General features: G+C 52.7%; 50 protein-coding genes and 1 tRNA gene (2 of these 51 cut by a window edge). 21 read left to right on the forward strand and 30 right to left on the reverse strand.

The genetic code is table 11. The features are described from left to right. On the forward strand, positions 1 to 189 hold the 3' portion of the coding sequence (locus tag HYQ67_RS06370; protein WP_237391129.1) for an electron transfer flavoprotein-ubiquinone oxidoreductase. It extends 1,497 nt beyond the left edge of the window; 189 of the gene's 1,686 nt are visible here — the last part of the coding sequence; its start codon lies beyond the left edge, outside the window; its stop codon occupies positions 187 to 189. 7 nt (positions 190 to 196) lie between these two features. Here the strand turns inward: HYQ67_RS06370 and HYQ67_RS06375 are convergent, their stop codons facing one another. From HYQ67_RS06375 to HYQ67_RS06390, 4 genes are all read right to left on the reverse strand, one after another. Continuing rightward, complete coding sequence (locus HYQ67_RS06375; RefSeq protein WP_202302494.1) at positions 197 to 1,087, reverse strand: LysR family transcriptional regulator; 891 nt, start codon at positions 1,085 to 1,087, stop codon at positions 197 to 199. Positions 1,088 to 1,516: 429 nt separating this feature from the next. Beyond that, positions 1,517 to 4,627 (reverse strand): efflux RND transporter permease subunit, encoded by a 3,111-nt coding sequence (locus tag HYQ67_RS06380; RefSeq protein ID WP_202302496.1) that lies wholly within the window; start codon positions 4,625 to 4,627, stop codon positions 1,517 to 1,519. Between the two features lie 13 nt (positions 4,628 to 4,640). Next, positions 4,641 to 5,795, reverse strand: coding sequence for an efflux RND transporter periplasmic adaptor subunit (locus HYQ67_RS06385; protein ID WP_202302498.1), 1,155 nt, complete (start codon positions 5,793 to 5,795; stop codon positions 4,641 to 4,643). A 112-nt stretch (positions 5,796 to 5,907) separates the two neighbouring features. Then, positions 5,908 to 9,018 (reverse strand): efflux RND transporter permease subunit, encoded by a 3,111-nt coding sequence (locus tag HYQ67_RS06390; RefSeq protein ID WP_202302500.1) that lies wholly within the window; start codon positions 9,016 to 9,018, stop codon positions 5,908 to 5,910. A gap of 237 nt (positions 9,019 to 9,255) precedes the next feature. Here HYQ67_RS06390 and envR point away from each other — a divergent pair, with 237 nt between their 5' ends. After that, complete coding sequence (gene envR / locus HYQ67_RS06395; RefSeq protein ID WP_202302503.1) at positions 9,256 to 9,873, forward strand: acrEF/envCD operon transcriptional regulator; 618 nt, start codon at positions 9,256 to 9,258, stop codon at positions 9,871 to 9,873. Between the two features lie 318 nt (positions 9,874 to 10,191). Here the strand turns inward: envR and chbG are convergent, their stop codons facing one another. The 11 genes from chbG to putP form a co-directional block, all read right to left on the reverse strand. Next, entirely contained in the window at positions 10,192 to 10,953 is a 762-nt protein-coding gene (gene chbG / locus HYQ67_RS06400) for a chitin disaccharide deacetylase (protein ID WP_202302505.1), read from the reverse strand. Positions 10,954 to 11,041: 88 nt separating this feature from the next. Beyond that, positions 11,042 to 12,385: a 6-phospho-beta-glucosidase gene (locus tag HYQ67_RS06405; RefSeq protein ID WP_202302507.1), complete on the reverse strand. Its 1,344-nt coding sequence runs from the start codon at positions 12,383 to 12,385 to the stop codon at positions 11,042 to 11,044. 98 nt (positions 12,386 to 12,483) lie between these two features. Next, positions 12,484 to 13,323: a transcriptional regulator ChbR gene (gene chbR / locus HYQ67_RS06410; protein WP_202302509.1), complete on the reverse strand. Its 840-nt coding sequence runs from the start codon at positions 13,321 to 13,323 to the stop codon at positions 12,484 to 12,486. Between the two features lie 14 nt (positions 13,324 to 13,337). Then, positions 13,338 to 13,685 carry a PTS N,N'-diacetylchitobiose transporter subunit IIA gene (chbA, locus tag HYQ67_RS06415; protein ID WP_202302511.1) on the reverse strand — a complete coding sequence of 116 codons (348 nt, stop codon included), beginning with the start codon at positions 13,683 to 13,685 and terminating at the stop codon, positions 13,338 to 13,340. Between the two features lie 55 nt (positions 13,686 to 13,740). Then, a complete protein-coding gene (gene chbC / locus HYQ67_RS06420; RefSeq protein ID WP_202302513.1) occupies positions 13,741 to 15,099 on the reverse strand; it encodes a PTS N,N'-diacetylchitobiose transporter subunit IIC in 1,359 nt (452 codons plus the stop codon). 85 nt (positions 15,100 to 15,184) lie between these two features. Continuing rightward, on the reverse strand, positions 15,185 to 15,508 hold the full coding sequence (locus HYQ67_RS06425) for a PTS sugar transporter subunit IIB (RefSeq protein ID WP_202302515.1): 324 nt from the start codon (positions 15,506 to 15,508) through the stop codon (positions 15,185 to 15,187). Between the two features lie 274 nt (positions 15,509 to 15,782). Next, entirely contained in the window at positions 15,783 to 16,571 is a 789-nt protein-coding gene (phoH, locus tag HYQ67_RS06430; RefSeq protein ID WP_202302517.1) for a phosphate starvation-inducible protein PhoH, read from the reverse strand. A 633-nt stretch (positions 16,572 to 17,204) separates the two neighbouring features. Beyond that, complete coding sequence (gene efeB / locus HYQ67_RS06435; protein ID WP_202302519.1) at positions 17,205 to 18,488, reverse strand: iron uptake transporter deferrochelatase/peroxidase subunit; 1,284 nt, start codon at positions 18,486 to 18,488, stop codon at positions 17,205 to 17,207. A gap of 5 nt (positions 18,489 to 18,493) precedes the next feature. Continuing rightward, the gene (gene efeO, locus HYQ67_RS06440; RefSeq protein WP_202302521.1) at positions 18,494 to 19,618 is read right to left on the reverse strand and encodes an iron uptake system protein EfeO; all 1,125 of its coding nucleotides are present in this window, start codon (positions 19,616 to 19,618) and stop codon (positions 18,494 to 18,496) included. Positions 19,619 to 19,681: 63 nt separating this feature from the next. Continuing rightward, positions 19,682 to 20,515, reverse strand: coding sequence for an iron uptake transporter permease EfeU (gene efeU, locus HYQ67_RS06445; protein ID WP_202302523.1), 834 nt, complete (start codon positions 20,513 to 20,515; stop codon positions 19,682 to 19,684). Between the two features lie 306 nt (positions 20,516 to 20,821). Then, positions 20,822 to 22,330, reverse strand: a complete 1,509-nt coding sequence (gene putP / locus HYQ67_RS06450; RefSeq protein WP_202302525.1) for a sodium/proline symporter PutP — start codon at positions 22,328 to 22,330, stop codon at positions 20,822 to 20,824. Between the two features lie 481 nt (positions 22,331 to 22,811). Between putP and putA the strand changes: the two genes are divergently transcribed. Further along, complete coding sequence (gene putA, locus HYQ67_RS06455) at positions 22,812 to 26,774, forward strand: trifunctional transcriptional regulator/proline dehydrogenase/L-glutamate gamma-semialdehyde dehydrogenase (protein ID WP_202302827.1); 3,963 nt, start codon at positions 22,812 to 22,814, stop codon at positions 26,772 to 26,774. Between the two features lie 121 nt (positions 26,775 to 26,895). Beyond that, positions 26,896 to 27,288, forward strand: coding sequence for a lysozyme inhibitor LprI family protein (locus HYQ67_RS06460; protein ID WP_202302527.1), 393 nt, complete (start codon positions 26,896 to 26,898; stop codon positions 27,286 to 27,288). Here the strand turns inward: HYQ67_RS06460 and rutR are convergent. Both rutR and HYQ67_RS06470 read right to left on the reverse strand, forming a co-directional pair. Then, positions 27,285 to 27,929 carry an HTH-type transcriptional regulator RutR gene (rutR, locus tag HYQ67_RS06465; protein ID WP_202302529.1) on the reverse strand — a complete coding sequence of 215 codons (645 nt, stop codon included), beginning with the start codon at positions 27,927 to 27,929 and terminating at the stop codon, positions 27,285 to 27,287. The genes HYQ67_RS06460 and rutR overlap by 4 nt on opposite strands. A 175-nt stretch (positions 27,930 to 28,104) precedes the next feature. Then, positions 28,105 to 28,293, reverse strand: coding sequence for a con-10 family general stress protein (locus tag HYQ67_RS06470; RefSeq protein WP_202302531.1), 189 nt, complete (start codon positions 28,291 to 28,293; stop codon positions 28,105 to 28,107). 390 nt (positions 28,294 to 28,683) lie between these two features. Between HYQ67_RS06470 and wrbA the strand changes: the two genes are divergently transcribed. Together wrbA and HYQ67_RS06480 are read left to right on the forward strand one after the other, a co-directional pair. Next, on the forward strand, positions 28,684 to 29,280 hold the full coding sequence (gene wrbA, locus HYQ67_RS06475; protein WP_202302533.1) for an NAD(P)H:quinone oxidoreductase: 597 nt from the start codon (positions 28,684 to 28,686) through the stop codon (positions 29,278 to 29,280). Positions 29,281 to 29,295: 15 nt separating this feature from the next. Then, on the forward strand, positions 29,296 to 29,523 hold the full coding sequence (locus HYQ67_RS06480; RefSeq protein WP_202302535.1) for a YccJ family protein: 228 nt from the start codon (positions 29,296 to 29,298) through the stop codon (positions 29,521 to 29,523). A gap of 89 nt (positions 29,524 to 29,612) precedes the next feature. Here the strand turns inward: HYQ67_RS06480 and agp are convergent, their stop codons facing one another. Beyond that, on the reverse strand, positions 29,613 to 30,860 hold the full coding sequence (gene agp / locus HYQ67_RS06485; protein WP_202302537.1) for a bifunctional glucose-1-phosphatase/inositol phosphatase: 1,248 nt from the start codon (positions 30,858 to 30,860) through the stop codon (positions 29,613 to 29,615). Between the two features lie 108 nt (positions 30,861 to 30,968). Further along, entirely contained in the window at positions 30,969 to 32,387 is a 1,419-nt protein-coding gene (locus HYQ67_RS06490) for a sugar porter family MFS transporter (RefSeq protein ID WP_202302540.1), read from the reverse strand. Between the two features lie 573 nt (positions 32,388 to 32,960). Between HYQ67_RS06490 and HYQ67_RS06495 the strand changes: the two genes are divergently transcribed. Genes HYQ67_RS06495 through HYQ67_RS06505 form a run of 3 tightly spaced genes read left to right on the forward strand, consistent with a single transcriptional unit; the run spans position 32,961 to position 36,642 of the window. Beyond that, positions 32,961 to 34,148, forward strand: a complete 1,188-nt coding sequence (locus HYQ67_RS06495; protein WP_237391130.1) for an ROK family transcriptional regulator — start codon at positions 32,961 to 32,963, stop codon at positions 34,146 to 34,148. 33 nt (positions 34,149 to 34,181) lie between these two features. After that, a complete protein-coding gene (locus HYQ67_RS06500; protein ID WP_202302542.1) occupies positions 34,182 to 35,447 on the forward strand; it encodes a hypothetical protein in 1,266 nt (421 codons plus the stop codon). Positions 35,448 to 35,475: 28 nt separating this feature from the next. After that, positions 35,476 to 36,642 (forward strand): MFS transporter, encoded by a 1,167-nt coding sequence (locus tag HYQ67_RS06505; RefSeq protein WP_202302544.1) that lies wholly within the window; start codon positions 35,476 to 35,478, stop codon positions 36,640 to 36,642. Positions 36,643 to 36,858: 216 nt separating this feature from the next. Here HYQ67_RS06505 and HYQ67_RS06510 read toward each other — a convergent pair. Continuing rightward, positions 36,859 to 36,946, reverse strand: a tRNA-Ser gene (locus HYQ67_RS06510). Between the two features lie 150 nt (positions 36,947 to 37,096). Next, positions 37,097 to 38,725, reverse strand: coding sequence for an ABC transporter substrate-binding protein (locus tag HYQ67_RS06515; protein ID WP_202302546.1), 1,629 nt, complete (start codon positions 38,723 to 38,725; stop codon positions 37,097 to 37,099). Between the two features lie 221 nt (positions 38,726 to 38,946). On the opposite strand from HYQ67_RS06515, the gene yccA reads away from it, so the two are divergent. Then, on the forward strand, positions 38,947 to 39,606 hold the full coding sequence (gene yccA / locus HYQ67_RS06520; protein ID WP_202302548.1) for an FtsH protease modulator YccA: 660 nt from the start codon (positions 38,947 to 38,949) through the stop codon (positions 39,604 to 39,606). Positions 39,607 to 39,709: 103 nt separating this feature from the next. On the opposite strand, the gene HYQ67_RS06525 is transcribed toward yccA, so the two are convergent. Further along, positions 39,710 to 41,443 carry a phosphoethanolamine transferase CptA gene (locus tag HYQ67_RS06525; protein ID WP_202302550.1) on the reverse strand — a complete coding sequence of 578 codons (1,734 nt, stop codon included), beginning with the start codon at positions 41,441 to 41,443 and terminating at the stop codon, positions 39,710 to 39,712. Positions 41,444 to 41,716: 273 nt separating this feature from the next. On the opposite strand from HYQ67_RS06525, the gene tusE reads away from it, so the two are divergent. Then, positions 41,717 to 42,046: a sulfurtransferase TusE gene (gene tusE / locus HYQ67_RS06530; protein ID WP_202302552.1), complete on the forward strand. Its 330-nt coding sequence runs from the start codon at positions 41,717 to 41,719 to the stop codon at positions 42,044 to 42,046. On the opposite strand, the gene yccX is transcribed toward tusE, so the two are convergent. Beyond that, a complete protein-coding gene (gene yccX / locus HYQ67_RS06535; RefSeq protein WP_202302554.1) occupies positions 42,043 to 42,324 on the reverse strand; it encodes an acylphosphatase in 282 nt (93 codons plus the stop codon). The genes tusE and yccX overlap by 4 nt on opposite strands. A gap of 90 nt (positions 42,325 to 42,414) precedes the next feature. Between yccX and rlmI the strand changes: the two genes are divergently transcribed. Together rlmI and hspQ are read left to right on the forward strand one after the other, a co-directional pair. After that, entirely contained in the window at positions 42,415 to 43,605 is a 1,191-nt protein-coding gene (gene rlmI, locus HYQ67_RS06540) for a 23S rRNA (cytosine(1962)-C(5))-methyltransferase RlmI (RefSeq protein WP_202302556.1), read from the forward strand. Between the two features lie 61 nt (positions 43,606 to 43,666). Continuing rightward, a complete protein-coding gene (hspQ, locus tag HYQ67_RS06545) occupies positions 43,667 to 43,984 on the forward strand; it encodes a heat shock protein HspQ (RefSeq protein ID WP_202302558.1) in 318 nt (105 codons plus the stop codon). A gap of 200 nt (positions 43,985 to 44,184) precedes the next feature. Here hspQ and HYQ67_RS06550 read toward each other — a convergent pair whose 3' ends face one another. After that, complete coding sequence (locus HYQ67_RS06550) at positions 44,185 to 44,598, reverse strand: CoA-binding protein (protein WP_202302831.1); 414 nt, start codon at positions 44,596 to 44,598, stop codon at positions 44,185 to 44,187. Positions 44,599 to 44,785: 187 nt separating this feature from the next. Here HYQ67_RS06550 and csgI point away from each other — a divergent pair, with 187 nt between their 5' ends. Together csgI and mgsA are read left to right on the forward strand one after the other, a co-directional pair. Further along, positions 44,786 to 45,451: a curli synthesis inhibitor gene (gene csgI / locus HYQ67_RS06555; RefSeq protein ID WP_202302560.1), complete on the forward strand. Its 666-nt coding sequence runs from the start codon at positions 44,786 to 44,788 to the stop codon at positions 45,449 to 45,451. A gap of 84 nt (positions 45,452 to 45,535) precedes the next feature. Beyond that, positions 45,536 to 45,994, forward strand: a complete 459-nt coding sequence (gene mgsA / locus HYQ67_RS06560; RefSeq protein WP_202302561.1) for a methylglyoxal synthase — start codon at positions 45,536 to 45,538, stop codon at positions 45,992 to 45,994. Here the strand turns inward: mgsA and helD are convergent, their stop codons facing one another. After that, the gene (helD, locus tag HYQ67_RS06565) at positions 45,995 to 48,049 is read right to left on the reverse strand and encodes a DNA helicase IV (RefSeq protein ID WP_202302563.1); all 2,055 of its coding nucleotides are present in this window, start codon (positions 48,047 to 48,049) and stop codon (positions 45,995 to 45,997) included. It abuts the gene before it with no gap. A gap of 129 nt (positions 48,050 to 48,178) precedes the next feature. On the opposite strand from helD, the gene HYQ67_RS06570 reads away from it, so the two are divergent. Both HYQ67_RS06570 and yccS read left to right on the forward strand, forming a co-directional pair. Further along, on the forward strand, positions 48,179 to 48,625 hold the full coding sequence (locus tag HYQ67_RS06570) for a YccF domain-containing protein (protein WP_202302565.1): 447 nt from the start codon (positions 48,179 to 48,181) through the stop codon (positions 48,623 to 48,625). A gap of 21 nt (positions 48,626 to 48,646) precedes the next feature. Continuing rightward, complete coding sequence (gene yccS, locus HYQ67_RS06575) at positions 48,647 to 50,782, forward strand: YccS family putative transporter (RefSeq protein WP_202302567.1); 2,136 nt, start codon at positions 48,647 to 48,649, stop codon at positions 50,780 to 50,782. On the opposite strand, the gene HYQ67_RS06580 is transcribed toward yccS, so the two are convergent. Next, positions 50,779 to 51,393 carry a TfoX/Sxy family DNA transformation protein gene (locus HYQ67_RS06580; protein ID WP_202302569.1) on the reverse strand — a complete coding sequence of 205 codons (615 nt, stop codon included), beginning with the start codon at positions 51,391 to 51,393 and terminating at the stop codon, positions 50,779 to 50,781. The two genes, yccS and HYQ67_RS06580, sit on opposite strands and share 4 nt — an antisense overlap. 218 nt (positions 51,394 to 51,611) lie before the next feature. Between HYQ67_RS06580 and sulA the strand changes: the two genes are divergently transcribed. Further along, a complete protein-coding gene (sulA, locus tag HYQ67_RS06585) occupies positions 51,612 to 52,121 on the forward strand; it encodes an SOS-induced cell division inhibitor SulA (protein WP_202302571.1) in 510 nt (169 codons plus the stop codon). Positions 52,122 to 52,476: 355 nt separating this feature from the next. Then, a complete protein-coding gene (ompA, locus tag HYQ67_RS06590; protein WP_202302573.1) occupies positions 52,477 to 53,544 on the forward strand; it encodes a porin OmpA in 1,068 nt (355 codons plus the stop codon). Positions 53,545 to 53,630: 86 nt separating this feature from the next. Here ompA and matP read toward each other — a convergent pair whose 3' ends face one another. Beyond that, a complete protein-coding gene (gene matP, locus HYQ67_RS06595) occupies positions 53,631 to 54,083 on the reverse strand; it encodes a macrodomain Ter protein MatP (protein ID WP_202302575.1) in 453 nt (150 codons plus the stop codon). A gap of 173 nt (positions 54,084 to 54,256) precedes the next feature. On the opposite strand from matP, the gene HYQ67_RS06600 reads away from it, so the two are divergent. Then, the gene (locus HYQ67_RS06600; protein WP_202302577.1) at positions 54,257 to 56,011 is read left to right on the forward strand and encodes an AAA family ATPase; all 1,755 of its coding nucleotides are present in this window, start codon (positions 54,257 to 54,259) and stop codon (positions 56,009 to 56,011) included. Between the two features lie 68 nt (positions 56,012 to 56,079). Further along, a complete protein-coding gene (fabA, locus tag HYQ67_RS06605) occupies positions 56,080 to 56,598 on the forward strand; it encodes a bifunctional 3-hydroxydecanoyl-ACP dehydratase/trans-2-decenoyl-ACP isomerase (protein ID WP_202302579.1) in 519 nt (172 codons plus the stop codon). 58 nt (positions 56,599 to 56,656) lie between these two features. Here the strand turns inward: fabA and rmf are convergent, their stop codons facing one another. The 3 genes from rmf to pqiB all read right to left on the reverse strand — a co-directional run. Further along, a complete protein-coding gene (gene rmf / locus HYQ67_RS06610; RefSeq protein ID WP_008461244.1) occupies positions 56,657 to 56,824 on the reverse strand; it encodes a ribosome modulation factor in 168 nt (55 codons plus the stop codon). A 257-nt stretch (positions 56,825 to 57,081) separates the two neighbouring features. Then, complete coding sequence (gene pqiC / locus HYQ67_RS06615) at positions 57,082 to 57,648, reverse strand: membrane integrity-associated transporter subunit PqiC (protein WP_202302581.1); 567 nt, start codon at positions 57,646 to 57,648, stop codon at positions 57,082 to 57,084. Further along, on the reverse strand, positions 57,645 to 57,671 hold the final stretch of the coding sequence (pqiB, locus tag HYQ67_RS06620) for an intermembrane transport protein PqiB (RefSeq protein WP_202302583.1). 1,614 nt of this gene lie beyond the right edge of the window; only the last 27 of its 1,641 coding nucleotides appear in the window; its start codon lies beyond the right edge, outside the window; its stop codon occupies positions 57,645 to 57,647. Before pqiB ends, pqiC begins: the two co-directional genes overlap by 4 nt.

Below are 57,671 nucleotides of genomic sequence, written 5' to 3' on the forward strand. Positions count from 1 at the left end.
CCGGAGGGGCGTTATTGTCCCGCAGGGGTGTATGAATATTTGCAAGATACCGCAGGGCAAACGCCACGCTTACAGATCAATGCGCAAAATTGTCTGCATTGTAAAACTTGCGACATTAAAGATCCCCGCCAGAATATTCGCTGGGTGGCACCAGAGGGGGGGGGCGGACCAAACTATAGCGGGATGTAAATCGGATTTATGAGGGCTGCGGCGCCAATAATGAGACCAGCTGTTGGGCAAAACCTGGCAACTGGTCAAAGCGACGGGCGCAAAGGTGTAACTGACGAAATGCCCAAATATCCTCCAGATCTATAATCGTGAAGTCGTGAAGTTGTTGCAGGCGCGAAGCAGCCGAAAAAGGCATAACCCCAATCCCTACTTTGGCAGCCACCATGCGGCAAAAAGTTTCAAAATTCCCCACCTGAATGCGAATTTTCAGTTTTCGGTTAATCGCCTCAGCCTGCTTTTTGATGAACTCATACATGCCGGTTCCCTCCGGCAGCGTGATATGTTCGTAGTGGGTTAACTCTGCAAAGCTGACATTTTTCAACGCCACCAGAGGATGATCGTTCGCGGTGATAAGAACCAATTTATCAGTGCGAAACGGCAATAGCTCCAGGCTGTCATTCATGATGTTACCGGCCACAATCCCCAGATCCGTTGTCCCGTCAATCACTGAACGGACAATCTCAGGACTGGGGTACTCCCGCAGATCGATATCCACATCATTGTACTGCGTCAGATACTGGCTAAGCAGAGGTGGCAGATATTCAGCAATAGCCGTAATACTGGCAAAAATGCGCACATGACCTTTTATGCCTTTCACATGCTCCTGCATATCGCTGTGCAGCCGCTCATGTTGGTTAAGAATCAGCCGAACATGGTAACAGAATGTCTCACCCGCAGGCGTCAGCCTCACTCCCTGGCTGCTGCGGTAGAACAGTCGCAGTTTAATGCGCTCCTCCAGGTTTTTTAACCGTACGCTCGCCGAGGCAGCCGACATAAAGGCTTTTTGCGCCCCCTGGGTCAAACTCTGCTGCTCGCTGATGGCAAGGAACAGCTTCAAATCAGTAATATCGAAGTGCATTTTGCTATCCGTCTGTTTCAGCCAGAGGTGAATTTATCACCTTGTGGTGCAAGGAAAAATCATCACCTTCCGTCGAATACCTGGCTTGTGACATTGATCGTTAACAGGGGAACAGAGACGTATTATTGCAGTTTAAGGGAGGCTTTTTTTCGTCTTTAAAACACCCGGTCATACACTTCGTTTATCCACCTACAGTCACCCGCTATTCCGAGCGCATAAAAAAGCCCGAACCTGGGTTCGGGCTTTAGGTTGCTGACAAAGAAGGAAAAAGCGTGGTTTTTCCTTCTTTGTAGTAAGCAGCCGAAAATCAATGAATTGATTTTCCTTGTTATTTATTCGGTGAGATCTTTGCGAAACGCATTCGCTTTAGGTTTGTCATCAGTCTGAAACCCGAACCTGAGTCCGGGCTTTCTGCACTTCAGCACTTCATTACTCTTTCGGCTTGCTGAACCGCTCTCTTATCACCACGAAGAACACCGGCACAAAGAAGATGGCCAGCAGGGTTGCCGAGAGCATCCCGCCCATCACCCCCGTCCCCACGGCATTCTGCGCACCGCTCCCTGCCCCGCTACTCATCACCAGCGGCAGCACGCCGAGGATAAAGGCCAGCGAGGTCATCAGGATTGGGCGCAGACGCATACGCACCGCTTCAAGCGTCGCATCCAGCAGGCCTTTGCCCTCTTTCTCCATCAGATCCTTGGCGAACTCCACAATCAGTATCGCGTTCTTCGCCGACAGGCCGATGGTGGTCAGCAGTCCCACCTGGAAGTAGACGTCGTTGTTCATACCGCGCATTGCCGCAGCAAGCAGAGCCCCGACCACGCCAAGCGGCACGACCAGCATGACCGAGAACGGAATCGACCAGCTTTCATACAGCGCCGCCAGACACAGGAAGACGACGATAAGCGAGATGGCGTAAAGTGCGGGCGCCTGATTACCGGACAGCCTTTCCTGGTAGGACATCCCCGTCCAGTCGTAGCCGATACCGGAAGGCAGTTTCGCCGCCAGTTTCTCCATCAGGTCCATCGCCTCACCGGTACTTTTGCCCGCTGCCGCTTCGCCTAACAGCTCCATCGACGGCAGGCCGTTATAGCGCTCAAGGCGAGGTGAGCCATACATCCAGTGGGATGTCGAAAACGCGGAGAACGGCACCATCTGACCGGAAGTTCCTCGCACATAGAGATTGTTGATATCCTTCGGCAGCATGCGGTAACGCGCATCGGCCTGGACATAAACCTTCTTCACGCGGCCATGATCGATGAAGTCGTTAACGTAGGAGCCGCCGAGCGCCGTGGCAATCGTCTGGTTGATATCCGCGAGATTCACGCCGAGGGACTGCGCTTTCTCCTGGTCAATCTCCAGTTTGTACTGCGGCGTATCTTCAAGACCGTTTGGACGCACGCGCACCAGCAGGTCCGGGTGCTGTGCCACCATCCCAAGCAGTTTGTTACGTGCCTGAGTCAGCGCCTGATGTCCCAGGTTTGCCTGGTCTATCAGCTCAAAGTCGAAGCCTGTTGCCGTACCCAGTTCGATAATCGCCGGCAGATTGAACGGGAAGACCAGCCCGTCACGAATCTGGCTAAAGGCACGCGTCGCTCGCTCAACGATGGCCCCCACGCCGTTTTCTTTACCCGGACGCTCCTCCCACGGTTTCAGGCTGATAAACGCCAGGCCGGAGTTTTGCCCCTGGCCGCTGTAGCTGAAGCCGTTCACCGTAAACACCGACTCAACGTTAGCCTTCTCGGTGTTCAGGTAGTAATGGGTTATCTGGTCGAGCACCTTCTGGGTTCTTTCCTGAGTCGCCCCCGCCGGCAGCTGCACCATGGTCATAAAGACGCCCTGGTCCTCTTCCGGCAGGAAGGAGGTTGGCAGGCGCAGGAAGAGCACGGCCATGCCTATCACAATCAGCAGGTAGAGCAGCAGATAGCGTCCGGTATTGCGCAGGATGTTGCTGACGCTGTCGGTGTAGTGGTGCGCGCTCTGGTCAAACTTGCGGTTAAACCAGCCAAAGAAGCCGCCTTTATGGTGCGCTTCGGGATCGACAGGTTTGAGCAACGTGGCGCACAGCGCCGGGGTGAGGATCAGCGCGACCAGCACGGACAATGCCATTGCCGATACGATAGTAATGGAGAACTGACGGTAAATTGCCCCGGTCGAGCCGCCGAAGAAGGCCATTGGGATGAACACTGCAGAGAGCACCATCGCGATGCCCACCAGCGCCCCCTGAATCTGCTCCATCGATTTTTTGGTGGCCTCTTTCGGCGAGAGATGATCTTCCACCATCACGCGCTCGACGTTTTCCACCACCACGATGGCGTCATCCACCAGCAGGCCTATCGCCAGCACCATGCCGAACATCGTCAGGGTGTTTATCGAGAAGCCAAACGCCGACAGCACGGCAAACGTCCCCAGCAGCACCACCGGCACGGCGATGGTCGGGATCAGCGTCGCGCGGAAGTTTTGCAGGAAGAGATACATCACCAGGAACACCAGGATTATCGCTTCAAACAGCGTTTTCACCACTTCATGAATCGAAATCTTCACGAACGGCGTGGTGTCGTACGGGTAGACAACCTTCATGCCCTGCGGGAAATAAGGCTGCAACGAGGCCAGTTTGGCTTTAATGGCCGCTGCGGTGTCCAGCGCGTTCGCGCCGGTCGCAAGCTTGATCCCCAGGCCTGCCGCGGGCTGGCCGTTGATTTTCGCCACCACGTTGTAGTTTTCTCCGCCCAGTTCGATACGCGCCACATCGCTTAAATGCACGACCGAACCGTCGGGATTCACCTTCAGCGTTACCCTGCCGAACTCAACCGGATCTTTCAGGCGCGTCTGGGCGATGATTGAGGCGTTCAGCTGCTGATCTTTCACCGCAGGCGTACCGCCGAGCTGCCCGGCGGCAACCTGGTCGTTCTGCACCTGGAGCTGGCTGACCACGTCGCCCGGATTGAGCTGGTATTTGTTCAGCGCATCGGCATTCAGCCAGACGCGCATCGCGTACTGCGCGCCGAAGAGCTGAACGTCCCCCACCCCGTTGGTCCGGCTGATCGCATCCTTCACGTTGGAGGCAACGTAGTCGGAAATATCGTCCTGGGTCAGTTTGGCGTTATCAGAGATGAAACCGGCCACCAGCAGGAAGCTGCTGGAGGATTTTTCCACGCTGATCCCCTGCTGCTGTACTTCCTGCGGCAGCAGCGGCATCGCCAGCTGGAGCTTGTTCTGCACCTGGACCTGGGCGATATCCGGGCTGGTGCCGGAGTTAAACGTCAGGGTAATGGTCACGCCGCCGGCCGAGTCGCTGGTGGAGGACATGTACATCAGGTTATCGATGCCGTTCATGTTCTGCTCGATAACCTGGGTCACGGTATCCTGCACAGTCTGCGCATCGGCCCCCGGATAGGTTGCGGTTATCGCTACGGCGGGCGGCGCAATCGTCGGGTACTGGGCAACGGGCAGCTTAAAGATCGCCAGCGCCCCGGCGATCATCAGGATGATCGCCAGCACCCACGCAAAGATAGGTCGTTCAATAAAAAACTTAGCCATTACAAAACTTACCTTAGCGGGTCTGAGCGGCAGCGCTGTCCGGCACTACCTGAACAGGAGCTCCCGGACGCACTCTTTGCAGCCCGCTGACAATAATCTGGTCGCCCGGCTGCACGCCTTTGGTCACCAGCCATTTATCGCCGATGGCCTGAGGAGCCACAATTTCACGCATCTGGGCGGTGTGGTTTTTATCGACCACCATCACCGTGGCGTCGCCGCGCGGGTTGCGGGTTACGCCCTGCTGCGGAACCAGAATGGCTGACGGCTGCACGCCTTCATCAATTTTTGCGCGAACGTACATGCCCGGCAGCAGCTGGAGCTGCGGGTTCGGGAAGACCGCACGCAGGGTGATGGAGCCGGTGGTCTGGTCGACGGTAACGTCGGAGAACTCAAGCTGGCCGCTGAGCGGATAGGGCTGGCCGTCTTCCATCACCAGCTGGACGGACGTTTTACCGTCGCCTTTTTTCAGGCTGCCCTGCTCGATAGACTGCTTAAGCTGCATAAAGTCGTTGCTGGACTGGGTAACGTCGACGTAGATCGGGTCGAGCTGCTGGACGGTCGCCATCGCCGTGGCCTGGCCGTTGGTGACCAGCGCCCCTTCGGTGACGCTGGATTTACCGATGCGTCCGTCAATAGGCGACGTGACTTTGGTGTAGGCCAGATTGATGCGGGCGTTATCCACGTCGGCTTTTGCAGCTTTGACTTCTGCATCCGCCTGCTCCGCCGTAGCAACGGCCTCATCGTATTCCTGCTGGCTGATGTATTTTGTGCCCAGCAGCGGAACGTAACGTTTAACCGTCAGGTGGGCGATCTTCGCCGCAGCCTGCGCTTTGGCAAGCGAGCCCTGCGCGCTGTTCCAGGCCGCCTGATAGGTCGCTGGGTCGATCTGATACAGAGACTGACCCGCGACAATATCGCTACCTTCAACAAAATTGCGCTTGAGGATAATACCGCTGACCTGTGGACGAACTTCCGCTACGCGGTACGCATCGGTACGCCCCGGAAGTTCAGTCGTCACGGATAACGGCGCAGCCTTAGCGGTAAAGACATTCACCTGTGCTGCCGGCATTTTCGCCTTTGCATCGCCGTTGTCATTACAGCCCGTGAGGAGTCCTGCAGTGATCAACAGCACGGAAGGCAGGATGATGAACTCGCCATATTTCTTCATTACGGTTCCTTAATAATACAAGCGTACAAATGCCCACAGGGGCAACGCTGAACATGATTCTCAAACAAAAGTGACGACCGGCGGGCCTCGGCCCACCGGCAACGGATCTCAGCTATTTCACTTTGCCAAAGCGGCGGCTTATCACGACAAAGAAGACCGGGACAAAGAAGATGGCCAGCAGCGTGGCGGACACCATGCCGCCCATTACCCCGGTCCCCACCGCGTTTTGCGCACCACTCCCCGCCCCGCTGCTGATAACCAGCGGAAGGACGCCGAGGATGAAGGCCAGTGAGGTCATGAGGATCGGACGCAGGCGCATACGCACCGCTTCGAGCGTGGCGTCGAGCAGTCCTTTGCCTTCTTTATCAATGAGATCTTTGGCGAATTCGACGATAAGAATGGCGTTCTTCGCCGACAGGCCGATGGTGGTCAACAGCCCCACCTGGAAATAAACGTCGTTATTGAGCCCGCGCAGGCTCGCCGCCAGCAGCGCGCCCACCACGCCAAGCGGCACGACCAGCATGACAGAGAAAGGTATCGACCAGCTTTCATAGAGCGCCGCCAGGCACAGGAACACCACCAGCAGCGAGATGGCGTACAGCGCAGGGGCCTGGTTGCCGGAGAGCCTTTCCTGATACGACATCCCCGTCCAGTCAAAGCCGATCCCCACCGGCAGTTTTGCCGCCATGTTTTCCATCAGCAGCATCGCCTCCCCGGTACTTTTACCCGGCGTGGATTCTCCGAGGATCTCCATCGACGGCAGGCCGTTGTAGCGTTCCAGACGAGGCGAACCGTAGATCCAGCGAGCGGTAGCGAAAGAAGAGAACGGCACCATCTGCCCGCTGCTGCCCCGCACGTACCAGCTATTGATATCCTGTGGCAGCATGCGGCTGGACGCCCGGCCCTGCAGGTAAACCTTTTTCACGCGCCCATGGTCGATAAAATCATTCACATAGGTGCTGCCAAGACCGGTAGCGATGGTCTGGTTAATATCTGAAATACTGACGCCCAGCGCCTGGGCTTTCTCCTGGTCAACGTCGAGTTTGAACTGCGGCGTATCTTCCAGCCCGTTTGGACGTACGCGGACCAGCACGTCCGGGCGTTTGGCGACCATGCCCAGCAGCTGATTTCGCGCCTGGGTAAGGGTATTGTGGCCAAGGCTGGCCTGGTCGATTAACTCGAAGTCAAAGCCGGTTGCGGTACCCAGCTCGGTGATTGCCGGCAGGTTAAAGGCAAAGACCAGGCCATCTTGGATCTGACTGAACGCGCGGGTGGCACGTCCGACAATGGCCGTGACTTCGTTTTCTTTGCCCTTACGCTCTGACCAGTCTTTCAGACGCACAAACGCCAGACCGTTGTTCTGGCCCTTGCCGCTAAAGCTGAAGCCGTTAACGGTGAATACCGATTCAACGTTGGCGGCCTCTTTGGTCAGATAGTAATGCGTTATCTGGTCCATGATTTTTTCGGTGCGTGCCTGAGTCGCCCCGGCAGGCAGCGTCACCATGGTCAGGAACACACCCTGATCCTCTTCGGGCAGGAATGAGGTTGGGAGATGCAGGAACAACATCGCCATACCAGCGACAATCAGCAGGTACACCACCATATAGCGACCGGTACGTTGCAGAATGCCGCGCACGCTATCGGTGTAGTGATGCGTGCTTTGTTCAAAACGGGCGTTAAACCAGCCGAACAGCCCGCTTGTCGTGCCGTGGCTGCCTTTGGGTACAGGTTTGAGAAGCGTGGCGCACAAAGCGGGTGTGAGGATCAGCGCAACCAGAACGGACAGCGCCATTGCAGAAACGATGGTGATAGAGAACTGACGATAGATAACCCCGGTTGACCCTCCAAAGAAGGCCATCGGAATGAACACCGCGGAGAGCACCATCGCAATGCCGACCAGCGCGCCCTGGATCTGCGTCATGGATTTCTGGGTAGCTTCTTTCGGCGGCAGCCCTTCCTCCGCCATGACGCGCTCGACGTTTTCCACCACCACGATGGCGTCATCCACCAGCAGGCCTATCGCCAGCACCATGCCGAACATCGTCAGGGTGTTAATGGAGTAGCCGAAGGCCGCCAGGATCGAGAACGTCCCCAGCAGCACGACGGGCACGGCAATCGTTGGGATCAGCGTCGCACGGAAGTTCTGCAAAAACAGATACATGACGAGAAACACCAGCACGATGGCTTCAATCAGCGTTTTAAAGACTTCACGAATAGAGATCTTAACGAACGGCGTTGTGTCGTAGGTGTAAACCACTTTCAGCCCGTGCGGGAAATAAGGTTCCAGCTTGTTCATCTGTTCCTGAACTGCTTTCGCCGTATCCAGAGCGTTCGCCCCGGTGGCTAATTTAATCCCCAGACCGGCTGCGGGTTTGCCATTGTAGCGGGCAACAATGTTGTAGTTTTCCCCACCCAGCTCGATGCGGCTCACATCGCGCAGCTCTACTTTAGCGCCGTCCGGCTGCACTTTGAGCAGGATATGGCCAAACTCTACCGGGTCGCGTAGCCGGGTCTGAGCAATGATAGAGGCGTTCAGCTGCTGGCCGGGAATAGCCGGCGTTCCGCCTAATTGCCCGGCGGCAACCTGAGCGTTCTGGGTTTTGATCTGATTAATGACGTCGAGGGTCGTCAGCTGGTACTTGTCGAGCTGGTTAGGGTCGAGCCAGATACGCATGGCGTACTGGGCGCCAAATAGCTGCACGTCCCCTACGCCAGCGGTACGGCTGATGGGATCTTTAATGTTAGAGGAGATGTAATCCGCAATATCGTCCTGGCTCATGCTGCCGTCGTCGGAGATAAAGCCGGCGACCATCAGGAAGCTGCTGGAGGATTTTTTGACGCTAATCCCCTGCTGCTGTACTTCCTGCGGCAGCAGCGGCATGGCGAGCTGAAGTTTGTTCTGTACCTGCACCTGGGCGATATCCGGATCGGTACCGGACTGGAAGGTGAGCGTGACGGTCACGCTGCCGGACGCATCGCTGGTAGAGGACATGTACATCAGGTTATCGAGGCCATTCATATTCTGCTCAATGACCTGCGTCACCGTATCCTGAACCGTGCTGGCATCCGCACCAGGATAAGTGGCATTAATGGCTACCGCCGGTGGCGCAATCGTTGGATACTGTGCAACCGGCAAATTAAGAATAGAAAGCACGCCGGCCAGCATCAAAATGATTGCCAGCACCCAGGCAAATATGGGGCGCTCGATAAAAAACTTCGCCATGAGATTTTTTCCCTGTTAACGGACGTCTGCTGCAATAGATATAGGGAGCGTCAGCTTAACAGAGGGTTTCAGGATTAATTATTCATGCCTGAATGTATAAAGTTTGCACTGATGCTGGACTTCTTAATAGTTAAGTTTCACAATCTGAGAATTATTCACCGGTCATATTTAAAATCAGTGAAATATATAATTATTTGTTAATTCCTGTAACCAATTCCCTGAGGGAGTTAATTTATCATGGCAAGAAAAACCAAAGCTGAGGCGTTAAAAACGCGTCAGCACCTGATTGATGTCGCCATTACGCTGTTTGCCGAACAAGGCGTATCAAGCACGACCCTTGCGGACATTGCTGACGCAGCGGGCATGACGCGCGGTGCCATCTACTGGCACTTCGACAGCAAGATTTCCCTGTTTAATGAAATCTGGAATCTCCAGGAAAATGTAACACAGGAAATAAGAAGAAAACTAAATACACATCTTAAAGATGATGGCCTGAGTTTATTACGCGAATTGATGATCGAAACGCTGCGTATCATTGCCCGCGATCCACGCCAGCATCAGTTATTACAAATTCTATACCATACGTGCGAATTTAACGGCGAGATGTATAGTGAAAAAGAAATTCGCGAGCGGCTGTGGTTTAACCGGGAAAGATTCAGAAAGCTGTTGCAAAATTGTATTTCAAAAGGGCAGGTTCCGGTTAATACCAATATCGAATTACTGACAACAATTGTTCACGGTTATTTTAGCGGTATCGTGAAAAACTGGCTGATGCAGCCGGAGAACCTCGATCTGTACGAGCAGGCACCGGAGCTGGTGGACAACATTCTGCTGCTGGCGCGGAAATCGATTTAAACAGCATTGGTGGATGACGCTTACGCTTATCCCCCCTACAAATCCTTGCTTTACGTAAACCGGATATGCTTTGCGCCATCCGGCATAGCTACCAAAAAAGGTGGATGACGCTGACGCTTATCCCCCCTACAAATCCTTGCTTTACGTAAACCGGATATGCTTTGCGCCATCCGGCACGGCTACCAAAAAGGTGGATGGCGCTTACGCTTATCCCCCCTACAAATCCTTGCTTTACGTAGGCCGGATAAGCGCAGCGTCATCCGGCGTTATCCAGCCTGCATATAAAGAAAGGCAATGCACCCGGCATTGCCTTTTTTGTTATAAATCTTTAAACGACCCCAGCCGGTAGCCGCGTTCGGCAATCGCCTTTCTCAACGATCCGGAAGTGAGCACGTCCATCTCCGCAAGGCGCGGATAGCAATATTTACTGGCAAGGATCGTGTTGTCGATAAACGAAGGGTGGCACATGATCTCCAGGGAGTGCTCGTTGCGCGCGCTGCTGCGCTCAAGCGTCTCGAGGAACAGCGCCTCGCTAATGGCGTCGCCATAAAAACCGCTGTCGAAGCCCTGGCTGCTTTTCGCCCCCTGTAGCTGCATTTCACCTTTGCGCAGATCGTCGCGGTCGATGCGGATCGCAATCCCCTTCTCTTTCGCGAACGCTTCCACTATCGGGAAAATTTGCGGGATCATGTGGACGTGGTGGTGGCTGTCGAGATGCGTTGGCAGCCGGCCAAAAAGATCGATAAAGCGCGCAAACTGACATTCCAGCTCGTGCTCTATTTCATCCAGCGGCAGCGTGCCCGCTTCGCCCATCTCCCAGATCCATTTGCCCAGCTCGCCGTTTTCACGGGTCAGCCCCGGCATGGCGGAAAGCGGACGGCCCAGCGTCAGCACAAAGTGCATGCCCACGGCCAGATCGGGATGCGCCTTGCTCAGCTCCGCGGCGTGCACGATGCCCGCCGCATTAACCATTGCGGTGGTGGACGTCACCACGCCATGGCTGAACGCCTCGATAATGCCGTAGTTCTGCGCCTTGCAGAGGCCAAAATCATCGGCATTGACGATCAATAACTTTTCCATACAGGCTTTCCTTTTGTCGGATGACGCTATGTCCCGCCCTGCTGCACCCGTGTAGGGTGGATAAGCGTAAGCGTCATCCACCGTGAGGTTATTTCAGACCCGCAATGGTGCCTGCGAAGTTAGGCAGCAGTGCTTCGTGCGCCAGCAGCATGTCCCGAGCCAACCTTTCCGCGTCTTTATCGGAATGGATCAGCGGACTGAGATTCAGCGCCAGCAGCACATCATTGAATTGACCGCTTAACGCCGCTTCGCTTGCCGCGATTTCAAAGCCTTTGATGGTGTACACCAGGCCCAGCACTTTCTCATCAAAATGTTTGATGCGCGGCGAAGGCGTTGCGCCGTCGCGACCGATAGTGCAGGTCATTTCGATAGCCCAGTCTGCCGGGATATTGTCAATATGGCCCTTGTGCGGGAAGTTAACGTAGTGCTCGGTCTGCTTGTCGTTGTAAATCGCGCTGATGACTTCGCACGCCGCGTCGGAATAGTACGCACCGCCACGCAGCTCCAGCTCTTTAGGCTTCACGTCCAGATTTGGATCTTTATACAGCTCGAACAGCTGCTTCTCGACCTGCTGTACCACCGTTGCACGAGCGCCGCCTTTGTAGAACTCGCCCATTTCGATCGCCAGCATCTCTTTTGGCTTGAAGTAGTAAAGCAGATAAGAGCAAGGCAGCAGGTTCAGCGAACGAATCAGCCCTTCGCTGAACGGCAGGTCAAAGATGTTTTTCACACCGCTTGGCTTCAGCGTACCGGACGCCACGCCGTCCAGCAGTTCGGCAAAACGTGATTCGCCGTTAACCAGCACATCACGGATAAACACCAGGTGGTTCAGGCCGAACAGATCGATGTTCAGCTCGTCCTCCGGCTTCACCTTCAGCACGTCCTGAATGAACATCTTCATGCCCACCGGGATGTTGCACACGCCGATAAACTTCTTGAAGTTGGTGTGGCGGAAGACGGCTTCCGTCACCATACCGGCCGGGTTGGTGAAGTTAATAACCCAGGCGTTCGGGCAGATTTCTTCCACGTCTTTAATGATGTCGAAAATCACCGGAATGGTGCGCAGGCCTTTGAACAAGCCGCCCGCGCCGTTGGTCTCCTGGCCAAGATAACCCTGGCTTAGCGGAATACGCTCGTCCAGCTCACGCGCTTTTAACTGCCCTACTCGCAGCTGGGTGGTGACAAAATCAGCGTCAACCAAAGCTTCGCGGCGATTCAGGGTTTTGTAGATAGCAATCGGGACACCCGCATGTTCCACCATACGCAGACAGAGGTCGAAAATAATATCCTGCTTCTCTTTTCCGGCTTCAACATCCACCAGCCACAGTTCCGTGATGGGTAATTCGTCGTAACGCTTAATAAAACCTTCAAGTAATTCTGGGGTATAGCTGCTTCCGCCACCAATAGTGACCACTTTCAGTTTTTTGCTCATAGGAACTCCCGTACAATCTCATTGCACTATAAATTAAAGACCGCGTTATAGATGAATAAACGATGATTAAATTTAATCTGAATGAATTCACCTACAGACTAGTTATTGATACTGCACAATTGCTTGCGGTAATGCTTTGGCGTGAATGACGTTAGCTTCTTAAAGTTTTTAATAAACATGCTCGGGCTGCTGTAACCTGATTCAAAAGCAATATCAGTCACCGAGTAATTGGTTATCTCCAGCTGCTTTTTAGCAAAATCAATGCGGATTTCATTAATAATCTGCATCGGCGTTTTGCCATAATGACGCTGGGTTGCGCGAGTCAGATACTCCTGCGACTTCCCGGATAACTCAACCATATTGGCCAGCGCTTTATCGCCAAAGCGAGCTTTGTCATGCATTTTCTCGACGGTAATCTTCAGCCACACAGGAATATCCGTAATCACTTCAGATTCCCGATGGTGGCGTAACCGATTAACGATATAAAAGGTCACCACTTCTAAAAACTCATTAAACTCCCCGTTTCTGAAGTTTAGCGAGGCAATCACCGATTCAATATAAGTCAGGAATTCATTCTTAACCTGGTAAACCTGTGATGCCACAAAGCGCGGTGGTAATAACGGTAAGTAGTGCTGTTCAAAAAACGCTTTGCTGATACCCACATTTAATATTCTGGTGGCACCAAATTCATAATAGCTCTGGTGGTTAGATCCCAGCGGGATAAAAACAAAATCTCCGCGCTCTAACAGCACCCGCTTGCCGTTAATATCCTGGTAATATCGCCCGGTCAGCACTACGGTAAATTCGTAGTAGTCATGTTCATGCAGCCCGGAGATGCTCTCTACTTTGTTGTAGATAAAAACGTGGAAATTTTGACCATCGAAGAGTTGATTTTCGCGTGCTGTCTTGATTTCCATGCTCAGTACCGGTGTCTGCATTATGACTCCCTACGTTATTTTATTTTTTCATGAAGCTCAATGAGTTCGGTCACGAGTTCACGTGCAAGCATGGAAGTCATCAGATGATCCTGTGCGTGGACCAGCACCAGACTGACTTTTGTTTTCCCTTCACCCTGGTCGCCTTCAATCAATTTGGTCTGCACCAGATGCGCTTCATTCAACGCCAGGCGGGATTTGCCCATCAGCTCTTTCGCCTGCTCAAAATCTCCTGCCTTTGCCTGCTTCAGTGCGGCGTAGGCCAGGCTGCGCGCCTGTCCTGAGTTGATGATTAAGCCCATTACAACTTCTTCAAGATCCTGAACTTCGTCGTCCGTCTCTACAATATCGTCTAAATCAAACATGTTTCTTTCCCTTTAAGTCTGCGGGTAGCGGGGAGGCGCACCTCCCCGTGCCGGATTAGAATTTCAGTGCGTTCGCAATATCTTCTTCGCTTTCTTCTTCTTCGATGACCGCCTGCGCTTTGTTCGACAGGATGACGAATGGCATGTAGACCAGCGTCGAAACCCCCAGGTTGAACAGCGCGACTATCAGGGCGGCAATGCTGCCGTTAGAGTTGAAGAAGGCGCCAAGGCCGGTTGGCATCACCCACGGAGCCAGGTTTGTCACCGGTGGAATAATGCCCATGGAGTACGCCGCGAGCGTGATGGCTGCCAGAATCGGCTGGATCAGCACGAACGGGATGAACATCACCGGGTTCATGATGATTGGCAGACCGAACAGGATTGGCTCGTTAATCTGGAAGATGCCGGAAGGCAGCGCCAGCTTAGCCACCTGCCGATGGTCAGCGCGGCGTGAGACAATAAAGATAGCGATGATAAGACCCAGCGTCGCCCCGGAACCGCCCAGCAGGATGTAGGAGTCGAGCATTGGTTTTGCCCAGAAGTGGAACTGTTTACCGGCGTCGATTGCTGCCTGTACAGAACCATACTGGTTGTAGATAGCAATGTTCTCCAGCGCCCACGGGGTCATGATGCCGTTATCCAGCGCGGTCAGCGCCAGTGAACCATGCACGCCGAAGAACCACAGCAGGGAGTTGAAGATTACATACGCCCAGCCTACAACGGCCCCCATCGACGCCAGCGGCGTTGAGATGGAGTCCATAATGATCTGGTGGAAGTTACTGCCGTAGCTGGCCAGCAGCCAGGAAATAATCCCGAAAATAGACAGAATAATAAAGCCTGGAATGATCGCCGAGAATGAACGAGAAACGGAGGTCGGCACGCTGTCTGGCAACGTAATAACCCAGTTGCGGCGAATAACAAAGGTAAACAGCTCTGCGACAACCAGACCAATAATAATACCAGAGATAATATTCTGACCGCCTAACCAGTTAGCACCAACGGCATAAGCTTCGCCCACGCTATATGGGGTGACGGTCATAAATGCAGCGACGGATAATAAGCCTGCTGCCATTGGGTCGACTTTCCTTTCCTCAGCCAATGCCATGCCAATGAAAAAAGGAGCCATCAATGACATTATGCCCAACGTACCGTTGTACACGTTGCCGCCGATGGCTTTTAACCCATTGAGGGTTTCAATAGTCGAGGGATCTAAACGAACACCTAAAGAATAAAAGAATGAACCAGCACCAAAACTTAAAAATACGTTATTGATGAGAACAAACATTGCCCCCGCCAGCGTTAACGGCATTAACTTAATAAAACCATTTTTAATTGCGTTAACGTGGGGTTGTTTTCCTATTTTGACGGCAAAAGGAAGGAGTACCTTTTCAAGTGAATCAATGACTTTACTCATTTGCAGTTTCCTTTAATGCCGCCGGGTCGGCGGCCAGGGTGTGTAAGGTCGTTCTTTGACGGAAAAATAAAAACAAAAATGAATTTTAATTATTTGCTGCTGCTTTCTTGATTGACGCGACGGCCGCTTTCAGAACACCGAGTCCATCAACTTTGCCGTACATTGCCGAGTCAATAACTTCAACCGGCTTGTTCGGTAATATTTTTTGAATTTCTGGCAGCATGTAAGCAATTTGTGGGCCGAGCAGAACCAGATCCGCTACGCCGCCCTTTTCGCCTGCCAGGGTTTCAGGAAATGCTTCAATAATGACCGGAACCTCATACTTCTCGGCCTGGGCCTTCATTTTAGACACCAGAAGAGAAGTGGACATGCCGGCGGAGCAAAACAGGTAGATAACTTTCTTTTCCATGATGAAATCCTCATATTCCAGTAGGTTGCAGGTCAGACAAAGGTCCTTCTTTATCATTGTGTTGACGGGCCAATAGCCGAAAATTTAAAAGTACTGATTGTCTCTGCTTGAGTCGAGTATACGGCATCGCAGTAGACCAGGATAATTCTTGTGATTCAAAAATTGTCTCTCCTTGACCAATCATTTTGACAACCCTCACATTTCGGGTAAATAATTCGCGCAAATAAAAAAGCCCAAACGGAGTTTGGGCTTTTCAAATCGTTAACAATCAGTATCAATCGTAAGCGTTTAACGTCCTCTGGCACAGCGCCGAGCGGACACAATCCTGCTTGCCAAATCTGACTACACCCACCATCTCATCTTCTTCAAAGCGCGCCAGCGCATCGCTAAGACCAGACTGCACACCCGCAGGTAAATCACACTGCGTGATGTCGCCGTTGACGATAACCGTGACGTTTTCCCCGAGGCGAGTCAGGAACATTTTCATCTGCGCTGCGGTAACGTTCTGCGCCTCGTCAAGGATCACCACCGCATTTTCAAAAGTACGTCCGCGCATATAGGCGAACGGCGCAATTTCAACTTTACCGATTTCGGGACGCAGGCAGTACTGCATGAAAGACGACCCCAGTCGCCGCACCAGGATGTCGTACACCGGGCGGAAGTAAGGAGCGAATTTTTCCGAAATATCCCCGGGCAGGAAGCCGAGATCTTCGTCAGCTTGCAGGACCGGTCGGGTGACAATTATCCTGTCGACATCCTTATGAATCAGGGCTTCAGCGGCTTTCGCCGCGCTGATATACGTTTTACCGCAGCCGGCTTCACCGGTGGCAAATATCAGCTGTTTTCTCTCGATGGCGTTAAGATAGTGCTCCTGAGCTTCGTTTCGCGCGGCTATTGGCGAGTTGTCGCGGCAATCTCTTGCCATGCCAATAGATTCCACGCCGCTCATCTGCACAAGCGATGTGACCGATTCCTCTTCACGTTGCCTGTGGCTCCGCGAATCTCGTCTCAGCACACGTTTTGCTTCACGACGAGCTTTGATCACTGCTTTCTGTCTTCCCATGGATGGCACCTTACAGTTGGTTTCATTTCCCGCGTCACTGTGGTGTACGCGATTATGCTCACTAACGGATGAGGTTTGGCTTCCTTGTAAGCCATGAACTGCCGGTTGAGATGATGCGCCAGTCAGACGGCAGGCGTCGCTTAGCACATCGTTAATACGTTGAGTGGAGGTGGATTCAGGATATTGAGCGGTGAAGATAGCGAAGCCGGAGGAGAAACCTCCGCGCTGGTTTGTGCGGGTAAGATGTTTTTTGAGCCGTCCACTACAGGACCCTACCATTCGCGATCTCCATTGTGATTGAACTTCACAGCCGGGAACTACCGCTCATGCTTTAAGTACATCAAAAATTATCTAAAACGCAACATCATTTTTACTTTAATTCAACATAAGCGCATCGCGGCGCGAGTGCAATGGTTATGTCATAGTAATATTACAATTTTATATCAAAGGGATAGTCATACGAATTTATTATTTTCTGCGCCGGGGCAAATTGTTAGCAAATGAAAAATTAGCAGGGAAAGGATGAGTGATTTTGTAGAGCCGGGACGCCCTCACCCCAGCCCTCTCCCCCAGGAGAGGGAGAACACCGATCAGTCCCCTCTCCCTTGAGGGAGAGGGTTAGGGTGAGGGGGATTAAGCCTCCAGCAGCCCCTGCCCCAGATAATGCTGCTTATCCGGCACGCCCGGCAGTGCGAAGAAGTAGCCGCCGCCGATGGGCTTCACGTATTCTTCCAGCGCTTCACCGTTCAGCCGCTTCTGTACGGTCAGAAATCCTTTTTCCAGATCGTGCTGATAGCAGACAAACAGCAGCCCCATATCGAGCTGGCCTGACTTTGAAACGCCAAGTGAATAACTGTAGCCGCGACGCATCATCAGGTTGGACTGCGTCTCTTTGGTACGCGGGTTCGCCAGACGAATATGGGCGTCCAGCGCAATGATGTTGCCATCCGGGTCAGCGGCGTAGTCTGGCTCATCGTGCTCATTCTTCATGCCCAGCGGCGCACCGCTGTGCTTGTCGCGACCAAAGATCGTTTGCTGCTCCTTGAGCGGCGTGCGATCCCAGAATTCAACGTGAAACTGGATGATGCGGATAGCCTGATAGCTTCCGCCCGTACTCCACGCTGGTTCACCCTGCTCTTTCGTGACCCATACCACGTCGTCCATCAGCGGCTTATTGCTGCTGTCCGGGTTAGCCGTGCCGTCTTTAAAGCCCAGCAGGTTGATTGGCGTCTCTTTGCCGCGGCTGCGCGCGGCATGGTTAGAGATGAAACCTTCCCGTTTCCAGCGCACGCTCAGTAAATCCGGCGTGTGCTTGATGATATCGCGCAAGGCGTGAATGACCGTGTCGGTAGTGTTGGCGCAAATCTGTAGCAGCAGGTCGCCGTGGCACAGGCTTGCGTCCAGGGAGTCATTGGCGAACCGCTCCATTTTTTGCAGCTTAGCTGGCTTCTGCTCTTGCAGGCCGTAGCGATCGTCAAATAATGAGTTGCCCACGGACAGGGTTATCGTCAGGTTATCCGGGTATATCTCGGCCCCCAGAATGCCGGAGTCCATCGGCGGCAGGCGCGGATTAGGCGTGTCCGGTGCGGCGCCCCCGGTGGTAAGAAAGTCAAAACGAGACGACAGAAGGCGAAACAGCCGTTCAAGTTCGGCTTTGTCCGCAGCCAGGACATCGAAAGCCACCAGCATCATTGAAGCCTGCTGTGGCGTCAGGATCCCCGCCTGATGCGGCCCGTAAAACGGCTGTTTTTCCCTCCGCGCATCGGGTGGAAGCGTGCCGGGAGATGTCTCATTTTTTGCCGCATGGGTGACAGGGCAGCCTCCCGCTACGGCAAAAGCGCCCCCGAGGGCGCCCAACGTTTTCAGTAACCGGCGGCGCGCAGGCATATGCGCGCCATTTTTTGTTTTATCATCCATAACGCTTAGTCCAGGCCCAGTACACCACGCAGCTGCGACAAGTCTTCTGCCAGTGCCGTCACCGGCCCTTTCAGCGCGTTACGGTCAGCGTCCGTCAGCTTGTCGTAAGTTTCATAGCCGTCTTTGGTGCGGTATTTCGCCAGAATAGTGTCCACTTTTTTGAAGTTCGCATCGACCTTCGCCAGCAGCGGCGCATTGTCTTTACTCAGCATTGGGCGGAGCAGGTCGACAATCTTCTGTGCGCCATCGACGTTAGCCTTGAAATCCCACAGATCCGTATGGCTGTAGCGATCTTCTTCACCGCTGATTTTGCTTGCGGCAACTTCTTCAATCAGGCCGGCGGCTCCGCCAACCACTTTGCTCGGCGGGAACGCCAGCTCAGAGATGCGGGTTTGCAGATCCAGCACGTCGGTATTCAGCTGGTCTGCGTATTTTTCCATGCCCTTAGTGGAGTTATCGCCAAACAGCGCTTTCTCCAGACGGTGGAAGCCGGTGAATTTCGGGTCGTTAGCTTTCTGCTCGTAATCATCTTCACGAGCGTCAATGCTGCCGTCCAGGTCAGAGAACAGCTCGGCGATGGGTTCAATACGCTCGTAGTGCTGGCGCGTCGGCGCGTACAGGGATTTCGCTTTTTCGATGTCCCCCGCTTTCACCGCGTCGGTAAACGCTTTGGTGCCTTTGACCAACTCTGCAACTTCGGCGGTGACGTAGGCTTTGTATTCAGTAATCGGCCCCGTTAATGCCATCAGGTCGTTCTTAGGGGCAGCCTGATCGCCTGCTGCCTTCACCACCAGCTTACCTTTCGGGTTGCTAAGCAGGCCACAGGTCATGTCGTACTCACCCGCCTGCAGGTTGGCGGTCATCTTCTGGGAGAAGCCTGGCGCGATGTTTTCACGCTCTTCCACCACCATAACGCCCTTAAGAATTTCCCACTCCAGCGCTTTCTGGCTGTTGTTCTGGATGATGAACTGTGTTTTGCCCGCGTTAACCGTAATGTTCATCGGCTCACACTGTTTATCCGTAACGGTAACTTTTACCTGAGGAACATCCGCGGCCTGCACAGCAAAGGCAGATGAAACGAGGGTGAACAGCGCAGCGTGCAAAGCCTTACGGCGAAAATGTGTAGTCATGGCCAATCCCTTTAAAACATTAGTATGTTGTAACTAAGTGGCAGTATCCCCGCCACAAGCAGATTAACGAGCGTTATTTGTCGCCTGATTACTCAGCCGCGGCGGCATGGTGAACAGCACCAGGGCCGGAATAAGGTAGATAAAGTAAACGGCCACTTCGCTGACGGTCGGCGCTTCCTGGTAACCGAAGATACCTTCCAGCAGCGTACCGGTCAGAGAATGGGTGGAAAGAATGTTACTCAGATCGAAAGCTATGTCCTGGAAGTGGTTCCACAGGCCCGCTTCGTGGAAGGCGCGAATCGCCCCTGCCGCAAGCCCTGCCGCTACCAGCAGAATAAACAGGCTGGTCCACTTGAAGAATGCGCCCAGGTTCAGGCGAATGCCGCCCCAGTAGATCAGGAAGCCAAGCACGATGGCCGTTGCCAGACCGAGCATCGCCCCCAGCGGCGGCATGATGCCCACGTCCTGCTGGAATGCTGCCAGCAGAAAGAACACCGACTCCAGGCCCTCGCGGGCAACCGCGAAGAAGACCATGCCGATCAGCGCCCAGCCGTGGCTGCCTTTGTTGTTCAGCGCGTTGTCCACCGCCTGTTCAAGCTGGACCTTCACGTTGCGCGAAACTTTACGCATCCAGAACACCATCCAGGTGAGGATCACGACGGCGACGACCGCCACAATACCTTCAAACAGCTCCTGCTCTTTTTGCGGGAACTCTCCGGTGGTTTCATTGATGAAGATGCCGAGCGCCAGGCAGAGCGCGGCGGCAGCCACTACCCCAACCCACATCACGCCAATCCACTGGCCGCGCTGGGTGCGTTTTAGATAGCTGGCAATCAGGCTGACAATCAGCGCCGCTTCCAGCCCTTCGCGTAACATGATGAGAAACGGAACAAACATCCAGTGCACCTCTGGTGTGAAGTCAGGTCAATCAGGGTAAAGAAAAGTAAAAAGAAGAACGATAGTGATTATCATTACCGCAAAAAGAAATACAAGCGGCTTCGTCGGGTTATTTATATCCAGATGTAAAAAAGGCCGGGAAGCCCGGCCTTAGAAAACTTATTTGCTCGTTATTAGGGGAAACCTGGGGTCAGGTTCCCGGAGGGACGCCTTACCCCAGGGTCGCCCCGGATATCTCGGGACAACAGGCGAGACTTTTACGGCGTATTGTGCTGCCGCTTATCCGACCTAACAGACTACTGGCAGTTACTCAGCCTGCAATTTAGAAGGTGCTACCGAGTGGTAGATCTCATCTGCATCCGCAAAGCGCTTGCTCATCGCAGCAGATGGCGCTTTGCCCGCCAGGCTGACCAGCACGATACCGATGCTGGCGAAGAGGAACCCAGGGATAATTTCGTACAGCCCCAGCCATGCAAACTGCTTCCAGACGATCACGGTCACCGCACCGATAATCATGCCGGCCAGCGCGCCGTTACGGGTCATACGTGACCACAGTACGGAGAACAGGATCACCGGACCAAAAGCGGCACCGAATCCTGCCCATGCGTAGCTCACCAGACCCAGCACTCGGTTCTCTGGATTAGCGGCCAGGGCAATGGCAACCAGCGCAACGACCAGCACCATAATACGCCCCACCCACACCAGCTCTTTCTGACCCGCACCTTTGCGGAAGAATGCTTTGTATAAATCCTCGGTAATGGCGCTGGAGCAAACCAGCAGCTGACAGCTCAGGGTCGACATGACCGCTGCCAGAATCGCCGACAGCAGGATGCCTGCAATCCACGGGTTGAACAGAAGCTGTGCCAGCTCGATGAACACACGCTCGCTGTTCTGGCTAACGCCACCGGCCAGCGCCGGGTTGTTGCTGAAGTAGGCGATACCAAAGAAGCCAACCGCACAGGCCCCGCCCAGACAAAGGATCATCCAGGTCATGCTGATACGACGCGCGTTGACGATAGTATGGTGGGAATCTGCCGCCATAAAACGAGCCAGAATGTGCGGCTGCCCAAAGTAGCCAAGGCCCCAGCCCATCAGCGAGATGATGGCAACAAAGTTCAGCCCTTTCAGCATGTCGACGTTCTCGATGCTTTTTTGCTTGATGACCATCAGAGAATCATCCAGGCCGCCCACCGCCATGATAACCATGATCGGGGTAAGGATCAGGGCAAAGAACATCAGGCTGGCCTGCACGGTATCGGTCCAGCTGACTGCCAGGAACCCACCCACAAAGGTATAGAGAATGGTAGCGGCGGCACCGGCCCACAGCGCCGTTTCGTAGCTCATACCAAAGGTGCTTTCAAACAGACGCGCCCCCGCAACGATGCCGGATGCACAATAGATGGTAAAGAACAGCAGAATAACGAGCGCGGAGATAATACGCAGCAGGCGGCTGCTATCTTCGAAACGCCCGGTGAAATAGTCCGGCAGCGTCAGCGCATTGTTGTTCAGCTCAGTGTGAACACGCAGGCGGCCCGCGACCAGTTTCCAGTTGATATAAGCCCCTACGGTCAGCCCGATGGCAATCCAGCTTTCGGAGATACCGGAAAGAAATATCGCGCCGGGCAGGCCCATTAACAGCCAGCCGCTCATATCCGAAGCGCCGGCAGATAGCGCTGTGACCAGGCTACCGAGGCTACGTCCGCCGAGAATGTAGTCGTCAAAGTTTTTCGTTGAGCGCCAGGCGATAAACCCTATCAATATCATGCCAAAGATATAAACAAGGAAAGTCACCAGCATTGGTGTACTCATGGTCATGCTTCTTCTCCAGATTTATTTACCGGCTACTTTTTAACCGTATTTGCCGGTAGCGCCTCACCGGAACGCGGTGCGGCTTGTTGTTGTGTCGGTGTCCGACCGTAGCCTGACGGAAGCCTTATTTATTCACAGACGTTTTAACACGTCATTTACAATAAATTCACCCTGTAAAAACCGACTTTTTCCCGTAGGTTGCACTCGCTCACGCTTTTCATGGTTGCACCTACAGAAAGTGTTAACTATGTCGGCTATTTCACCCCGTCTGCAATGGACTAATCAGATCAATTTCTTATTTAACTATTTAACAATCCCACTCTTTTCCCGACCTGTTATCTGGCTCACATTTAACAAGGTTGCACAAAGTTGCAACATGGTAGATATTGCCGGATAACTTTCATCAACCACCAATTTATTCTCCCGAATCAGGCGAGTGGCCGCATGGCAATGGCTCGTAGCATGACGGGGAATGGGAGTCTCAGGCATGGGCACCACCACCATGGGCGTTAAACTCGACGAAGCTACCCGCGAACGAATCAAATACGCCGCATCACGCATTGACCGCACGCCACACTGGCTCATTAAACAGGCCATATTCAATTATCTTGAACGCCTGGAAAATAACGACGAACTGCCTGAGCTACCTGCCCTGCTCGCCGGCGCCGCTAACGAAAGTGATGAAAGCGCACCGGTTGTGGAAGAGACGCAGCAGCCATTCCTCGATTTTGCCGAGCAGATCCTGCCCCAGTCCGTTTCCCGCGCCGCGATTACCGCCGCGTGGCGACGCCCGGAAACTGACGCCGTGCCGATGATTCTGGAACAGGCCCGTTTACCCCAGTCCATTGCCGAACAAACCCACAAACTCGCGTACCAACTTGCTGAAAAGCTTCGTAATCAGAAGAGTGCGTCTGGCCGGGCGGGCATGGTACAAGGTTTGCTGCAAGAATTCTCCCTTTCCTCGCAGGAGGGGGTGGCGCTGATGTGCCTGGCGGAAGCGCTGCTGCGTATCCCGGACAAGGCCACGCGCGATGCGTTAATCCGTGACAAGATAAGCAACGGCAACTGGCACTCCCACATTGGCCGCAGCCCGTCGCTGTTCGTGAACGCCGCCACCTGGGGCCTGCTGTTTACCGGTCGCCTGGTCTCCACCCATAACGAAGCGAGCCTCTCCCACTCCCTGAATCGCATCATCAGCAAGAGCGGCGAGCCGCTGATCCGCAAGGGTGTGGATATGGCGATGCGCCTGATGGGCGAGCAGTTTGTGACCGGCGAAACCATTTCTGAAGCGCTGGCGAATGCCCGTAAACTCGAAGAGAAAGGCTTCCGCTATTCCTACGATATGCTCGGAGAAGCCGCGCTGACGGCGGCCGACGCGCAGGCGTATATGGTCTCCTACCAGCAGGCCATTCACGCCATAGGTAAAGCGTCTAACGGGCGCGGTATTTATGAAGGCCCGGGTATCTCAATTAAGCTCTCTGCTCTGCATCCGCGCTATAGCCGCGCACAGTACGATCGCGTAATGGAAGAGCTTTACCCACGGCTGAAGTCCCTGACGCTTCTGGCGCGCCAGTACGATGTCGGGCTTAACATCGACGCCGAGGAGGCCGATCGCCTTGAGATCTCTCTCGACCTGCTGGAAAAACTTTGCTTTGAGCCAGAGCTGGCGGGCTGGAACGGCATCGGATTTGTGATTCAGTCCTATCAGAAGCGCTGTCCGTTCGTTATCGATTATCTGATCGATCTCGCCAGCCGAAGCAGCCGCCGTCTGATGATTCGCCTGGTGAAAGGCGCATACTGGGACAGCGAAATCAAACGCGCGCAGATGGAGGGGCTGGAAGGCTATCCGGTTTATACCCGTAAGGTGTATACCGATATCTCTTACCTGGCCTGTGCGAAAAAACTGCTTACCGTACCGAATCTCATTTACCCGCAGTTTGCCACCCATAACGCCCATACCCTGGCAGCGATTTATAACCTCGCCGGACAGAACTACTATCCAGGCCAGTACGAGTTCCAGTGCCTGCACGGCATGGGTGAGCCACTCTACGACCAGGTTGTCGGTAAAATTAGCGATGGCAAACTGAATCGCCCCTGCCGTATTTATGCGCCGGTAGGCACCCACGAGACGCTGCTGGCCTATCTGGTCCGTCGCCTGCTGGAAAACGGGGCTAACACCTCGTTTGTTAACCGCATCGCCGACAACACGCTGCCGCTGGATGAGCTGATCGCCGATCCGGTTACGGCCACTGAGGCGCTGGCCAGTAAAGAGGGTCAGCTCGGTTTGCCGCACCCGAAAATTGCCTTACCCAAAGACCTTTACGGTGCGGACCGCAGCAACTCCGGCGGTCTGGATCTGGCAAACGAACACCGCCTCGCGTCGCTCTCCTCAGCCCTGCTCAACAGCGCGGCGCAGAAGTGGCAGGCGTTGCCAATCCTTGAAGAAGCCGTTGACGAAGGTGAGTTGGTCGCCGTTAAGAACCCGGCAGAGCCGAACGATATTGTTGGCTTTGTGCGAGAGGCGAGCAAAGAAGAGGTTTCCCGTGCGCTGGAAAGCGCGGTGAACAACGCGCCAATCTGGTTTGCTACGCCTGCGCAAGAACGCGCCGCTATCCTTGAGCGCGCGGCGGTGATTATGGAAGGCCAGATGCAGCAGCTCATCGGCATTCTGGTGCGTGAAGCGGGGAAAACCTTCAGCAATGCGATTGCCGAAGTGCGTGAAGCGGTTGATTTCCTGCATTACTATGCAGGCCAGGTACGTCACGATTTCGATAACGAAACGCACCGTCCGCTTGGGCCGGTCGTTTGTATCAGCCCGTGGAACTTCCCGCTGGCTATTTTCACCGGCCAGATTGCCGCAGCCCTGGCCGCAGGCAACTGCGTGCTGGCTAAACCCGCCGAGCAAACCCCGCTGATTGCCGCTCAGGGCATTGCCATCCTTCTGGAAGCCGGCGTGCCTGCGGGCGTACTGCAGCTGCTGCCTGGCCGTGGCGAAACCGTTGGCGCACAGCTAACCGGCGATGCCCGCGTGCGCGGCGTGATGTTCACCGGCTCAACCGAAGTCGCCACTCTGCTGCAGCGCAACATCGCAGATCGCCTGGATCCGCAGGGTCGTCCGACGCCGCTGATTGCCGAAACGGGCGGCCTGAACGCCATGATTGTGGACTCCTCCGCGCTGACCGAACAGGTCGTGGTGGACGTGGTGGCATCCGCGTTTGATAGTGCGGGCCAGCGCTGCTCCGCTCTGCGCGTGCTGTGCATCCAGGAAGATGTCGCCGAACACACGCTGCAAATGCTGCGTGGCGCAATGGCAGAATGCCGGATGGGTAACCCAGGCCGCCTGACGACGGATATCGGCCCGGTTATCGATGCGCAAGCGAAAGAGAACATTGATAAGCACATCCAGGGGATGCGTGCGAAAGGCCGTAAGATTTTCCAGGCCGCGCGTGAAGTCGATATGGATGTGAAAGAGTGGCAAAGCGGCACCTTCGTAGCGCCTACGCTCATCGAGCTGGACAGCTTCGACGAGATGCAGAGAGAGATCTTTGGCCCGGTGCTGCACGTGGTGCGCTACAACCGCAACAATCTTGAGGCGCTGGTCGAGCAGATTAACGCGGCGGGCTACGGCCTGACGCTCGGCGTGCATACCCGTATCGATGAAACTATCGCTCAGGTGACCGGTTCAGCCCACGTGGGCAATATGTACGTGAACCGCAACATGGTCGGCGCGGTCGTAGGCGTCCAGCCGTTTGGCGGTGAAGGCCTGTCCGGGACTGGCCCGAAAGCAGGCGGCCCGCTTTATCTGTATCGCCTGCTGGCTAACCGCCCCGAAACGGCGTTGCTGACCACATTTAACCGTCAGGATGCCGAACTGCCCGTCGACACCACGCTGAAAGCCAGCCTGCAGGAAGCGCATCAGGCGCTCACCGAATGGGCTGCCGCTCGAGGCGAACTTCAGACTCTTTGTCAGCGCTTCGGCGAGCAGGCACAAAGCGGGACGCTGCGCCTGCTGCCAGGCCCAACGGGCGAGCGTAATACCTACGCGCTGATGCCGCGTGAACGCGTATTGTGCATTGCTGATAGCGAGCAGGATGCGCTGGTGCAGCTGGCCGCAGTCACAAGCGTAGGCAGCCATGCGCTCTGGGCTGATGACAAACTGCATCGCGATCTGGCTAAACTGCTGCCTGCGCTGGTACAGCAGAAAATTGATTTTGCCAAAGCGGAAACGCTGCTGGAACAGCAGTTTGATGCGGTTATCTATCACGGGGATTCCGATCAGCTGCGCGAACTGTGCGGGAAAGTCGCCGCCCGTGAGGGAGCGATTGTTTCCGTACAGGGCTTTGCCCGGGAAGAAACTAATCTGCTGCTGGAACGTCTGTACGTAGAACGTTCGCTGAGCGTCAACACCGCCGCGGCGGGTGGCAACGCCAGCCTGATGACAATCGGCTAAGTTTTCACTACTCTTTCGTAGCGTTATGAGGTGGATAAGCAGCGGCGTTATCCACCTTTAATCATCCCGGCGGGTGACGCTCTGCTTGCCCGCCCTACGAAAATCATCAGGAAAAGTTGACATGAAACGCGTTAGTTTACTGATTGCTGGCTTGCTGCTGAGCGCCAACGTGCTGGCCGACAGCTGCGACAACGAAACCTCGCAGGCCGGGCTGAATGAGTGCTACGGAAAAGAGTACAAAAAACAGGATGATTTACTGAACCAGACCTACGGACAGGCCATGAAACTCGGCACCGATGCCCAAAAAGCCCAGTTGAAAAGCGCGCAAAAAGCGTGGATTGCCTTTCGCGATGCCGACTGTGCTTTCCTCTCTTCCGGGGCTGACGGCGGATCCGTGGCGCCAATGGTGCACGCCCAGTGCATGACAGATAAAACCGTTGAGCGCACAGAGCTGCTTAAAAGCACGCTGCACTGCGATGAAGGCGACGTCAGCTGCGTCTTTCCCCCGCGCTAACGCACCCGAATCCCTTCGATAATCATCCGCTGCACGTTCTCTACCGTGCGGCGGAAAAACTCTTCATCACTCAGATTACTGCCGGTCACCGCTTCCACCTGGCTTGCGAAATCCGCGTAGTGTTGGGTTGTGGCCCACAGCATAAAGATCAGATGATGCGGGTCGACATTCGCCAGTTTGCCGCTGGCAACCCAGCCGGCAATAATCGCCGACTTGTCTTCCACCAGCGTTTTTAAATCCCCGGTCAGCTCTTCTTTTAACAGCGGCGCGCCCTGCAGCATTTCAAGGCAGAAGAGGCGTGAAGCCTGCGGATAGTCGCGGGACACCTCGAGTTTAAGGCGGATGTACTCGCCAATCGCCACCAGCGGCTCAAAATCCTCGCGAAAGGCACGCAGCGGCGCGAGCCAGATGTCCAGTATCTGCTTGAGCACCGCCACATACAGCGCTTCTTTGGAAGGATAGTAATAAAGGAGATTGGTCTTGGAGACGTCGGCCCGCTCTGCCACGCGCTCGATACTGGTGCCGTGAATACCGTACTGAGAGAAAAACTCCAGCCCTGCTTCGAGGATCGCCTGCTTTTTGGCGGCTACGGCCAGTGAACGTCGTCCGGTTTGTTTAGTCTGCACTGCGCCTGCGGCCATGCGCACTCTCCTTGAATCAATTTGATCCAAGCATAGCAAAGGTGTGGATTGACAACGACTTGTTTAAGGTGGCTTGCAACGGCGGACAATAAAAAAACCGCCGGACGGAACCGGCGGCGGGACATGCACTTAGCCATGATTTATCGAACTGCCAGGCTAATCGCTAAAGCTTCGGCTATTTGCTTTTGCTGCTACCGCTACTGCTGCCGTGGCTGTTTTTGCCCCCTTTCTGGCCTGCTTCTGATGCGCGCTGCGGGTCATTTTTGAAGTTCCCACCGCTATGCTGGCCACCTTTACGACCTGCTTCTGATGCTCTTTCACGGTCTTCAGCGAAATTACCTGAACCACCACGATGGTTTGCCATTTCTAACCTCCAGATTGGTGAAATCAATAAGTCATCATTCTGCATTCAGTAAAAGAGGATTCTTTCACTGCACGGCTTTGGCTTGCGCCGTCATCGTTGCCGCGTGAAATTAAGCTTAGTGCAGCAAGGTTAATTGACCAGTAGACGGTAATATTTTGCAACATGTAATCGCCAGAATGGGTGATTATTTGAGCGAAGCATTCATAAGATACTCTTATTTTTAGCGAAAAATGCTGCCGTTAAAACTGTGACCTGATGCTACATATTCGCCCTTCTCAGGCAGATTGTGATTTATCAAGGAAACCGCACTCTGGTTTGCACTCTCAGACACAGGGCATATCTTTAAGGGAGGGCAGCATAACGCTGCGGTAAACCCAGGAGTGAAGCAAGATGGCTAAAGTACTGGTGCTCTATTATTCAATGTATGGACATATCGAAACGATGGCTCACGCCGTGGCAGAGGGTGCCGAGAAGGTGGATGGTGCGGAAGTCATTATCAAACGCGTGCCGGAAACCATGCCGGGTGAGGCCTTTCTGAAAGCCGGGGGAAAAACGCAAAACGCCCCGCAGGCAACGCCGCAGGAGCTGGCCGAGTACGACGCCATCATTTTTGGAACCCCTACCCGCTTTGGCAATATGTCCGGCCAGATGCGAACCTTCCTCGACCAGACCGGTGGCCTGTGGGCATCCGGAGCGCTGTACGGCAAACTCGCCAGCGTCTTTAGCTCGACGGGAACCGGCGGGGGTCAGGAGCACACGATCTCTTCAACATGGACCACGCTTGCCCACCATGGGATGGTCATTGTGCCGATTGGCTATGCGGCACAGGAGCTGTTCGATGTCTCGCAGGTACGCGGCGGCACGCCTTATGGCGCAACAACCATTGCCGGAGCCGACGGTTCCCGTCAGCCAAGCGAGGAAGAATTATCCATCGCTCGCTATCAGGGCGAATACGTGGCGGGCCTGGCAGTCAAACTTAACGGTTAATTTCTGGAGAAGCATATGCCAACTCAAGAATCTAAAGCTCATCACGTGGGTGAATGGGCAAGTCTACGCAACACCTCGCCTGAGATAGCGGAAGCTATTTTTGAAGTGGCGAAATACGACGAAAAACTCGCGGAGAAAATCTGGGAGGACGGCAGCGATGAGGTGCTGCTGAAGGCGTTTGAGAAAACCGATAAAGACTCGCTGTTCTGGGGCGAACAAACTATCGAGCGGAAGAACGTTTAACGCAAAATCCCCCCGTAGCGGCGGGGGGATTTCATCCAGTAATACCGACATTCGTAGGTCGGATAAGCGAATGCGCCATCCGACAAAAACTATTTACCGGCCACCGTCTTGTTCAGCACTTCGGTAAATTTATCCCACGGGCAAAAACCATTCGCATCCGTCGGGCAGCCGGCGAGCTGCAATGTGACGCGCTGCGGCGGCTGCTGCAGGCTTAAGACTTCGCCTTTTCTCAGCTGATCGCTACTCTGATAGACGTATTCCACCTTCATCAGTTCACGGTTAGCATTTTGGTCGTGCCAGCGCTGGAACATAATCTTGCCGCCGATAGGCGTACGTTCGTTCTGCTCGGGCAGCTGATAAGGCTTAAAGTCCAGCGCCGTCAGCAGCGAAGCGATGTTCGAGTCATGCCCCACCAGCAGGGTCATTTTCGGCCCTTTCTCCGTCTGGCCCGCTAACGCCTTCTGAATATATTTCACCAGCGGTGCGGCAACGTTGCGGGCCACCTCCGGCGAGGTAAACAGCGTATCCTGATAGCCGTTTTTCAGCTGGGAAAGGACCTGCCACTGTTTGTCAGTTTTAATTTGCCCCCACGCCACCTGATCCAGCGGGAAGCCTTCGTAATACTGCAATGTAAAAGCATCAACCAGCGAATTGCCTACTTTTAGCGGCCCACTGACGCCCGGCTCTTCGGTAGCGTTGGCGCTGAATTTGTCCTTCGATGCCGTTAAGTCACACTGCTGCTTCTCTTTACAGGTTGGTGAGCTGCTGTAGGCGGTGACCTGTTCCAGCAGCTTATAGCTGTCGTCCAGCTTGTAGTGTTCGCGCTGGGTTTCCATCGCCTTAACCGCGGCCTGTTTAAATTCAGGCGAGTCATTGGTGATGACCGGGTTAAACGTTGGATCCATGGTGCCCATTTTTTCCTGATGATGGACAGGCACGTCACAGCCGGGGAATGCACCGGTGATAAAGAACTGCGCGGTGGCGACGGTGCGTTGCAGGCTGTTAGCATAGGCGTAAACACTCTGCGGCGTCGGGCACTCACCGCTCTTCACCAACCCCTGCTGCGCCAGCCATTCACGCATGTAGTGGCCCATATAGACCTCCAGCACGCCCCCTTTGGTGGTGAGCTGTCCGCCGGGAACGTCCCATTCAGGCCACGATTGCGCGGTGGATTGCTCCAGCACGCTGCCGTTATTGGCCAGCGGCGCGCGCAGGTTGTGGCGACTCATCAATAAAACCTGCTCAAGCTTGTAGCCATCCGGCGTGGCCTCAGCCTGCACCAGGCCTGGGGTAAAACAGGCCGTCATCAGCAGCGAGGTGATTATTTTTTTATTCATCCCTTATTCCTCAAGAGGTTATTACAGCAATAGCGACGCCCTGAGTGTGGCAGAAAAATGCGCTCGTGCCTGGTAAGAGGATCGCAAAACCAGCGATGAACCTTTTGTTTATAGCCCAATATCCCGCAGCTTTTCCCCGGACATCAACTTCTTCTCGATGTTTTCAAGCGTCACGCCTTTGGTTTCCGGGATCAGCCAGTAGGTAATCCCGACAAACGCCAGGTTCAGCACGGTGTAAATCCAGAAAGTAGAAGCGGCACCAAAGTTATCCAGCAGCGTCAGGAAGGTCGCGCCAATAATCATATTGGAGACCCAGTTGGTGGTCGTTGAACAGGTGACCCCGAAATCACGGCATTTCAACGGCTGAATTTCCGAGCAGAGGATCCAGACAACCGGTGCGGCACTCATCGCATAACCCGCGATGCACATCATTGTCATACCAACAGCCAGCCAGGAAAGCCCGCCTGAAGCCGCGCCGCTGTCAACCTGCATCAGGCAGTAGCCCAGCACCAGCGTGCCCAGCGCCATCACGGTAAAACCAATTTTTAATGCGGGCTTGCGTCCGTTTTTATCGACGGTGAATACAGCGATAAAAGTCGCAAACATGAAGGTTAAGCCAACCACCACGGTCGCTATCATCTGCTCATGGGTTGTGCTGAACCCGGCCATTTCGAAGATTTTCGGCGCGTAATACATGATGATATTCATGCCGGTGAATTGCTGCATCGCCTGTAGCAACATCCCCAGGTAGACCGCACGCCTGACGTTGCGGTTACTTTTGAACAGCGCCCACCCACCCTGTTTGACCTTCAGGCTCTCGCGAATTTCGTTCAGCTCTTCACGTGCCTTTTCTGAGGTATCGCGCAGCATGCGTAGCACTTCCTCCGCCTTCACGTGTTGGCCCTTCGCCGCCAGCCAGCGCGGACTATTTGGCAGGAAGATCACCATCACCAGCAAAATGACGGCAGGCAGCGCCAGCACGCCGAGCATCGCTCGCCAGTTGCCGCTGTAGCTCAGCGCGGTATCAGACAGGAAGGCCAGCACGATGCCAAGCGTCACCATCAGCTGGTACATGCTGATCATTTTCCCGCGGACCTTTTCCGACGCCATTTCAGACAAATAAAGAGGAGCCGTGTAAGAGGCTATCCCTACCGCGACCCCAAGTATCACGCGGGCAAAAAGCAGAACCTCAAGATTGGTGGCAAACGCGGATCCAAGCGAACCTGCGATAAACAAAATCGCCCCGGCCAGCAGGCTGTACTTGCGCCCCAACCGATGAGACAGCCAGCCATTAAATAGCGCGCCGAGCGCAGCGCCCAGCATCATGCTGCTGACCACCCACTCCTGAGCGCGGCTGGATAAGGAGAAATGGTCGGTCAAAAACGGCAGCGCACCGGCAATCACACCGATATCCAGACCGAACAGTAATCCGGCAACCGCGGCAGAGACTGAGACGAACATATTCATGCGGCGAACGTTACGTTCATGCGCTTGCTGGATTAGCGGGGCATCACTGACATACGACATGCTACAACTCCTGCCTGTACGGAAATATTGGTTTTCCTAACGGTATGAGATTACACACCACGCAGGTCAGGCCTAAACAGGTGAAGAGATGGATAAACCTGCTACACCACTGCGTTTTGTGATGCAGGTTTCAATTACACACTGTCGAGACTGGTGAAAAAAACCCGTCAACCATTTATATTTAAAGATAAAAATTTTAAACATTATGATACATGGGAAACAGTTAACTTAAATGGATATGGATGATTTTCTCTATCAATGTGAATAAAACAAAGGCCACCTGAATTACGTGCGGCGCATGACAAGACGGTAATGATCCAGATAAAGGCAAATAACCCTCAAATAAGTCACACCAGACAAGCTGCACGATAACAACTGAGATGAAGTAACCCTCTCTCCAGGAGATCATTTTTTAACCTGTTTTGTGATCCACTCCAAAAATAGACAAAGCAAACTATATGCGCACTTAAAAAGCATTTAACTCTCACTAATACGATGTTAGTTTGTTTTTTAGACACATCATTGCCGATTAAACGCTCAATTAGTTTTGAATACAAACTAAGGAGGTACGTCTTGAACCTCAATGTTCCCAATACGTTACGACGGATGAACGCTTCTGTCGTGCTCAATGTGATTCGTCAAAATTCACCGCTTTCACGCGCTCAGATCGCCAAGCTAACCGGGATCACGAAGGCCACCGTTTCTGAAATAGTCAGCGACTTACTGGATGAGAAAATTATCTATGAGAGTGGGTTCAGCGAAACAGGAGGGTTAGGTCGTAAAGGAGTGCTGGTAAATTTTGATCCTGACCACGGGCTTGGAATTGGTATTGACCTGGGAGGAACGAAAATTACTTTCTCGCTGTTTAATTTAAACGCAGAAATATTAGCCCAACGTCAGGAGCCCACTTATCCGGTCACCACACGCATTGAATTTATCGACAGGTTTAGTGCAAGTATTCAGGCATTTATTGAATATCATCAAGTTCCCCGGGAAAAATTAAGAGTCATGGGTATCGCGACGCCAGGCATTGTTAATCATCTTAGCGGCGTCGTTTTAGAAGGTTCGCCAAATCTCCCCGAGTGGGACAACATTCCTCTCGCCGCAGAGCTGAGCAGCAGGTTGAATATCCGGGTAATTCTGGAAAATGATATTCGTGCGGCTCTTGTCGGGGAGATGTGGCGCGGTAAATGTCGGCATGTGCATAGCGCGGCGTTGATCGGGATAGGTACAGGGCTGGGCGCAGCGTTGCTTGTCGATGGAAAAATCATCCGCGGCGTTAATAACGCAGCGGGTGAGATTGGATACATGATGTTTGAGCGTAGCCATTTGAGCCAGAACTGGCGAAATAAAGGTTGCTTCGAGAATTACTGCTCGGGATCGGGTCTATCCGGTCGAATAGAAGAGCTAAGTGGCGCCTCAATGTCGGCGAAAGAGATCCTACAGGCGGCAGCCAGCAGGGAACATTTGCCCAATCAGGTGGTTGAAGAACTGGCAGATTATCTCACCATCGGCATCATTAATATCGTCAATATTGCCAACGTTGAGAAAATTATCCTTACTGGCGGCGTTGCTCAATCAGCTGCACTCTTTCTGCCACGTGTGCAGGCTAATCTCGATCGGCATCTTTTTGCTAATACCCGGGTTTTTGTTGAACTTTCAGAGCTGAAAGAACAGGCACCGTTATATGGAATTGCGATGTTGGCATTAGACGTCGTTTACCCTTCCATTCATTTTATGCCCGATACCCAGATCAATTAAATACAGTCGTTATAAACAATACAGGAGTCAACTATGGCGGGGATACATCTGCACCCTCACGATATTCTTGACGAAGGCGTCGGACCGATACTCAAGCGTATTGGTAAAATGAAAACGGTAAAGGATCTCTTTATCGAAGTGAATACCATCTTCGAACGTAATCCTTATCCTGTTGGTTCGTTGCCGCATAATCCTAAAAATTCATTTATTCAAGGTACAGGGACCCTACACGTCAAAATAAATGCTCAATCACAGCGTCTTTATCAGCGAATTGATCCAACCATTGATCAGGGAAACGATCCGCTGAAAATATTGAAGGATGCGACTGAAGGTAGCACCTGGCGGGTGATCCCCTGGGCAAATATCCTGAATGGGGATTTCGGCGGTACGGTTGCTGAAAATCAGGTTATTGATTTTAATGGTGATCCTATTGAACATTGGCTATGCCCGAACGGGCCGGATGTTATTGAATTCTGGAAAATGACCTTTCGCGCCATCAAAGAACAATATGGCTATTCGACTTTTTTAATTGACCGTATTCGTTATCCGGACTGGGCTGGCAAAAACGTCCGGCCTGGCGGGCTGTTTACCTGTTTTTGCCCTCATTGTCAGCGAGAAATGGAACAAACGGGGATCAGCGTTGCGGCCGTTCGTGGAAAGCTTGCGACGCTCGCGGCGCTCTTAAATAAAGGATGCTTTGATGAAACAGTCGATGCCTTACTCAAGGATCCTTTATTGCAGCGCTGGCTAGCCTTCCGACAGAACAGCGTGTCACGTTTCGTACAGCGCTTGCTGGCAGAAATTGATGAAATGAGTGACGGAAAAACAGAATTATGGCTCGACTTATGGCCACCCGCCTACGCCTGGATTTTGGGTCAGGATTACAGCGCGCTAACTCAGTGTTCATCCACCCTCAAACATTTCCCATATCATAAGCTTGGCGGCGGCGCCGATGTTCAAGGATTGATTGAGTATTTTGCCCATGACCCCCAGCAGCATGAACGTGCATTCACCGCTTTTAAGCGGTTATTTAATCTGCCCTATGCTCTTAGTTATCGGCAATTTAAGGCCAACGGTTTTCCCATCGCGTTTGTGCAACAGCAAAATAATCTGGTGCGCAAACAATCCCAGCCAGGGACGTTTATTTATAGCGGAATTCAAATGTGGAATATTGCCCCCGCGCCTCTACTTGAAGCAGTTGAAGCCGCTGAACAAAGCGACTGTGATGATCTTCTTTACTACTGCTATGGATGGGCTGAGGAAGAGCTATTTGATTCGATGAGCCGTCACGGGCGATAGTCTAAAAATACATTCGGAGGTATCAGATATGGCTAATAAACAAAAGTGGAAAGTCTTTTTCCTGCTATTTGTCACCATGTTCCTGCTTGGTGGAATACAGAATACCAAAGGGCTGATCCTTGAACAGGTTCAGCATGATATTAATCTCGATATTGGCCAGATCGGTACGCTGATAGTCGTGTTCCAGATAGGATTTTTAGTAGCAAGCTTGTTGACAGGTTATTTGACGGACAAGAAAGGCCTGAAGATCATGATGCTTACCGGCTCCGTGATGATGGCGGCAGGTCTTATTGGCACAAGTCTGGCATACGGTATCCTTTTCTTCTTTGGATTCTATTTGATTATCGGCGTCGGTATCGGATCAATGCTGGTATCGATAGTTACGGTCATTCCGACATTCTACAAAGAGAAAAGCGGTATGATGTTTAATATCTCCAACGCGATGTTTGGCGTGGGTATGATTGTAACGCCTCTTATTTTGCAACAACTTTTCTCTCATGATATCTCATGGCGTATTTTTTATGTTGGAATTGCTGTCATTGTGGCGATCATCATTATAGTGCTTGCCAGCCTGAAACTGGATAAAGCACAGGGCATGGAGATGCATCTTTCTGATTTTGTTTGCCTGCTCAAACATGGACGATTGATGCTGGTGATCTGTTTTATTGTCTTCTATGTTGCAGCCGAAGCGGCATTTTTAAACTTCTTCCCTATCTTCTACGGTTCCCTGGATATCAGCGGGTCATCTACGCAAGATAAGATGGCGACGGCGGCTTATGTGATATCCAGCTTCGCCGTGCTGTTTACCGTCGGACGCTTTATCGGTGGTTTTATTAATATGAAGTTGGGAGATCGTAAGACGTTAATTTTATTCTCGCTTTTCTCACTGATTTCCATTGTTATCAGCCGACAGTTTGCGGAGAGTTTTGTCTATCTGTTTATGGTGTTTGGTTTTTCTATGTCAGTGCTTTTCCCAACCGCCTCAGCCGCTGCGACAAAGCTAACGGATAAGAGTGGTTCCGCTATGGGGCTTATTTATGTCGCGTCAGGTTTGGGCGGAGCCTTCGCGGGCTGGCTGATTGGGCAGGTTTCTCAGCTGTACGGCGTATCAGTAGGATTCAACTTAATCATTGGTTTTGTTGCCATCTCATTTATCCTTACCCTCTTTATCCGTGAGAAAACGGTCACTTCATAATGCATTGATACCTCTGATAAGTCAGCTCACTTAATCAAATCGTGACTGACTTGCCAGGGGATAGGCACTTATCTGGTTGATACCAGCAGTTTTTTAACATTTCCTGCCGCAATGACCAGCAGGCGGACGAGTGCGCTCAAGCAATACTTAATAACATGCCGAAAAGTCGCAGCAACGAAAAAGCCCCAGCTTATTTCTAAGCTGGGGCTTAAATGTTGGCGGAAGCGCAGAGATTCGAACTCTGGAACCCTTTCGGGTCGCCGGTTTTCAAGACCGGTGCCTTCAACCGCTCGGCCACACTTCCAACGAGGCGAACTATAAACATACCCATACTTCATGTAAAGCACGAATTTGTTCGTTCGCCTGAAAAACAGCCAAATTTAATCCATTTGACTGAAACACCAACAATTTGATTAGTTTAACAACACTTTTAGCTGTCTTTTTCTGACTGGCGTTAGTGCTTTTTGATGTACATATCTTTGGTGTAGTAGAACGCGAGGTTGTTTGGCGCATAGCCACCGACATAGGGTTTTACCAGCTGTGCCAGAACATAGTGGTAAACGGGGATGGCAGGAACGTCTGTTGCCAGCCGATCTTCAGCCTGCTGATAGTATTTACCCCGCTCTGCCACATTATCCGCTTTTGCTGCGTGCTTAAGCGCATCGTCAAACGCCGCGTTGCTGTACTGGGAGGTGTTCTCAGAATCGCCGGTTCGGAAGTTATTGAGAAACGTTGCGGCATCATCATAATCTGCAATCCATGCATAGCGTACCGCGTCGAAGTTGCCGCTGTGCATAGTATCGAGCATGGTTTTCCATTCCTGATTTTGCAGCTTCGCCTCCACGCCCAGCTTTTTACTCCACATTGAGCTCACCGCAATGGCTATGCGCTTATGGCTTTCGGAAGTGTTGTAGAGCAGATTGAAGCTCAGCGGATGGGATGCATTAAAACCAGCCTCTGCCAGCAGTTTTTTAGCCTCTGCGACACGCTTTTCATGACTCCAGTTCGCATAGTCAGGGGATTTCAGCTCCACGCCACCAATTATCTTCTGGCTGAAGACCCAGGCCGGGATCTGCCCCTGCCCCAGCACTTTCCCGGCAATAATGTCTTTATCCAGAGCCATATTTAATGCACGGCGAACCCGGGCATCATTAAACGGTGGTTTGGTGGTATTAAACTCGTAGTAGTAAGTCGCCAGTTTTGGGGTGACATGAACCTGATCGGGAATGGATTTTTTCAGCGAGGCGAACAGCGTCTGGGGTATCGTAAAAACAATGTCTATTTCACCCGCTTTGTAGCGGTTGACATCCGCCGTTTCAGAGCTGATTGGCAGATAGGTCACCTGATTAATTACGGTATGGCTGTTATCCCAGTTCTGCGGATTACGCTGAGCCACAATCTTCTCGTTAACGACCCACTGCGATGGCTTATACGCCCCGCTGCACACAAAGTTTGCGGGCTGGGTCCATTTCTCACCAAACTTCTTAATAATAGCTTGATTGACGGGAACTAACGACGGGTGCGCCAGCATGGCAAGGAAGGAGGCTGTGGGTTGAGTCAGGGTTATTTGTAGCGTGTTAGCATCCACCGCCTTGACACCCAGGGTATCTAACGACTTTTTACCTTCTGCAATGTCGTGCGCGTTAACGACATGCATATTTCCCAGATAGCTCGCGTAAGGTGAACCCGTTTTAGGGTCAACCAGCCGCTGCCAGCTCCAGACCACATCCTGCGCGGTAATTGGCTGCCCGTTTGACCATTTGATACCCGGCCTGAGATGGAACGTCCAGACGGTGCTCTCCTTCTCTTCCCATTTATCCGCCAGCCGCGGCTCAATGCTGCCATCGTTTCTCACGGAGACCAGGCCATCGAAGAAATCGCTTATCAGGTTAAACTCAACGTCACTTTCAACCTTATGAGGATCAAGGGAAGCTGGCTCACTACCGTTATTGCGAACCAACTCCTGTTTTGCTGCCAGTTCGGTCCCTGCGGGTACGGTCGCGGCCCATGTTCCACACGCAGTAGCTGTTAAACTGAGCGCGACAAAAGTTTTGATCAATGTGTTGTGGTTGTTTGCTTTCATTAAACACGCCTTATTTGAGTTATAAATGACGGTACCGTTACAACTCTTAACGATGAACGTATTGAAAAGCTATAGTTTTCAGCAAAGTATAAGCAACCAATCTGGAACGAAACCTGTACATTTTTACGCCACCAGCAGGTAAAGATGGGTAAAAGAACTTTCGTTCACCAGGGCCCCCGCTTATTCTCCGTGACTATATACACCTACAAGAGAGTCTCTGAATGGATCGCATAATTACCTCCTCGCGTGACCGTTCGTCACTGTTAAGCACTCACAAGGTGCTGCGAAACACCTATTTCCTGCTCAGCCTGACCCTGGCATTCTCCGCAATGGTGGCGACGGCCAGCACCGTGTTGAACCTGCCGTCACCGGGGCTGATTCTGACGCTGGTTGGAATGTATGGTCTGATGTTCCTGACCTACCGTCTGGCCAACAAACCTACGGGTATCATCGCCGCCTTCGCCTTTACCGGCTTCCTGGGTTACATCCTGGGCCCTATCCTTAACGCTTATCTGTCTGCCGGTATGGGCGACGTTATCGGTATGGCGCTGGGCGGCACCGCGCTGGTGTTCTTCTGCTGCTCGGCCTATGTGCTGACCACCCGTAAGGACATGTCTTTCCTGGGCGGTATGTTAATGGCGGGTGTGGTCGTGGTGCTGGTAGGCATGGTGGCGAACATCTTCCTGCAGCTGCCGGCTTTGCACCTGGCAATCAGCGCGGTGTTCATTCTGATCTCCTCCGGCGCAATCCTGTTTGAGACGAGCAATATCATTCGCGGCGGCGAGACCAATTACATCCGCGCCACGGTGAGCCTGTATGTTTCTTTGTACAACATCTTCATCAGCCTGCTGAGCATTCTGGGTTTCGCCAGCCGCGACTAACGGCAGCGTAAACAGTTTATTCAGGCCATAAAAAAGCGGGGAGTGTCATATGACGCTCCCCGCTTTTTTTATCTACAGCGATTCAATACCGCCGTTTAACGATTTACTGATTACCGATTTGATCGCCGTACGGCAGCGAGTCGTAATCAAACAATCCTTTTTTCTTGTAAGGATTACCAATCCAGCGGGTGGTCTCCACAAACTGTGGGCTGGTGATTGCACGAGTCGCATCGTAGCCGTCATAGCTTAAACCGGCCATATCGGACCAGGTGTGGATCAGTTCCGAGCTGCTGTATTTGCGGTTTACATCATCAGAGAAATCGCGTGGATGGTTCTCCTGCCACTTCGGTGATGTCCAGAGAATAAACGGCACGGTATACATATGGCGCGTTGGGCTTGCTTCGTTACGCCCCTGCGTCTGATGCGGGGCCGTATCGTAAACTTCTTCACCATGGTCAGAGAAATAAAGCAGGAAGCCGTTTGGATCCGTCGCTTTGTAGTCTTTGATGATCGAAGAAACTACGTGGTCATTGAACAGGTTCGCGTTGTCATAACTGTTGTATGACTCCTGCTGGCTCTGGCTCAATCCCGGTGGCAAGCCATCAGTCTTACCGCTAAATTTATTCCAGCCGTCCGGGTAGCGGAAATCGTAGCGGATGTGCGTGCCCAGCAGATGCACAATGATGAACTTCTTCGGTGCCGGGTCTGCCAGGACTTCTTTAAACGGTGCCAGCACGTTCGTGTCGTACTCACGCGCACTCTGAGTACGCTGCTGGTTCATGTAATACTGTTTATCGGTTTGTCTCGAGAAAACAGTCAACATGGTGTTACGCGCGGTCATCGTCTGTTGGTTGGTGATCCAGAAGGTTTTGTAACCCGCCTGCTTCATCATGTTCATCAGCGAAGGCTGTGACAGATAAAGATCGGGGTTTTTCTCATCAGCAAAGGTCAGCGCCTGCTGAAGGATTTCGATGGTGTAAGGACGGGAGGTCACGACATCATTGAAGACCGTCAGTTGCGGATCGGTTTTATGCAGCTTATCCAGCTCAGGGGTCGTCTCGCGAGGGTAGCCGTACAGGCTCATACGTCCGCGCTGAGTTGACTCGCCAATAACCAGGACTAAAGTGCGCGGCGCGGCTCCAGACGAATCCTTAAGATTTTTCAGTGGGGGAAGCGCATTGTTAGAGCTGAGTAAATTATTCAGGCTTGCCAGCTGCTGGCGATACTCCGTATAAGCAACAATCAGCTGCCATGGCGCAGCAGGCTCAAGGCGGGTGGACAGCTTAGCGACTGAATCGCCGAAGTCACGCTTTTTGAAAAGCATTTCTTTGCCGATCGGTTGCAGTATCAGACCATACAGAATGGCAAAGGAGACCAGCCAGCGCCACGGTTTTGGAATGTAAACAGGGCGCAAACGCGTCCAGAGAAAAATGACCACGGCCGTATAGGCCAGGGCGACCAGCAACAGTTTCAGGCTGAAATACTGGCTGATGAATTCGCTGGCCTCACTGGCATTGGTTTCAAACATCACGAACAGGACGCTCTGAGAGAACTCCTGTCCATAAACGACGTAATAACCCAGCGCCGCGAGAGAAGCTGCCCAGAGGACGATACCCAGCACAGCTGCGATAATACGGGTTCGGTCAGGGAAGAGGAAAACCGGAATCAGCCAGAGAGAGCTGAACAGCAAGGAGTCACGCAGACCGTTGCTGCCGCTGTAGCCGTTGAATAAAATGACAATCTGTAAAACCGAAGAGAAAAACCAAAAATAGAGCAAAAGCCATCCTAATGCTTTTGCACTGAACTGACGTTCAGCGGGATTTGAAGTGATACGCATGTTGTTCCCTGTCCTGATAAAGTACTAATAACCGTAATGTTTCAATCTTAAGAAAGCCTTAATGCCACCTGCCGATCAGCGCAGATTAAATGCATCCGGCGGCGCAGTTTACCGATATATTTGAAGTGTTGCTAAAACAACCGCAAAAATCTTTCTCTTGCTCTGGCTCCATCAGTATCCGGTTATTCCCCATTGACCTCCCGCGGGCACTCTTTTTTCACGGCCTGTAAATTTGGTACACTGCTTCTGGTTTGAATAATTTCGTGGATGAATATGTTAATTTTCGAAGGTAAAACCATCGAGACAGATGCTGACGGCTATCTGAAAAACAGCGCTGAGTGGAGTGAATCGCTTGCCGTTGCGATAGCAGAAAAAGAAGGGATTACGCTTGCGGTTGAGCACTGGGAAGTGGTGCGCTTTGTGCGCGAGTTCTATCTGGAATTCAATACTTCCCCGGCTATTCGCATGCTGGTGAAAGCCATGGCCAATAAGTTTGGCGAGGAAAAAGGAAACAGCCGTTATCTGTACCGCCTGTTCCCTAAAGGGCCAGCCAAACAGGCCACGAAAATCGCAGGCCTGCCCAAGCCGGTGAAGTGCATTTAATAGCGAATGCCAAAGTTGGTCCACTCCCGGTCCGGGTGATGCGGTTCAGTCAGAACTTTATCGACCCTGGCACTCCGTGGACCACCAGCTTTCAGCCATTCGATCAGTTGCTCCACCTTTCCAGCCTCACCGCACGCCAGCACTTCCACGCTGCCGTCATCCATGTTGCGGGCATAGCCCGTTAACCCCAGATTCTGCGCTTCGCGCTGCGTGCTGTAACGAAATCCAACGCCCTGAACCATGCCGTGGACCCAGGCGAGCGTACAAACAGATGCCATAACTTCCTCCGTTAAAGGTTCTTACGTTGCATTTCGCGGGTGTAACCCGGAAAATGACGACCAATTCTTAGCAAAACAGCATAGCAAAATATGACCGTACGTTTAGTGTTAACCAAAGGGCGTGAAAAATCTTTATTACGCCGTCATCCGTGGGTGTTTTCCGGTGCAGTAGCCCGCATGGAAGGAAAAGCGAATCTCGGTGAAACCGTCGACGTTGTGGACAGCAACGGCAAATGGTTAGCCCGTGCCGCGTACTCCCCATCTTCGCAAATTCGTGCCCGCGTCTGGACGTTCGATGCCAGTGAAGAGATTGATATCGCCTTCTTCACGCGCCGTTTACAGCAGGCGCAGCAGTGGCGAGAATGGCTTGCGAAACGTGACGGTCTGGACAGCTATCGTCTGATCGCCGGTGAATCCGACGGCCTGCCGGGTGTGACCATTGACCGCTTTGGTGATTTTCTCGTTCTTCAGCTACTTTCTGCTGGTGCAGAATATCAGCGCCCTGCGCTGGTCGCCGCGCTACAGAGCCTTTACCCACAATGCGCCATCTATGACCGCTCGGACGTTGCGGTACGTAAGAAAGAGGGGATGGAGCTGACTCAGGGGCCGGTAAGCGGTGAGTTGCCGCCTGACCTGCTGCCTATCGAAGAGCACGGTATGAAGTTGCTGGTGGATATCAAAGGCGGTCATAAAACGGGTTATTACCTCGATCAGCGCGACAGCCGTTTTGCCACTCGTCAATACGTGAAGGATAAGCACGTACTTAACTGCTTCTCCTACACCGGCGGCTTTGCGGTTTCTGCGTTAATGGGCGGCTGCAGCCAGGTCGTGAGCGTTGATACGTCTCAGGACGCGCTTGACGTGGCTAAGCAGAACGTCGAGCTGAATAAACTGGACCTGAGTAAGGCAGAGTTCCTGCGTGATGATGTCTTCAAACTGCTGCGTAAATACCGCGATGCAGGCGAGAAGTTCGACGTTATCATCATGGATCCGCCAAAGTTCGTGGAAAACAAAAACCAGCTGATGGGCGCGTGTCGTGGCTACAAAGATATCAATATGCTGGCCATCCAGCTGCTGAATCCCGGCGGCATTCTGATGACGTTCTCCTGTTCAGGTTTGATGACAACCGATCTGTTCCAGAAAATCATCGCCGATGCCGCCGTAGATGCCGGACGTGATGTACAATTTATAGAGCAGTTCCGTCAGGCGGCCGATCACCCGGTGATCGCAACCTATCCGGAAGGTCTGTATCTGAAAGGGTTTGCCTGTCGCGTCATGTAGCTTGAAAAGGGGGAAATTGACCGCATATCCCAATGCAGAGCAATATTCCCGGGAGGTGACTATGATTGCCAGCAAATTCGGTATTGGTCAGCAGGTCAGACACTCGCTGCTGGGTTATTTAGGGGTGGTCGTGGATATTGACCCTGAGTATTCCCTTGATGAACCGGCAGAGGACGAACTGGCCGATAACGACGCCCTGCGTGCCTCACCCTGGTATCACGTGGTGATGGAAGATGATGATGGCCAGGCGGTGCATACCTATCTTGCCGAGGCCCAACTAAGCTGGGAAGCTCAGGACGAACACCCTGAGCAGCCGTCAATGGACGATTTAGCTGCCTCAATACGGCAACAGCTTCAGGCACCTCGCCTGCGTAACTGACAAAACCCCGCAAATGCGGGGTTAGATTGCTGACAAAGAAGGAAAAAACGTGTTTTTTCCTTCTTTGTGGTAAGCAGGCGAAACTCAATGAATTGATTTTCCTTGTTATTTATTCGGTGAGATCTTTGCGAAGCTCATTCGCTTTAGGTTTGCGATCGGTCTGGTTTTTTTATTCGCTAGTAAAGAAAAGCGAGATGTGCTTATTTCGCCAGTCCCAACCTTGGGATTTCAATGGCCGGACAACGGTCCATCACCACGTTAAGCCCTGCATCCTGCGCCAGTACCGCCGCCTGCTCATTGATGACGCCCAGCTGCATCCAAAGCGTTTTAGCGCCAATGGCAATGGCGTCTTTCGCAACTTCCCAGGCCGCTTCTGAATGACGGAACACGTCCACCATATCCACTTTTTCAGGGACTTCTGCCAGCGTGCCATACCCCTGCTGACCCAGCAGCGTTTTTCCGGCCACTTTCGGCGAGACGGGAATAACGTGGTAGCCCTGATCCAGCAGATAGGCCATCACCCGATAGCTTGGGCGATCTGGCTTATCGCTGGCTCCCACTAAAGCAATGGTCCGCGTGTTTTTTAAAATACTTTCAATATCCGTCTGTTTCATGACGCTCTCCGCCTGAAGGGTGTAGCCAGAAGTGTATGCCAAAGGTTTCACCCTCACCATCTTTCCCATACGGATGTATGAGAGCAAAAACCCAGAATATGTCTATATGTTAATGAGGTGGGATGGTGAAAAATTTTGATACATTCAGTCATGATTTCTTTGGGACGCGCAGGCAATGGAGAACAGAATGATTATCAGGCCAAAACGCTTTCTATTGTGCGCCCTGCTCTTGCCCGCTGTCGGTTGGGCTACCACCCTGCGTCTGTCGACGGATATCGACCTGCTGGTGCTTGATGGCAAGAAAGTTTCAAGCTCGCTGTTAAAGGGTGCAGACAGTATTGAGCTGGACAACGGCCCACATCAGATAGTGTTCCGCGTCGAAAAAAACATCCGTGCTAACCCCCGTGAACAAAGGCTCTATATTTCCCCACCGCTGGTCGTCAGCTTTAACACGCAGCAGATAAGCCAGGTCAATTTTAATCTTCCCCGCATCGAAAACGAGAAAGAGAGTGAAGCCTTTGACAGCACTCCCCATTTGCAGCTTCTGGATGGCAGTTCGGCGATGATTCCTATCAAGCTCGATGTGTTGACGCTGAAACCCGGCTCGCAGGGCTTTGATTATGAGAACGATACTCAACGCTACAATAAAGCGGGTAAGCCCGCTTCCATTCCCCAGTTTGCCGTCATGATGGCAGACGACAGCGCTTTACTGTCAGGGAGTTCTGAGCTGGATCCTCCCGTACGCTCATCAGAAACGCTTACCGAGCAAAGGCTTAAATACTGGTTTACTCAGGCGGATAAAACCACTCGCGAGAACTTTCTACGGTGGGTTAAAGAACACCCATCGCAGTAATCAGCCACATTTTTGATTCCCTTCTCTTGCGGCATCAGCGACTTCCAGTAAGCTGTAGCCAACGCAAATTAACCGGATAATTCTATGGAATCGACAAGCCGCACCCTTTCTGCCCAGAAGCACATTGCGCTGGTGGCACACGATCACTGCAAAAAAGCGCTTTTGAATTGGGTTGAGCGCCACAAATCCTTGCTGAGTCAGCATGTTCTCTACGCTACTGGCACAACAGGTAACCTTGTTCAGCGAGCCAGCGGGCTGGAAGTGAACGCTATGCTAAGCGGCCCAATGGGCGGCGATCAGCAGGTAGGTGCTTTGATTTCAGAAGGGAAAATTGATGTGCTGATTTTCTTTTGGGATCCGCTAAATGCAGTCCCGCACGATCCCGATGTGAAGGCGCTACTGCGCCTGGCAACCGTGTGGAATATTCCTGTCGCCACTAACCTCTCCACCGCCGATTTTATTATTCAGTCGCCGGCATTCAGCCGGGATGTGGAAATCCTCATCCCGGAATATCAGCGCTATCTTGCCGAGCGCCTGAAGTAATTAAGGCCGACCCGCCGCGGGCACGCCGAGGCGTTTGAGGATGTCGACAAAATCAGACGGCTCTTTTTTATTAAACATCAGCCAGACACGATGGCGTGCCCGCGTCATCGCAACATAAAGCAGTCGCCGCTCCTCGGCATCCAGATACTCTTCCGGCTGCGGTAACAGGGCCTGCTCCATTACCGACTCCCTTGCCGGCGCCGGGAAACCGTCTTTCCCCTGCTGTAAACCCAGCACGATAACGTAATCCGCCTGCTGGCCCTTGCTGGCATGAATCGTCATAAAATCGATAGCCAGTTTTGGCCAGCGCGTTGCCGCCTTTTCCAGGCTTGCCGGACGCAGGTGGTGGTAACGGGCCAGCACCAGTATTCGTTGTTCCGGTTTCGCGTAGCCACTCAGCTTGTCCAGCAAGGCTTCAAGCCGATCGTCCACCAACAGCGTCACCGACTTTTTATCACCTTTCGATAAGCTATTGAGCGGTTTCGCCAGCTGATTCGGGTTTTGCTGAATAAAGCTGTTGGCAATTTCACCAATGCGATCGTTAAAGCGATAGGTCGTGTCGAGCGCGCACTGGTCACCTTCACCAAAGTGGTGGGTAAAGGCCGTTGTCAGCGCCATTTCCGCCCCGCTGAAACGATAGATTGCCTGCCAGTCGTCCCCTACCGCATAGAGGGATGTGTGTGAGTTCTGGCGGCGGAGCGCAGCCAGCAGCGCCGCACGCTGGGGGGAGATGTCCTGGAACTCATCCACCAGAATGTGCTTCCACGGGCTGATAAACCGGCCCTTTTCCAGCACGTTTACCGCCTGATGAATCAACCCCGAGAAATCCACGGCTTCCTCTGCCTTTAATGCACTCTTCCAGCATTTAAGTAAGGGGGCCATTAGTTTGACGCGTTTAGTAAAGACGTCGCGTATCTCTTCCGGGCAGTTGGCGATCATTTCCGCCTGCGAACCGCCGTGCATACGCATCAGACTCAGCCAGCGATCCAGACGGCTGGCGAGCCGTTTGGCCAGGCGCTCATCACGCCAGTATTCACCTTCGGGAACCTCCCACTCCAGCTCTTCGCTAAGCCATTCACGCCAGCCTTTGGCCTGCGCTTTTTTCTCCCGGCACTGCTGCTGCCAGTTTTCGATTAAGAGCTTATGGCGTGCGCTGGTGTCTGACTCCAGCTCGCTGATACGCGGCGCTTTCTTGCTGCCCTGTTGGATAATGTGTAGCGCCAACGCGTGGAAAGTCCGGGCGGTAATCGCATCGGTATGTAAGCGTTCGGCAATTCGCTCATCCATTTCCTGTGCGGCCTTGCGCCCAAACGCCAGCAGCAGAATCTGATCTTCCGTCGCCTCGCCCCGTTGCAGAAGCCAGCCAGCACGGGCCACCAGCACCGATGTTTTACCGCTCCCTGCACCAGCGAGCACCAGTAGGGAATCTTCACCGTTGACGACGGCGCGTGCCTGGGATGGGTTTAAGGGGGAACTTTCTACCTGCTCGAAGAAACTGGCATACTTTTCAAGCATGCGCTCTGTGTAGGCTGCGTTTCGCTCATGGCGGCGTCTGTCGCCCTGCTCAAGCCATGCTTTGCAGTTCAGCCAGGCTTCGCGACAATTATCAAACTCTTCCAGCCGCTCCTGAGGCAAGGGTAACGCGGCAAATGCCCCCCTGACATTCTGCTGTAAGGCTTGCATATCACTGCGTTTGAACCATTTTTCCTGCTGCGTCCGGAGCATTATTTCATCGTACTGTTCACAAAGAACCTGCGCTGCAACCTCGCTCATCTCTGCACTCCAGGCCTGCCAGAGCGTATCAAGATGGTGGTAAAAACGCTGAGTCTCCCCCCACTCGGTGCCGTGCAGCCGCACAACTTTATCTTCCGGCAACAGAAACTCCAGCTCACCCCACACCAGACCACGCTTGATGTTGATCGCCACCAGCTGGTTGAATGGGATAAGGTATTCATGACGATCGCCCTTTACCTCAACGCCCGCGCTGAGGAGCTTCACGCGATTGTACGGGTGCTGTGCTAAATGTTTGCCAAGGGCGGTCGCTTTGAGTTCCATTACGCTTTATCTGCTCCTGAGTGAAGTTGCTGCTAAGTTTACCTGCCGAAGGAATGACGCTCCAGGGTAAAAACGCGTTACAATTGTTGTGGTTATTCATTGTATGACATTTACTAACGAAGAGTGCTTATGCGTACTGTCCTTAATGTATTGAACTTTGTACTGGGTGGTTTTTTAACAACCCTCTCCTGGTTACTGGCCACCTTCGTCAGTATTATTTTTATTTTTACGCTGCCGCTAACGCGATCCTGCTGGGAAATTACCAAACTTTCCCTCGTACCCTACGGTAACGAAGCTATTCATGTCGATGAACTTAATCCACAAGGGAAAAGTTCACTCCTCAATACCGGCGGCACGCTGCTGAACATCTTGTGGCTGATTTTCTTTGGCTGGTGGCTATGCGTGATGCATATCATGACCGGGATCGTGCAATGCGTGTCTATTATCGGTATCCCGGTAGGCATCGCCAATTTCAAAATTGCCGCCATTGCCTTGTGGCCGGTGGGACGCCGCGTGGTCCCGGTCGAGGTTGCTCAAGCCGCACGTTCCGCCAACGCGCAACGTCGTTTTCAGTAATGCAAAGGAAAGTAGCTACTAATGCTTAGTCCTATTTTCCGTCGCTACACCTGGAACAGTGCCTGGCTCTATAACTTACGCATTTTTATTGCGTTAACCGGTACGGCAGCCCTTCCCTGGTGGCTCGGGGAGGTCAAACTCACCATTCCGCTGACACTTGGAGTCGTTGCGGCAGCGCTGGCGGACCTGGACGATCGCCTGACGGGCAGGCTGCGTAATCTGCTCATCACCCTGGTGAGTTTTTTTATTGCCTCAGCTTCTGTCGAACTGCTGTATCCCTGGCCGTGGCTTTTTGCGCTTGGATTGATGATTTCAACCAGCGGATTTATTCTGCTCGGCGGACTGGGCCAGCGCTACGCTACCATCGCCTTTGGCGCGCTGCTCATCGCCATCTACACGATGTTGGGCATTTCTCTCTACGATCACTGGTATCAGCAACCGCTGCTGCTGCTGACCGGGGCCGTCTGGTATAACTTGCTGACGCTTGCTGGCCATCTGATCTTTCCGATTCGTCCGTTACAGGACAATCTGGCCCGCTGTTACGAACATCTTGCACAGTTTCTGGACGTTAAAGCCACGCTGTTCGACCCCGATATTGAAGACGAAAGTCAGGCTCCCATGTTGGGGTTAGCAATGGCTAACAGCCAGTTGGTTACCACGCTCAACCAGACAAAAGCCTCTTTGCTGACCCGCTTACGGGGCGATCGGGGGCAACGCGGTACACGGCGTACGCTGCACTATTATTTTGTAGCCCAGGATATTCATGAGCGCGCCAGCTCATCGCATATTCAGTACCAGGCCTTAAGAGATAAGTTCCGCTACAGCGACATCATGTTCCGTTTCCAGCGGCTGCTCACCATGCAGTCCCAGGCCTGTCAGCAGCTTTCACGCTCTATTTTGTTGCGCATGCCTTATCAGCACAATGACCGCTTTGAACGTGCATTTACGCATCTTGAATCGGCAATAGATCGCGTCAATGCAGCCGACCCGGCAGGCAGCGAGAAAAAAGCGCTCGGCTTCCTGTTAAACAACCTGCGAGCCATCGACGCTCAGCTTGCCACCATTGAATCTGAACAGGCTCTGGCTGCCCCGCTGAACGAAATGGAAACCCGGCTCGCCGATGACAGACTGACGGGCTTTGGAGATATCTGGCAGCGGTTGACCCGGAACCTGACGCCCGAATCAGCCCTGTTCCGCCACGCTGTACGCATGTCTACCGTGCTTTGTGTCGGTTACGCGTTTATCCAGTTTACCGGCCTGCAGCACGGGTACTGGATACTGCTAACCAGCCTCTTTGTTTGTCAGCCCAATTACAGTGCGACGCGCCGTCGTCTGGCATTGCGTATTGTGGGAACCCTGGTCGGAGTGGCGATTGGCCTGCCCATTTTGTTTTTTGTCCCTTCACTGGAAGGGCAACTGATTCTGATAGTGATAACAGGCGTACTGTTCTTTGCGTTTCGTCATGTTCAATACGCTCACGCAACGATGTTCATTACCCTGCTTGTTCTGCTGTGCTTTAACCTGCTGGGTGAAGGCTTCGAAGTGGCCCTACCGCGTATTGTCGACACGCTTTTGGGTTGTGGTATAGCCTGGGCCGCGGTGAGTTTCATCTGGCCAGACTGGCGTTTTCGCCGCTTACCTCTTGTTGTCGAGCGGGCGTTTAATGCAAACTGCCGCTATCTGGACGCGATTCTTGAGCAGTACCATCAGGGAAGAGATAACCGTCTCGAGTATCGAATCGCGCGGCGTGATGCCCATAACCGCGATGCGGATTTAGCCTCAGTGGTATCCAATATGTCCTCTGAACCCCGGGTCACACCAGAAACCCGTGAGACTGCGTTCCGCTTGCTGTGCCTGAATCATACTTTTAACAGCTATGTTTCAGCGCTGGGTGCGCACCGCGAGAAACTGACCAATCCTCAGATCCTGCTGCTGCTTGACGATGCGGTTTGTTACGTCGATGACGCTCTGCATCATCTTCCTGCGGACGAAGAACGCGTTCAGAAATCTCTTCGCGGTCTGTCAGAGCAGATCGCGAAAATCGAACCCTGCTCGGAGACAAAAGAACCCTTAGTCGTGCAGCAAATTGGTTTGCTGGTCGCTCTGCTACCGGAAATCTCGCGTCTCCGGCAGCACATTGTTCAGGAGATTGATTAACGTCGTTTACGCTGCTCGTACTGTTTGTACCATTCAGCTAGCTCCTGGCGAGTTCTCGCCGGGAGCGCTGCTTCATGAATCCCGGATATTGCTCCCGCCAGGGATAAAAGAATTTTCAGGCCAACGCACTTTTTAACGGTGCGCAACTTAATCCAGCTACGCCGTGCTCCGTAAGCATACAGCGTGCGGATGTCCGTAATACCTGCTTCCCAGAGCATAATTTCCAGATTTGCAGACAAGTTGGGCAAATCTTTCAAACGCTTCTGGAGCTTACGTCCTGAACGTTCCCGACGGGCGCTTCTTAACGCTTCCGATGAGAGATGCAGCAGTTTATTCGAATCCTCCCAAAGCTCATCATCAACGCGGTAATAGTTCAGCGCTATGGGGCGGCCGCGTTTGCTGAAAATCAAAGGCGGAGAAGCTTTCGTCACAAAATAACTTTCACACTCTTCGCATGCCCGCAGATAAAGTTCCCCTTCAGAAATCATGGCAAAAACCACAGTTTCAACGGAAAGACTGTAGCCACCGAACTGCGCATGATATTCAACATCGCCCAGAGGTGAGAGATATTCTTGCGACTGATGTATCCTTTCGTAAGACTTCATACTCATGAATATATCCTTACTTTTCATGGATTAAATTACGCTTTATTTATTACCCCTTCCCGTAACAGAAAAATAAGTAACCTGACTGCCGGCTGCAACAGCAAATTAAAAAATGCGCAATTTGTATGAAAAAATTGCGAGACGTCTTCCGAAATTTTGATTGATCTTTGCCCGAACAGGCATTACTGTATATGCATACAGTAACCCACCAGGCGGGATTCACTATGCATACTAATAACTACCGAACTCATCTTGCTCATCGCGCGACAAAAGCGCTCTCCCCTGCCGCTACACAGGCAGACCATGAGATCAGAGGATTGATTAGTGAAGTGGCCTACAGCGAAGACCAGCCATGGATGACTCAACTGTTGCTGCTACCGCTTTTACAACAGCTCAGCCAACAATCACGCTGGCAGCTTTGGCTCACGCCAAAACAAAAATTGAGTCGCCAGTGGGTTGAGGCGTCAGGGTTACCTCTTGCCAAAGTCATGCAGGTGAGTCAACTGGATGCACTTTTCACTGTTGATGCTATGGTAAAAGCACTGGAGACAGGAAATTACAGTGTTGTTATCGGCTGGTTATCGGATGAACTGACAGATGAAGAGCATTATCGACTGACTAATGCAGCTGAAAAAGGTAATGCGATCGGGCTCATTATGCGACCGAATCGCCCCCAGGGAACCGCTAACAGACCACGCAGTGGGCTAAAAATTCATTCTAGTTTGTATCATTAAGTAAATTTAAGATAAATCCTGGAACTTTTTATGTGATTCCTATAACGCCCTGTGTTTATTCGTGAATCCCCTTCGCAAGCCGCTTATGGCGCGACTCCAGGCCGAATCTCAAGCTTAATTTACCGCCAGAGATGTTAGCAAATGTGTACGCCAGTCGTTTTTTTTCATATGCCTGACCGAGTTCACACTTGTAAGTTTCTAACTACGTTGTAGACTTTAGCTCGCCAGGGTTGCTCTTCATAACACCGATTGATCGGTAGAGTAACAATTGAGCGTGTACCCGGGCGAAGGATTAAACCCTGGGCTTTAAGATTTAAGGCTCATGGCCTATTTGGATGATAATGAGGCGCAAAAAATGAAAAAGACAGCTATCGCGATTGCAGTGGCACTGGCTGGCTTCGCTACCGTAGCGCAGGCCGCTCCAAAAGATAACACCTGGTATGCAGGTGGTAAACTGGGCTGGTCTCAGTTCCATGACACCGGTTTCTACGGCAACGGCTATCAGAACAACAACGGCACAACTCACGAAAGTCAGTTGGGTGCTGGTGCGTTCGGTGGCTATCAGGTTAACCCGTACGTTGGCTTCGAAATGGGCTACGACTGGTTAGGCCGTATGCCTTATAAAGGCGACCAGGTTAACGGCGCGTTCAAAGCACAAGGCGTTCAGCTGACGGCTAAACTGGGCTACCCAGTTACTGACGATTTAGATATCTATACTCGTCTGGGTGGTATGGTATGGCGTGCTGATTCCACCAACAACGTTGTTGGTGTAGGTCGTCAGAGCGATCACGACACAGGTGTTTCCCCAGTATTCGCTGGTGGTGTTGAGTGGGCTATGACCCGTGACATCGCTACCCGTCTGGAATACCAGTGGGTTAACAACATCGGTGATGCACAGACCGTTGGTACTCGTCCAGACAACGGCATGCTGAGCCTGGGTGTTTCCTACCGTTTCGGTCAGGAAGATAATGCACCAGTTGTTGCTCCTGCTCCAGCACCAGCTCCAGAAGTACAGACCAAGCACTTCACTCTGAAGTCTGATGTTCTGTTCAACTTCAACAAATCTACTCTGAAGCCGGAAGGTCAACAGGCACTGGATCAGCTGTACACCCAGCTGAGCAACCTGGATCCGAAAGATGGCTCTGTTGTCGTTCTGGGCTTCACCGACCGTATCGGTTCCGACCAGTACAACCAGAAGCTGTCTGACAAGCGTGCACAGTCTGTTGTTGATTACCTGATCTCTAAAGGTATCCCAGCTAACAAGATCTCCCCACGTGGTATGGGCGAATCTAACCCAGTGACTGGCAACACCTGTGACAACGTAGGTCCTAAAGCTAAGCTGATCGATTGCCTGGCTCCAGATCGTCGCGTAGAGATCGAAGTTAAAGGTGTTAAAGACGTTGTAACTCAGCCTGCGGCATAAGTTACCGTTATAAAAAAACCCCGCCAAGGCGGGGTTTTTTATTGTCTGAAATCGGGGGAAATCGATAAGCGCCGGAGGAAAAAGCTTTATTCCTTACCGAGCAAAGCTTGCAGGTCCTGTTTCAGATTCGACATCTGACTGGCGTATTTCTCTTTGCGCTCAGCATCTTCAATCAGCTGTACAATCGTTTCTGACAGCGTACACCCGCGGCGCTGAGCCAACCCCGCCAGTCTTTGCCAGACCAGATATTCCAGATCGATAGATTTCTTGCGAGTGTGCTGATGCTCAGCGTTAAAATGACGCTTGCGGCGAGCACGAATCGTCTGCTTCATACGATTATGAAGCACAGGATTCATATGCTGCTCTATCCACCCAATGACCTGGACCGGTTGATTTTCAAGGCTAAGCAACGTATCTACGGCCTCTTTTGCCGCACTGGCCTCAATGTACCGTGTAATCAGTTCTCCTTCACGGTGCTTCTTAACCAGATACTTCCACTTCCAGCCGCTCTCGAGATTTTCTAACTGTTGATATTTCATCGTCATCTCAGTGTGACCGCGTAACTTACTTCAGGATAACAGTTTTTACCGCTTTCGCTCATCTGAAAAATGAAAGCTGTGAGCCTGATGAAGTTGTTATCAGCATTAACCGTGTGCTGCCCTCTCTATTCTTGTATAATCGCGCCTTTACATCTAATTAATAAATAGCGACTTTGACGACTAATCGACTTGAATGGCGAGCCCTTGTTCCCGATACCGAGAGTTATCTGGAACTGTTTGCGCAGCCTTATGACACCGACTCTGCTCCCTTCTGTGCTGTCCAGCCGCGTCTGTTTTACGGCCTGCAACAGCTAAGCCAACCGGTAGCCTCGGCTGATCTGATGCTGGTAAAAGCCGCTGAAGAGTTCGAGTACCTTAATCTGATAGCCACGGCAACGCGCGAAGTCTGGCAGCCCAACGAAACGCTGACGGGTGGCCAATATGCAATCGAAGGCAACCATGTCACGCTTCGCCCTGCGCAAGAAAACGATGATAAGTTCTGCGGCTACGGCGAAGTGGTCGTTGCTGACTGGATTGAAGCTGAGCAGCTGTTTGGCTGCGTACGCCAGTTTAACGGCGATGTTAGTCTTACCCCCGGCCTGATTCACCGCGCAAACGGTGGTGTCCTGGTGTTATCCCTGCGTAGCGTGCTGGCACAGCCGCTGCTTTGGTTACGCCTGAAACAGATGGTCATCCAGAAGCGCTTTGACTGGATCTCCCCGGACGAAACACGGCCGCTGCCGATCAGCGTGCCTTCCCTGCCATTAGATCTTAAGCTTGTCCTTGTCGGCGAACGGGAATCTCTTGCTGATTTCCAGGAGATGGAGCCGGAACTGGCTGAGCTGGCAATTTACAGCGAGTTTGAAGAGAACCTGCAAATTACCGCTGCGGAAGAGGTTGCGCTGTGGCGCCAGTGGATCCATGCCACTGCCCAGGCGAAGCAATTACCCTCTCCAGGAGAAGATGCCTGGACAACATTGATTCGCGAAGCTGTACGCTATACGGGCGATCAGGAAACGCTGCCGTTATCTCCCCTCTGGTTAACCCGCCTGCTTCGAGAAGTGACTGCCTTTACCGAGAACGATACTTTTAGCGGTGAGCAACTCACGCAAATGTTGGTTCAACGAGAATGGCGTGAAGGCTACCTTGCGGAGCGCATGCAGGATGAAATATTGCTCGAACAGATCCTCATCGAAACCGAAGGGGAAATGGTCGGGCAAATTAACGCGCTGTCAGTGATTGAATTCCCAGGCCATCCACGAGCCTTCGGCGAACCGTCGCGTATCAGCTGCGTCGTGCATACAGGCGACGGTGAGTTTACGGATGTGGAACGCAAAGCTGAGCTGGGCGGCAACATTCACGCGAAGGGCATGATGATCATGCAGGCGTTTCTGATGTCGGAGCTGCAGCTGGAACAGCAGATTCCCTTCTCGGCCTCCCTCACCTTTGAGCAATCCTACAGTGAAGTGGACGGTGATAGTGCGTCAATGGCTGAGCTGTGCGCATTAATCAGCGCCCTTGCAAATGTCCCTATTTATCAACATATCGCCGTGACAGGTTCAGTTGACCAGTTTGGCCGCGTACAGCCAGTGGGCGGGCTTAACGAGAAGATTGAAGGTTTCTTCCGCATCTGTCAGCAGCGCGAGCTGACGGGCGTGCAGGGAGTGATTATCCCTGTTTCTAACGTACGACATCTCTGCCTGCATCAGGACGTACTCGATGCAGTCGAAAAAGGACAATTCACGATATGGGCCATCGATGAAGTTGCTGATGCGCTACCCTTATTAACGAATTTGCCATGGGATGGCGAAGGACAAAATACGCTGATGCGGGCGGTCCAGGAGCGCATTGCTCAGGCCACCGCTCAGGACATTCGGCATCGCTATCCCTGGCCACTGCGTTGGCTCAACTGGTTCAACCACAACTGATCGGACTTGTTGAGCGTACACGTGTTAGCTAACCTGCGTGCTTCTTTATAAAAAGGCTTACTGTAGACATGGTAGATAAACGCGAATCCTATACAAAAGAAGATCTTCTTGCCTCTGGTCGTGGCGAACTGTTTGGTGCTGAAGGCCCACGCTTACCTGCGCCACCCATGCTGATGATGGACCGCGTGGTCAAAATGACCGAAGACGGCGGTCACTTCGATAAAGGTTACGTTGAAGCTGAACTGGATATTACTCCGGACCTGTGGTTCTTTGCGTGCCACTTCATTGGCGATCCGGTCATGCCTGGCTGTCTGGGCCTGGATGCCATGTGGCAGCTGGTAGGTTTCTATCTGGGCTGGCTGGGTGGCGAAGGCAAAGGTCGTGCGCTGGGCGTAGGTGAAGTTAAGCTCCAGGGCCAAATCCTGCCTACTGCAAAGAAAGTGACGTACCGTATTCACTTCAAACGCGTTATTAACCGTCGCCTGATCATGGGCATGGCGGACGGTGAAGTTCTGGTGGATGGTCGCGTGATTTACACCGCCACCGACATGAAAGTGGGTCTGTTCAAAGACACCACCGCTTTCTAATCCCCGAAAACGTGAAACCTCCGCCATGCGGAGGTTTCTTTTTCTAAAGAGACAGTGATTACGCGGTAACCGCCCTGTCTTCCATGGCTTCTCGCCAGCCTCCCATCCAGTACGACCTCTGATTTAGTGTCTGGTAAGGACATATCTCTTTGGAGCGTCCTGCGATACCTGCCTGATAACCACGTTGATGAGCCCGTTCCAGGCGATCTCGTTTTTGTCTCTTCATGCCTCGTTTCCCTCATTACTTTAGTCTGGTGGAAAGAAAACAGTGATTACAAAGCGTGCAACCACATCTAACGAATACCTGTAAACACCAGCATCGTCAATGCGCAAAATTCACGCCAATGTCATATTTGTGAGCTACACGGGATATCATTTGTACAAAAAATGTGAACTCGCACAGGTAACGAATTCAGCCCAAAAGAAAAGCTGCGCTTTACCGGAGAAGTAAAGTACGCAGCTTTTTTGTGCGGTACGGACTAATTAATTCAGGCGTGAAAGCTCGCTTGCGATGCTTTGAGCCTCTTGCTGCCAGGCCTGAGCGAGCGTTTTCACCATCGCATCATAACCATCTTCCTGCTGTTTGATCTCAATATGGAACGGCTTTTTGATGAGCTGTCCCTGATGATTTAACAGCCACTCGCCGCTGACCACAACTTTGCCGTCATAACGCCCGTGGAAACCGGTGACGTTAATATTCAGAGTATCCTGATCGTAACCCAGCGGTTGAGAAGCCACTACCCAGCCTGGTAATGCGCTTCCCAGGTTACTGACAAGCGTGGTCCGCAACTGCTGGTCCAGAGGACTTGCCCACAGATTATTGGTCGCAATGACGTACTTCACATCGCTGGTCTGGTAAACCACGCCGTTGCCGGCGAGGTAATCAGGCACAGAAACCTGCTCAACCCATAACAGATGAGTACCTGGCTGGCTCACAGCCTGCATAGCAGGCTTTGAGCTTTGAGGCAGCTGGTAATACGTTTTGCCGTCATCGCTGCTGCTACAGGCGCTCAGCGTCATTACCGCGAATAGCGTTAGCCACTTTTTCATTCTTTAGCCCTCTTCGGCTGGGG

The organism is Dryocola clanedunensis subsp. sulfonylureivorans, from assembly GCF_016756775.1.
Lineage (GTDB): Bacteria > Pseudomonadota > Gammaproteobacteria > Enterobacterales > Enterobacteriaceae > Dryocola > Dryocola clanedunensis.

Coding starts and splice junctions, on each gene's coding strand:
- HYQ67_RS06375 (WP_202302494.1), bottom strand. CDS start 1,087: ATGCACTTCGATATTACTGATTTGAAGCTGTTCCTTGCCATCAGCGAG.
- HYQ67_RS06380 (WP_202302496.1), bottom strand. CDS start 4,627: ATGGCTAAGTTTTTTATTGAACGACCTATCTTTGCGTGGGTGCTGGCG.
- HYQ67_RS06385 (WP_202302498.1), bottom strand. CDS start 5,795: ATGAAGAAATATGGCGAGTTCATCATCCTGCCTTCCGTGCTGTTGATC.
- HYQ67_RS06390 (WP_202302500.1), bottom strand. CDS start 9,018: ATGGCGAAGTTTTTTATCGAGCGCCCCATATTTGCCTGGGTGCTGGCA.
- envR (WP_202302503.1), top strand. CDS start 9,256: ATGGCAAGAAAAACCAAAGCTGAGGCGTTAAAAACGCGTCAGCACCTG.
- chbG (WP_202302505.1), bottom strand. CDS start 10,953: ATGGAAAAGTTATTGATCGTCAATGCCGATGATTTTGGCCTCTGCAAG.
- HYQ67_RS06405 (WP_202302507.1), bottom strand. CDS start 12,385: ATGAGCAAAAAACTGAAAGTGGTCACTATTGGTGGCGGAAGCAGCTAT.
- chbR (WP_202302509.1), bottom strand. CDS start 13,323: ATGCAGACACCGGTACTGAGCATGGAAATCAAGACAGCACGCGAAAAT.
- chbA (WP_202302511.1), bottom strand. CDS start 13,685: ATGTTTGATTTAGACGATATTGTAGAGACGGACGACGAAGTTCAGGAT.
- chbC (WP_202302513.1), bottom strand. CDS start 15,099: ATGAGTAAAGTCATTGATTCACTTGAAAAGGTACTCCTTCCTTTTGCC.
- HYQ67_RS06425 (WP_202302515.1), bottom strand. CDS start 15,508: ATGGAAAAGAAAGTTATCTACCTGTTTTGCTCCGCCGGCATGTCCACT.
- phoH (WP_202302517.1), bottom strand. CDS start 16,571: ATGGGAAGACAGAAAGCAGTGATCAAAGCTCGTCGTGAAGCAAAACGT.
- efeB (WP_202302519.1), bottom strand. CDS start 18,488: ATGGATGATAAAACAAAAAATGGCGCGCATATGCCTGCGCGCCGCCGG.
- efeO (WP_202302521.1), bottom strand. CDS start 19,618: ATGACTACACATTTTCGCCGTAAGGCTTTGCACGCTGCGCTGTTCACC.
- efeU (WP_202302523.1), bottom strand. CDS start 20,515: ATGTTTGTTCCGTTTCTCATCATGTTACGCGAAGGGCTGGAAGCGGCG.
- putP (WP_202302525.1), bottom strand. CDS start 22,330: ATGACCATGAGTACACCAATGCTGGTGACTTTCCTTGTTTATATCTTT.
- putA (WP_202302827.1), top strand. CDS start 22,812: ATGGGCACCACCACCATGGGCGTTAAACTCGACGAAGCTACCCGCGAA.
- HYQ67_RS06460 (WP_202302527.1), top strand. CDS start 26,896: ATGAAACGCGTTAGTTTACTGATTGCTGGCTTGCTGCTGAGCGCCAAC.
- rutR (WP_202302529.1), bottom strand. CDS start 27,929: ATGGCCGCAGGCGCAGTGCAGACTAAACAAACCGGACGACGTTCACTG.
- HYQ67_RS06470 (WP_202302531.1), bottom strand. CDS start 28,293: ATGGCAAACCATCGTGGTGGTTCAGGTAATTTCGCTGAAGACCGTGAA.
- wrbA (WP_202302533.1), top strand. CDS start 28,684: ATGGCTAAAGTACTGGTGCTCTATTATTCAATGTATGGACATATCGAA.
- HYQ67_RS06480 (WP_202302535.1), top strand. CDS start 29,296: ATGCCAACTCAAGAATCTAAAGCTCATCACGTGGGTGAATGGGCAAGT.
- agp (WP_202302537.1), bottom strand. CDS start 30,860: ATGAATAAAAAAATAATCACCTCGCTGCTGATGACGGCCTGTTTTACC.
- HYQ67_RS06490 (WP_202302540.1), bottom strand. CDS start 32,387: ATGTCGTATGTCAGTGATGCCCCGCTAATCCAGCAAGCGCATGAACGT.
- HYQ67_RS06500 (WP_202302542.1), top strand. CDS start 34,182: ATGGCGGGGATACATCTGCACCCTCACGATATTCTTGACGAAGGCGTC.
- HYQ67_RS06505 (WP_202302544.1), top strand. CDS start 35,476: ATGGCTAATAAACAAAAGTGGAAAGTCTTTTTCCTGCTATTTGTCACC.
- HYQ67_RS06515 (WP_202302546.1), bottom strand. CDS start 38,725: ATGAAAGCAAACAACCACAACACATTGATCAAAACTTTTGTCGCGCTC.
- yccA (WP_202302548.1), top strand. CDS start 38,947: ATGGATCGCATAATTACCTCCTCGCGTGACCGTTCGTCACTGTTAAGC.
- HYQ67_RS06525 (WP_202302550.1), bottom strand. CDS start 41,443: ATGCGTATCACTTCAAATCCCGCTGAACGTCAGTTCAGTGCAAAAGCA.
- tusE (WP_202302552.1), top strand. CDS start 41,717: ATGTTAATTTTCGAAGGTAAAACCATCGAGACAGATGCTGACGGCTAT.
- yccX (WP_202302554.1), bottom strand. CDS start 42,324: ATGGCATCTGTTTGTACGCTCGCCTGGGTCCACGGCATGGTTCAGGGC.
- rlmI (WP_202302556.1), top strand. CDS start 42,415: ATGACCGTACGTTTAGTGTTAACCAAAGGGCGTGAAAAATCTTTATTA.
- hspQ (WP_202302558.1), top strand. CDS start 43,667: ATGATTGCCAGCAAATTCGGTATTGGTCAGCAGGTCAGACACTCGCTG.
- HYQ67_RS06550 (WP_202302831.1), bottom strand. CDS start 44,598: ATGAAACAGACGGATATTGAAAGTATTTTAAAAAACACGCGGACCATT.
- csgI (WP_202302560.1), top strand. CDS start 44,786: ATGATTATCAGGCCAAAACGCTTTCTATTGTGCGCCCTGCTCTTGCCC.
- mgsA (WP_202302561.1), top strand. CDS start 45,536: ATGGAATCGACAAGCCGCACCCTTTCTGCCCAGAAGCACATTGCGCTG.
- helD (WP_202302563.1), bottom strand. CDS start 48,049: ATGGAACTCAAAGCGACCGCCCTTGGCAAACATTTAGCACAGCACCCG.
- HYQ67_RS06570 (WP_202302565.1), top strand. CDS start 48,179: ATGCGTACTGTCCTTAATGTATTGAACTTTGTACTGGGTGGTTTTTTA.
- yccS (WP_202302567.1), top strand. CDS start 48,647: ATGCTTAGTCCTATTTTCCGTCGCTACACCTGGAACAGTGCCTGGCTC.
- HYQ67_RS06580 (WP_202302569.1), bottom strand. CDS start 51,393: ATGAGTATGAAGTCTTACGAAAGGATACATCAGTCGCAAGAATATCTC.
- sulA (WP_202302571.1), top strand. CDS start 51,612: ATGCATACTAATAACTACCGAACTCATCTTGCTCATCGCGCGACAAAA.
- ompA (WP_202302573.1), top strand. CDS start 52,477: ATGAAAAAGACAGCTATCGCGATTGCAGTGGCACTGGCTGGCTTCGCT.
- matP (WP_202302575.1), bottom strand. CDS start 54,083: ATGAAATATCAACAGTTAGAAAATCTCGAGAGCGGCTGGAAGTGGAAG.
- fabA (WP_202302579.1), top strand. CDS start 56,080: ATGGTAGATAAACGCGAATCCTATACAAAAGAAGATCTTCTTGCCTCT.
- rmf (WP_008461244.1), bottom strand. CDS start 56,824: ATGAAGAGACAAAAACGAGATCGCCTGGAACGGGCTCATCAACGTGGT.
- pqiC (WP_202302581.1), bottom strand. CDS start 57,648: ATGAAAAAGTGGCTAACGCTATTCGCGGTAATGACGCTGAGCGCCTGT.